The organism is Kribbella sp. NPDC020701 (genome assembly GCF_055562215.1).
The window spans coordinates 166,491-219,079 of record NZ_JBVHFT010000003.1 but is presented as its reverse complement, the minus strand read 5'-3'; the positions used below and the strand labels follow the sequence as shown (position 1 = coordinate 219,079).

Annotated in this window: 66 protein-coding genes, 1 tRNA gene and 1 pseudogene (1 of these 68 only partly in view); 42 read left to right on the top strand and 26 right to left on the bottom strand. The window is 68.8% G+C overall.

What is annotated here, in order from left to right; translation table 11 throughout:
- Positions 1-89, bottom strand: the 5' portion of a protein-coding gene (locus ACZ3HV_RS08185; protein WP_465682113.1) for a hypothetical protein. 436 nt of this gene lie to the left of the window's left edge; the window shows 89 of its 525 coding nt (coding positions 1-89); it begins with the start codon at positions 87-89; its stop codon lies beyond the left edge, outside the window.
- Positions 90-197: 108 nt separating this feature from the next.
- Here ACZ3HV_RS08185 and ACZ3HV_RS08180 point away from each other — a divergent pair, with 108 nt between their 5' ends.
- From ACZ3HV_RS08180 to ACZ3HV_RS08160, 5 genes are all read left to right on the top strand, one after another.
- Entirely contained in the window at positions 198-854 is a 657-nt protein-coding gene (locus ACZ3HV_RS08180; RefSeq protein ID WP_465682111.1) for a response regulator transcription factor, read from the top strand.
- A complete protein-coding gene (locus tag ACZ3HV_RS08175; protein WP_465682110.1) occupies positions 851-2,146 on the top strand; it encodes a sensor histidine kinase in 1,296 nt (431 codons plus the stop codon). Before ACZ3HV_RS08180 ends, ACZ3HV_RS08175 begins: the two co-directional genes overlap by 4 nt.
- A gap of 422 nt (positions 2,147-2,568) precedes the next feature.
- Positions 2,569-2,841, top strand: a complete 273-nt coding sequence (locus ACZ3HV_RS08170; RefSeq protein ID WP_465682109.1) for a YciI family protein — start codon at positions 2,569-2,571, stop codon at positions 2,839-2,841.
- Positions 2,838-4,040, top strand: a complete 1,203-nt coding sequence (locus tag ACZ3HV_RS08165; protein ID WP_465682107.1) for an RNA polymerase sigma factor — start codon at positions 2,838-2,840, stop codon at positions 4,038-4,040. The genes ACZ3HV_RS08170 and ACZ3HV_RS08165 overlap by 4 nt, the downstream gene beginning before the upstream one ends.
- Positions 4,041-4,070: 30 nt before the next feature.
- The gene (locus tag ACZ3HV_RS08160; protein WP_465682105.1) at positions 4,071-4,739 is read left to right on the top strand and encodes an isochorismatase family protein; all 669 of its coding nucleotides are present in this window, start codon (positions 4,071-4,073) and stop codon (positions 4,737-4,739) included.
- Between the two features lie 134 nt (positions 4,740-4,873).
- Here the strand turns inward: ACZ3HV_RS08160 and ACZ3HV_RS08155 are convergent, their stop codons facing one another.
- The gene (locus ACZ3HV_RS08155; protein WP_465682103.1) at positions 4,874-5,152 is read right to left on the bottom strand and encodes a hypothetical protein; all 279 of its coding nucleotides are present in this window, start codon (positions 5,150-5,152) and stop codon (positions 4,874-4,876) included.
- A 131-nt stretch (positions 5,153-5,283) separates the two neighbouring features.
- Here ACZ3HV_RS08155 and ACZ3HV_RS08150 point away from each other — a divergent pair, with 131 nt between their 5' ends.
- From ACZ3HV_RS08150 to ACZ3HV_RS08120, 7 genes and pseudogenes are all read left to right on the top strand, one after another.
- Entirely contained in the window at positions 5,284-6,081 is a 798-nt protein-coding gene (locus ACZ3HV_RS08150; protein ID WP_465682101.1) for a methylenetetrahydrofolate reductase, read from the top strand.
- A gap of 163 nt (positions 6,082-6,244) precedes the next feature.
- Positions 6,245-6,472, top strand: a pseudogene (locus tag ACZ3HV_RS08145) (4Fe-4S binding protein); the annotation flags it as partial.
- Positions 6,473-6,612: 140 nt separating this feature from the next.
- Positions 6,613-7,107: an NADH-quinone oxidoreductase subunit J family protein gene (locus ACZ3HV_RS08140; RefSeq protein ID WP_465682099.1), complete on the top strand. Its 495-nt coding sequence runs from the start codon at positions 6,613-6,615 to the stop codon at positions 7,105-7,107.
- A gap of 1 nt (position 7,108) precedes the next feature.
- On the top strand, positions 7,109-7,426 hold the full coding sequence (nuoK, locus tag ACZ3HV_RS08135) for an NADH-quinone oxidoreductase subunit NuoK (RefSeq protein ID WP_465682097.1): 318 nt from the start codon (positions 7,109-7,111) through the stop codon (positions 7,424-7,426).
- A complete protein-coding gene (locus ACZ3HV_RS08130; RefSeq protein WP_465682095.1) occupies positions 7,423-9,186 on the top strand; it encodes an NADH-quinone oxidoreductase subunit 5 family protein in 1,764 nt (587 codons plus the stop codon). Before nuoK ends, ACZ3HV_RS08130 begins: the two co-directional genes overlap by 4 nt.
- On the top strand, positions 9,183-10,691 hold the full coding sequence (locus tag ACZ3HV_RS08125) for a complex I subunit 4 family protein (RefSeq protein WP_465682093.1): 1,509 nt from the start codon (positions 9,183-9,185) through the stop codon (positions 10,689-10,691). The genes ACZ3HV_RS08130 and ACZ3HV_RS08125 overlap by 4 nt, the downstream gene beginning before the upstream one ends.
- A gap of 118 nt (positions 10,692-10,809) precedes the next feature.
- Entirely contained in the window at positions 10,810-12,261 is a 1,452-nt protein-coding gene (locus ACZ3HV_RS08120) for an NADH-quinone oxidoreductase subunit N (protein WP_465682091.1), read from the top strand.
- Here ACZ3HV_RS08120 and ACZ3HV_RS08115 read toward each other — a convergent pair.
- A complete protein-coding gene (locus tag ACZ3HV_RS08115; RefSeq protein ID WP_465682089.1) occupies positions 12,250-13,113 on the bottom strand; it encodes an arylamine N-acetyltransferase family protein in 864 nt (287 codons plus the stop codon). The two genes, ACZ3HV_RS08120 and ACZ3HV_RS08115, sit on opposite strands and share 12 nt — an antisense overlap.
- Before the next feature lie 18 nt (positions 13,114-13,131).
- Here ACZ3HV_RS08115 and ACZ3HV_RS08110 point away from each other — a divergent pair, with 18 nt between their 5' ends.
- Positions 13,132-13,668 (top strand): GNAT family N-acetyltransferase, encoded by a 537-nt coding sequence (locus ACZ3HV_RS08110; protein WP_465682087.1) that lies wholly within the window; start codon positions 13,132-13,134, stop codon positions 13,666-13,668.
- Between the two features lie 18 nt (positions 13,669-13,686).
- A complete protein-coding gene (locus ACZ3HV_RS08105) occupies positions 13,687-14,700 on the top strand; it encodes a lactonase family protein (RefSeq protein WP_465682085.1) in 1,014 nt (337 codons plus the stop codon).
- A gap of 4 nt (positions 14,701-14,704) precedes the next feature.
- Here the strand turns inward: ACZ3HV_RS08105 and ACZ3HV_RS08100 are convergent, their stop codons facing one another.
- Positions 14,705-15,877 (bottom strand): MFS transporter, encoded by a 1,173-nt coding sequence (locus ACZ3HV_RS08100; RefSeq protein ID WP_465682083.1) that lies wholly within the window; start codon positions 15,875-15,877, stop codon positions 14,705-14,707.
- 97 nt (positions 15,878-15,974) lie between these two features.
- On the opposite strand from ACZ3HV_RS08100, the gene ACZ3HV_RS08095 reads away from it, so the two are divergent.
- Positions 15,975-17,492 carry an HD domain-containing phosphohydrolase gene (locus ACZ3HV_RS08095; RefSeq protein WP_465682081.1) on the top strand — a complete coding sequence of 506 codons (1,518 nt, stop codon included), beginning with the start codon at positions 15,975-15,977 and terminating at the stop codon, positions 17,490-17,492.
- Here the strand turns inward: ACZ3HV_RS08095 and ACZ3HV_RS08090 are convergent.
- Both ACZ3HV_RS08090 and ACZ3HV_RS08085 read right to left on the bottom strand, forming a co-directional pair.
- Positions 17,482-17,787 carry a hypothetical protein gene (locus ACZ3HV_RS08090; RefSeq protein ID WP_465682079.1) on the bottom strand — a complete coding sequence of 102 codons (306 nt, stop codon included), beginning with the start codon at positions 17,785-17,787 and terminating at the stop codon, positions 17,482-17,484. The genes ACZ3HV_RS08095 and ACZ3HV_RS08090 overlap by 11 nt on opposite strands.
- Positions 17,784-18,647, bottom strand: a complete 864-nt coding sequence (locus tag ACZ3HV_RS08085; RefSeq protein WP_360379367.1) for a phytanoyl-CoA dioxygenase family protein — start codon at positions 18,645-18,647, stop codon at positions 17,784-17,786. The genes ACZ3HV_RS08090 and ACZ3HV_RS08085 overlap by 4 nt, the downstream gene beginning before the upstream one ends.
- 101 nt (positions 18,648-18,748) lie before the next feature.
- On the opposite strand from ACZ3HV_RS08085, the gene ACZ3HV_RS08080 reads away from it, so the two are divergent.
- The 4 genes from ACZ3HV_RS08080 to ACZ3HV_RS08065 all read left to right on the top strand — a co-directional run bounded on the left by ACZ3HV_RS08080 (position 18,749) and on the right by ACZ3HV_RS08065 (position 22,132).
- Complete coding sequence (locus ACZ3HV_RS08080; protein WP_465682077.1) at positions 18,749-19,534, top strand: helix-turn-helix domain-containing protein; 786 nt, start codon at positions 18,749-18,751, stop codon at positions 19,532-19,534.
- 10 nt (positions 19,535-19,544) lie between these two features.
- Complete coding sequence (locus ACZ3HV_RS08075; protein WP_465682076.1) at positions 19,545-20,279, top strand: hypothetical protein; 735 nt, start codon at positions 19,545-19,547, stop codon at positions 20,277-20,279.
- 85 nt (positions 20,280-20,364) lie between these two features.
- Entirely contained in the window at positions 20,365-20,823 is a 459-nt protein-coding gene (locus tag ACZ3HV_RS08070) for a hypothetical protein (protein WP_465682074.1), read from the top strand.
- A gap of 64 nt (positions 20,824-20,887) precedes the next feature.
- Positions 20,888-22,132 carry a vanadium-dependent haloperoxidase gene (locus ACZ3HV_RS08065; RefSeq protein ID WP_465682072.1) on the top strand — a complete coding sequence of 415 codons (1,245 nt, stop codon included), beginning with the start codon at positions 20,888-20,890 and terminating at the stop codon, positions 22,130-22,132.
- Here the strand turns inward: ACZ3HV_RS08065 and ACZ3HV_RS08060 are convergent.
- The gene (locus tag ACZ3HV_RS08060) at positions 22,091-23,056 is read right to left on the bottom strand and encodes a phosphotransferase enzyme family protein (RefSeq protein WP_465682070.1); all 966 of its coding nucleotides are present in this window, start codon (positions 23,054-23,056) and stop codon (positions 22,091-22,093) included. The genes ACZ3HV_RS08065 and ACZ3HV_RS08060 overlap by 42 nt on opposite strands.
- A 67-nt stretch (positions 23,057-23,123) precedes the next feature.
- Positions 23,124-23,615 carry a YajQ family cyclic di-GMP-binding protein gene (locus ACZ3HV_RS08055; RefSeq protein WP_360379384.1) on the bottom strand — a complete coding sequence of 164 codons (492 nt, stop codon included), beginning with the start codon at positions 23,613-23,615 and terminating at the stop codon, positions 23,124-23,126.
- A gap of 82 nt (positions 23,616-23,697) precedes the next feature.
- On the opposite strand from ACZ3HV_RS08055, the gene ACZ3HV_RS08050 reads away from it, so the two are divergent.
- Positions 23,698-23,783 (top strand) — tRNA-Tyr (locus ACZ3HV_RS08050).
- 157 nt (positions 23,784-23,940) lie between these two features.
- Here the strand turns inward: ACZ3HV_RS08050 and ACZ3HV_RS08045 are convergent.
- From ACZ3HV_RS08045 to ACZ3HV_RS08035, 3 genes are all read right to left on the bottom strand, one after another.
- Positions 23,941-24,270, bottom strand: a complete 330-nt coding sequence (locus tag ACZ3HV_RS08045) for a hypothetical protein (protein ID WP_465682068.1) — start codon at positions 24,268-24,270, stop codon at positions 23,941-23,943.
- Between the two features lie 85 nt (positions 24,271-24,355).
- Positions 24,356-25,582 carry a tyrosine-type recombinase/integrase gene (locus ACZ3HV_RS08040; protein WP_465682066.1) on the bottom strand — a complete coding sequence of 409 codons (1,227 nt, stop codon included), beginning with the start codon at positions 25,580-25,582 and terminating at the stop codon, positions 24,356-24,358.
- Positions 25,582-25,755 (bottom strand): hypothetical protein, encoded by a 174-nt coding sequence (locus ACZ3HV_RS08035; RefSeq protein ID WP_465682064.1) that lies wholly within the window; start codon positions 25,753-25,755, stop codon positions 25,582-25,584. The genes ACZ3HV_RS08040 and ACZ3HV_RS08035 overlap by 1 nt, the downstream gene beginning before the upstream one ends.
- A 220-nt stretch (positions 25,756-25,975) precedes the next feature.
- Between ACZ3HV_RS08035 and ACZ3HV_RS08030 the strand changes: the two genes are divergently transcribed.
- The 16 genes from ACZ3HV_RS08030 to ACZ3HV_RS07955 all read left to right on the top strand — a co-directional run bounded on the left by ACZ3HV_RS08030 (position 25,976) and on the right by ACZ3HV_RS07955 (position 34,678).
- Positions 25,976-26,254, top strand: coding sequence for a hypothetical protein (locus ACZ3HV_RS08030; RefSeq protein ID WP_465682062.1), 279 nt, complete (start codon positions 25,976-25,978; stop codon positions 26,252-26,254).
- Positions 26,255-26,483: 229 nt separating this feature from the next.
- Complete coding sequence (locus ACZ3HV_RS08025; RefSeq protein WP_465682061.1) at positions 26,484-26,870, top strand: hypothetical protein; 387 nt, start codon at positions 26,484-26,486, stop codon at positions 26,868-26,870.
- A 178-nt stretch (positions 26,871-27,048) separates the two neighbouring features.
- Positions 27,049-27,285, top strand: a complete 237-nt coding sequence (locus tag ACZ3HV_RS08020) for a hypothetical protein (protein ID WP_465682059.1) — start codon at positions 27,049-27,051, stop codon at positions 27,283-27,285.
- Between the two features lie 157 nt (positions 27,286-27,442).
- Entirely contained in the window at positions 27,443-27,679 is a 237-nt protein-coding gene (locus ACZ3HV_RS08015; RefSeq protein ID WP_465682057.1) for a hypothetical protein, read from the top strand.
- A 153-nt stretch (positions 27,680-27,832) separates the two neighbouring features.
- Positions 27,833-28,273: a hypothetical protein gene (locus tag ACZ3HV_RS08010; protein WP_465682055.1), complete on the top strand. Its 441-nt coding sequence runs from the start codon at positions 27,833-27,835 to the stop codon at positions 28,271-28,273.
- A complete protein-coding gene (locus tag ACZ3HV_RS08005; protein WP_465682053.1) occupies positions 28,270-28,533 on the top strand; it encodes a hypothetical protein in 264 nt (87 codons plus the stop codon). Before ACZ3HV_RS08010 ends, ACZ3HV_RS08005 begins: the two co-directional genes overlap by 4 nt.
- Positions 28,534-28,644: 111 nt before the next feature.
- Positions 28,645-28,854 carry a hypothetical protein gene (locus ACZ3HV_RS08000; protein ID WP_465682051.1) on the top strand — a complete coding sequence of 70 codons (210 nt, stop codon included), beginning with the start codon at positions 28,645-28,647 and terminating at the stop codon, positions 28,852-28,854.
- Positions 28,851-29,318: a hypothetical protein gene (locus ACZ3HV_RS07995; RefSeq protein WP_465682049.1), complete on the top strand. Its 468-nt coding sequence runs from the start codon at positions 28,851-28,853 to the stop codon at positions 29,316-29,318. The genes ACZ3HV_RS08000 and ACZ3HV_RS07995 overlap by 4 nt, the downstream gene beginning before the upstream one ends.
- The gene (locus ACZ3HV_RS07990) at positions 29,315-29,611 is read left to right on the top strand and encodes a hypothetical protein (protein ID WP_465682047.1); all 297 of its coding nucleotides are present in this window, start codon (positions 29,315-29,317) and stop codon (positions 29,609-29,611) included. The genes ACZ3HV_RS07995 and ACZ3HV_RS07990 overlap by 4 nt, the downstream gene beginning before the upstream one ends.
- Positions 29,604-29,774, top strand: coding sequence for a hypothetical protein (locus tag ACZ3HV_RS07985; protein ID WP_465682045.1), 171 nt, complete (start codon positions 29,604-29,606; stop codon positions 29,772-29,774). The genes ACZ3HV_RS07990 and ACZ3HV_RS07985 overlap by 8 nt, the downstream gene beginning before the upstream one ends.
- Entirely contained in the window at positions 29,764-29,955 is a 192-nt protein-coding gene (locus tag ACZ3HV_RS07980) for a hypothetical protein (RefSeq protein WP_465682044.1), read from the top strand. The genes ACZ3HV_RS07985 and ACZ3HV_RS07980 overlap by 11 nt, the downstream gene beginning before the upstream one ends.
- A complete protein-coding gene (locus tag ACZ3HV_RS07975; protein WP_465682042.1) occupies positions 29,952-30,683 on the top strand; it encodes a hypothetical protein in 732 nt (243 codons plus the stop codon). Before ACZ3HV_RS07980 ends, ACZ3HV_RS07975 begins: the two co-directional genes overlap by 4 nt.
- A gap of 404 nt (positions 30,684-31,087) precedes the next feature.
- Complete coding sequence (locus ACZ3HV_RS07970) at positions 31,088-31,642, top strand: YcxB family protein (protein ID WP_465682040.1); 555 nt, start codon at positions 31,088-31,090, stop codon at positions 31,640-31,642.
- Positions 31,643-31,937: 295 nt separating this feature from the next.
- On the top strand, positions 31,938-32,600 hold the full coding sequence (locus ACZ3HV_RS07965) for a hypothetical protein (RefSeq protein WP_465682038.1): 663 nt from the start codon (positions 31,938-31,940) through the stop codon (positions 32,598-32,600).
- Between the two features lie 57 nt (positions 32,601-32,657).
- Positions 32,658-33,329: a response regulator transcription factor gene (locus ACZ3HV_RS07960; protein ID WP_465682036.1), complete on the top strand. Its 672-nt coding sequence runs from the start codon at positions 32,658-32,660 to the stop codon at positions 33,327-33,329.
- Complete coding sequence (locus ACZ3HV_RS07955) at positions 33,326-34,678, top strand: HAMP domain-containing sensor histidine kinase (protein ID WP_465682034.1); 1,353 nt, start codon at positions 33,326-33,328, stop codon at positions 34,676-34,678. Before ACZ3HV_RS07960 ends, ACZ3HV_RS07955 begins: the two co-directional genes overlap by 4 nt.
- Positions 34,679-34,920: 242 nt before the next feature.
- Here ACZ3HV_RS07955 and ACZ3HV_RS07950 read toward each other — a convergent pair whose 3' ends face one another.
- From ACZ3HV_RS07950 to ACZ3HV_RS07940, 3 genes are all read right to left on the bottom strand, one after another.
- The gene (locus tag ACZ3HV_RS07950; RefSeq protein ID WP_465682032.1) at positions 34,921-35,871 is read right to left on the bottom strand and encodes a CHRD domain-containing protein; all 951 of its coding nucleotides are present in this window, start codon (positions 35,869-35,871) and stop codon (positions 34,921-34,923) included.
- A 206-nt stretch (positions 35,872-36,077) separates the two neighbouring features.
- Positions 36,078-37,088, bottom strand: a complete 1,011-nt coding sequence (locus ACZ3HV_RS07945) for a helix-turn-helix domain-containing protein (protein ID WP_465682031.1) — start codon at positions 37,086-37,088, stop codon at positions 36,078-36,080.
- A gap of 125 nt (positions 37,089-37,213) precedes the next feature.
- Complete coding sequence (locus ACZ3HV_RS07940) at positions 37,214-37,366, bottom strand: hypothetical protein (RefSeq protein ID WP_465682021.1); 153 nt, start codon at positions 37,364-37,366, stop codon at positions 37,214-37,216.
- Between the two features lie 69 nt (positions 37,367-37,435).
- On the opposite strand from ACZ3HV_RS07940, the gene ACZ3HV_RS07935 reads away from it, so the two are divergent.
- The gene (locus ACZ3HV_RS07935; RefSeq protein WP_465682019.1) at positions 37,436-38,272 is read left to right on the top strand and encodes an alpha/beta fold hydrolase; all 837 of its coding nucleotides are present in this window, start codon (positions 37,436-37,438) and stop codon (positions 38,270-38,272) included.
- A gap of 48 nt (positions 38,273-38,320) precedes the next feature.
- Here the strand turns inward: ACZ3HV_RS07935 and ACZ3HV_RS07930 are convergent, their stop codons facing one another.
- From ACZ3HV_RS07930 to ACZ3HV_RS07900, 7 genes are all read right to left on the bottom strand, one after another.
- A complete protein-coding gene (locus tag ACZ3HV_RS07930; protein WP_465682017.1) occupies positions 38,321-38,698 on the bottom strand; it encodes a nuclear transport factor 2 family protein in 378 nt (125 codons plus the stop codon).
- 12 nt (positions 38,699-38,710) lie between these two features.
- Positions 38,711-38,983, bottom strand: a complete 273-nt coding sequence (locus ACZ3HV_RS07925; RefSeq protein ID WP_465682015.1) for a hypothetical protein — start codon at positions 38,981-38,983, stop codon at positions 38,711-38,713.
- A 182-nt stretch (positions 38,984-39,165) separates the two neighbouring features.
- Positions 39,166-39,519 carry a hypothetical protein gene (locus ACZ3HV_RS07920; protein WP_465682013.1) on the bottom strand — a complete coding sequence of 118 codons (354 nt, stop codon included), beginning with the start codon at positions 39,517-39,519 and terminating at the stop codon, positions 39,166-39,168.
- A gap of 48 nt (positions 39,520-39,567) precedes the next feature.
- Positions 39,568-39,993, bottom strand: coding sequence for an ester cyclase (locus tag ACZ3HV_RS07915; protein ID WP_465682011.1), 426 nt, complete (start codon positions 39,991-39,993; stop codon positions 39,568-39,570).
- Positions 39,994-40,072: 79 nt separating this feature from the next.
- Positions 40,073-42,898, bottom strand: coding sequence for an AAA family ATPase (locus tag ACZ3HV_RS07910; protein ID WP_465682009.1), 2,826 nt, complete (start codon positions 42,896-42,898; stop codon positions 40,073-40,075).
- A gap of 344 nt (positions 42,899-43,242) precedes the next feature.
- Positions 43,243-43,638 carry an SHOCT domain-containing protein gene (locus tag ACZ3HV_RS07905; RefSeq protein WP_465682007.1) on the bottom strand — a complete coding sequence of 132 codons (396 nt, stop codon included), beginning with the start codon at positions 43,636-43,638 and terminating at the stop codon, positions 43,243-43,245.
- Positions 43,639-43,764: 126 nt separating this feature from the next.
- Positions 43,765-44,508, bottom strand: coding sequence for a class I SAM-dependent methyltransferase (locus ACZ3HV_RS07900; protein WP_465682005.1), 744 nt, complete (start codon positions 44,506-44,508; stop codon positions 43,765-43,767).
- 97 nt (positions 44,509-44,605) lie between these two features.
- Between ACZ3HV_RS07900 and ACZ3HV_RS07895 the strand changes: the two genes are divergently transcribed.
- The 3 genes from ACZ3HV_RS07895 to ACZ3HV_RS07885 are packed head-to-tail and all read left to right on the top strand — an operon-like array spanning position 44,606 to position 46,676.
- Complete coding sequence (locus ACZ3HV_RS07895; RefSeq protein WP_465682003.1) at positions 44,606-45,706, top strand: hypothetical protein; 1,101 nt, start codon at positions 44,606-44,608, stop codon at positions 45,704-45,706.
- Positions 45,706-46,230 carry a YciI family protein gene (locus tag ACZ3HV_RS07890; RefSeq protein WP_465682001.1) on the top strand — a complete coding sequence of 175 codons (525 nt, stop codon included), beginning with the start codon at positions 45,706-45,708 and terminating at the stop codon, positions 46,228-46,230. Before ACZ3HV_RS07895 ends, ACZ3HV_RS07890 begins: the two co-directional genes overlap by 1 nt.
- Before the next feature lie 50 nt (positions 46,231-46,280).
- A complete protein-coding gene (locus tag ACZ3HV_RS07885) occupies positions 46,281-46,676 on the top strand; it encodes a fibronectin type III domain-containing protein (protein WP_465681999.1) in 396 nt (131 codons plus the stop codon).
- A gap of 189 nt (positions 46,677-46,865) precedes the next feature.
- On the opposite strand, the gene ACZ3HV_RS07880 is transcribed toward ACZ3HV_RS07885, so the two are convergent.
- A complete protein-coding gene (locus ACZ3HV_RS07880) occupies positions 46,866-47,309 on the bottom strand; it encodes a MarR family winged helix-turn-helix transcriptional regulator (protein ID WP_465681997.1) in 444 nt (147 codons plus the stop codon).
- A gap of 93 nt (positions 47,310-47,402) precedes the next feature.
- Between ACZ3HV_RS07880 and ACZ3HV_RS07875 the strand changes: the two genes are divergently transcribed.
- Positions 47,403-48,308, top strand: coding sequence for an LLM class flavin-dependent oxidoreductase (locus ACZ3HV_RS07875; protein WP_465681995.1), 906 nt, complete (start codon positions 47,403-47,405; stop codon positions 48,306-48,308).
- On the opposite strand, the gene ACZ3HV_RS07870 is transcribed toward ACZ3HV_RS07875, so the two are convergent.
- From ACZ3HV_RS07870 to ACZ3HV_RS07860, 3 genes are read right to left on the bottom strand one after another with little or no spacing between them, the layout of a single operon-like run.
- Positions 48,280-49,164 (bottom strand): aldo/keto reductase, encoded by an 885-nt coding sequence (locus ACZ3HV_RS07870; protein WP_465681993.1) that lies wholly within the window; start codon positions 49,162-49,164, stop codon positions 48,280-48,282. The genes ACZ3HV_RS07875 and ACZ3HV_RS07870 overlap by 29 nt on opposite strands.
- Positions 49,161-49,838: an RraA family protein gene (locus tag ACZ3HV_RS07865; protein WP_465681991.1), complete on the bottom strand. Its 678-nt coding sequence runs from the start codon at positions 49,836-49,838 to the stop codon at positions 49,161-49,163. The genes ACZ3HV_RS07870 and ACZ3HV_RS07865 overlap by 4 nt, the downstream gene beginning before the upstream one ends.
- Positions 49,839-49,870: 32 nt before the next feature.
- Entirely contained in the window at positions 49,871-50,404 is a 534-nt protein-coding gene (locus ACZ3HV_RS07860; protein WP_465681989.1) for a P-loop nucleotide/nucleoside kinase family protein, read from the bottom strand.
- Between the two features lie 136 nt (positions 50,405-50,540).
- Here ACZ3HV_RS07860 and ACZ3HV_RS07855 point away from each other — a divergent pair, with 136 nt between their 5' ends.
- Entirely contained in the window at positions 50,541-51,806 is a 1,266-nt protein-coding gene (locus tag ACZ3HV_RS07855) for a bifunctional transcriptional activator/DNA repair enzyme AdaA (protein ID WP_465681987.1), read from the top strand.
- Here ACZ3HV_RS07855 and ACZ3HV_RS07850 read toward each other — a convergent pair.
- Positions 51,785-52,561: an isocitrate lyase/PEP mutase family protein gene (locus ACZ3HV_RS07850; protein WP_465682806.1), complete on the bottom strand. Its 777-nt coding sequence runs from the start codon at positions 52,559-52,561 to the stop codon at positions 51,785-51,787. The genes ACZ3HV_RS07855 and ACZ3HV_RS07850 overlap by 22 nt on opposite strands.
- Positions 52,562-52,589: the final 28 nt, after the last annotated feature.

Here is a 52,589-nt window from a genome sequence, read left to right as displayed (position 1 = left end):
TCGGGGTCCTTCGCGCCGCATCCGGTCAGCCCTGTGGCCGTCAGTAGGGCGGCCGCCAGGACGACGGCCAGGGTGGTCTTGCGCATCATCTCTCCTTGGATCGGTTCAGGCTGACAGCCTTCGCCGGATGCCGTTTCCAGACGGTTTCCGCAGTCGCTAACGCTGGGGAAACACGGGCATCGGGGATCATGGGAGGCGTGCGTGTGCTGGTGGTCGAGGACGAACCGTTGCTGGCGGCAGCGATCGCGGAGTGGCTGCGCGACGACTCGCATGCCGTCGATGTGGCAGGTGACGGCGGCGCCGCGCTCGAACGGCTGGCTGTGAACGCGTACGACGTACTGGTCCTGGACCGTGACATTCCCGTCGTACATGGCGACGACGTGTGCCGGCAGTTGGTGGACTCCGGCTCGGCCACGCGAGTACTGATGCTGACGGCCGCGGCTGCGGTGACGGACCGAGTGGAAGGGCTTGGGCTCGGTGCGGACGACTATCTGACCAAACCGTTCGCCTTCGCCGAGTTGGCGGCCCGGGTGCTGGCGCTCGGGCGGCGGAGTCGTCCGGCTGACCCGCCAGTACTGCGTCGTGCGGGGGTCACGCTGGATCCGGCCCGGCACGAGGTGTTCCGGGACGGTCGGTACGTGCCGCTGTCGAAGAAGGAGTTCGCCGTACTCGCGGAACTCCTCCGGGCCGACGGCGCCACGGTGTCGGCCGAACAACTCCTGGAGAAGGCATGGGACGAGCACGTGGATCCATTCACCGGAGCGGTCCGGCTGACCATCCTCAAGCTGCGCCGAAAGCTGGGGGAGCCGGGACTGGTCGAGACCGTCACTGGCGTCGGGTACCGCATCCCGTGAGACGGCTGACGCTGCGGGGGCGGCTCACGTTGATCTATGGCGGTCTGTTCATGGTGGCCGGCGTACTGCTGCTCGGTGTCACCTATGCGCTGTTCACCAACAACTTGGGCCAGCAGTACCGGGTGATCGTGCAGGGCACGTACCTCAACCCGCCGCCGTCCGCGGGTGCGTCGCCGAAGCCGGACCAGGTTTATGTGATGAACAAGGACGGTGATGTACTCACCGGCTCGGACGCCGAGCGGGTGCTGGACCAGCAGCGCCAACAGGTGCGCCAGGCCGCGATCAAGTCGTTCCTGACCCAGGGCAGCATCGCACTGGTCGTAGTGGGTGGGCTGGCAGCCGGCTTCGGCTGGCTGGTCGCGGGCCGAGTCCTGGCACCCCTGCACCGAGTCACCGACACCGCGCGCCGCATCGCTGCGGCACCCGCGGCTCTCCATGAGCGGATCGCACTGGACGGCCCTCAGGACGAGGTGAAGAACCTGGCCGACGCCTTCGACACCATGGTCGAGCGCCTGGACCACTCCTTCGACGGCCAACGCCGCTTCGTCGCCAACGCCTCCCACGAGCTCCGCACCCCACTGACGCTCGGCCGCGCGCTGGTCGAGGTCGCGATGCACCGCCGTACGGCATCCAGTGATGTCAAGGAGCTCGGCGAGAGCCTCCTCACCATCAACGCCCGCCACGAACAACTCATCGACGGCCTCCTGATCCTCGCCGACTCCGAGAAGGCCCTGACCACCGTCTACCCCGTCAACCTGGCCGACATCGTCAACCACGTAGCCACCCAGCTGACCCCCGAAGCCACCGCCGCCCACGTCGACCTCATCCGCGCCCCCGCGGACGTCCCCGTCTCCGGCGACGCCCTGCTCCTGGAACGCCTGGTCCACAACCTCGTCGAAAACGGCATCCGCCACAACATCGCCAGCGCGGACCGCCAGGCCATCACAACTGCCCACCGACCGACCGGCGCAGCGGGATCTCCCGCGGCTTTCGCGAATGTGATGGGGCTGGAGTCCGCGGCGTGGGTCCGGGTAGTCAGCCGGACAACCCACGACCACGTGGAACTGGTCGTCACCAACACCGGACCCGAGATCCCGCGGTACGAAGTCGAATCCCTCTTCAAACCCTTCTACCGCCCGGGCGCCGAACGCCTGGTCACCGGAAAGGGCGCCGGCCTGGGCCTGTCCATCGTCCGCTCAGTAGCCGAAGCCCACCACGGCACCGTCACAGCGATCCCCCGAGAATCCGGCGGCCTACAAGTAACCGTCACCCTCCCCCTCGACCCCACCTAAAGCCCGCTGCCCCCGCAAAGGGACGCCGCTCCACGGCGCCACCTACTTCGAGAAGCTGCCTGAGTCTCCGGACCTGGGCCACTCACCAAACCCCCGTGCCGGCGACGTTCAGCCGGGTTCCAAGCGTGAGCCGCACGCGTCCTACTCGGTTGGTGAGTGGCGGAGGTCCGCCGTCACGCAGGAGCCCGAGCCGGAGCCTGCTCGGAGCGGCCGGAGCGCTGGCCTGGCCCGCCGCGCCGTACCACTCCATCGACACGGTCCTAGCCAGGGCTGAAATTAGGGTGGCGGTGGTGTCGATGTGGGGTGGCGGTGTTCGTGTAGGTGGTGTCAGCGCGCAGCGGGAGGTTGGGATGAATCAGTACTTGCTGAGTATTTATCAGCCGGATGGGCCGCCGCCTGGGCCGGAGGTGTTGGGGCCGATCTTGCGGGAGTTGGAGGCCTTGAACGGGGAGATGCAGGCGGCTGGAGTTTGGGTGTTTGCGGCCGGGTTGCATCCGCCGGAGACTGCGACTGTGTTGAAGGCGTCCGATGACGAGGTGCTGGTGACGGATGGGCCGTTTACCGAGGGGAAGGAGCACCTTGGGGGGTTTACCGTGATCGAGGTCGAGGATCTGGATGCGGCGCTGGGGTGGGCTCGGCGGTTGGCGAAGGTGTTGCGGCCGTTGTCGGTTGAGGTCAGGCCGTTCCAGTCGTGAATTCTGAGATCGCCGGGGTGTTCCGGGCTGAGCATGGGCGGGCGGTTGCCGTGCTGGCCAGGGTGTTCGGCGATCTGGAGATTGCCGAGGACGCGGTGCAGGACGCGTTTGCCACGGCGGTCGAGAAGTGGCCGGAGACCGGCGTACCGCCGAGTCCGGCCGGGTGGATCATCACGACCGCGCGGAACCGGGCGATCGACAAGTTGCGGCGCGAATCGGCGCGGGCGGACAAGCAGGCCCAGGCCGCGCTGCTGCACGCGCAGGACGAACCAGTGGAGGAGGGCGCCGTGCACGACGACCGCCTCCGGCTGATCTTCACCTGCAGCCACCCGGCGCTGGCGCTGAACGTTCGCGTCGCGCTCACGCTGCGGATGCTCGGCGGCCTGACCACGGCTGAGATCGCGCACGCGTTCCTCGTTCCGGAGCCGACGATGGCGCAGCGCCTGGTTCGCGCCAAGGCGAAGATCCGCGCGGCCGGCATCCCCTACCGCGTGCCGTACGAAGCCGATCTACCCGAGCGCGTCCGCGGCGTACTGGCCGTCGTCTACCTGATCTTCAACGAGGGCTACGCCGCCTCGTCCGGCGAAAGCCTCGTCCGCGACGAACTGAGCGCCGAGGCGATCCGGCTCGGTCGACTCCTGGTAGAGCTCATGCCGGATGAGCCCGAGGCAGCCGGTCTGCTCGCCCTCATGCTCCTCCAGCAGTCCCGCCGACCGGCCCGAGTCGCCGCCGACGGCTCGTTGATCCGCCTCTCCGACCAGGACCGCGCCGAATGGGACCGCGCGCTGATCGACGAAGGCCAAGACCTGGTACGCCGTTGCCTCCGCCGCAACCAACCCGGTCCGTACCAACTCCAGGCAGCCATCAACGCCGTCCACTCCGACGCCGCCACCGCCGCGGACACCGACTGGCGCCAGATCCTCCAGCTCTACGACCACCTCCTCACCATCGAACCCACTCCAGTCGTCGCCCTCAACCGCGCCGTCGCCGTCGCCGAGGTGCACGGCCCAGCCGCAGCCCTAGCCCTCGCCGACGACCTCGACCTCGGCTCCTACTACCTCTTCCACGCCATCCGCGCCGACCTCCTCACCCAACTGAACCGGCCGGCCGAGGCCCGCGCCTCCTATGCCGCCGCCCTGGAACTAACCGCCAACGAGGCCGAACAAGACTTCCTCCAGTCGTGCCTCGACCGGCTTTGACTGTCGGTGGTGCCTGACAGGCTTCCGCGCATGACGGAGCCGCCTGCACTGCACAACTGGCACATCGAGCCGCGGGAGTACGCGCGGCAGGAGAGCCGGCGCGGCCGCCGACATGCGTACGAGCATCTCGATCCATCGCGGACTGCTCTGGTCGTCGTGGACATGGTGCCGTTCTTCGTCGGGCTCGGCGGGTACCAGCAGGGCATCGTGCCGAACATCAGCCGGCTCGCGGCCGGACTGCACTCGGCCGGCGGGACCGTCGCCTGGGTGGTGCCCGGATACACCGAGCCGACCGCGGTGGATGTCGAGTTCCTCGGTGCGGAGGTGGCCAAGCTGTTCGCTGAGTCCGGTGGCAGCGGGCCGGTGCGCGAGCGGATCTGGTCGGAGTTCGAGATCGACGCCGCGGATCTGCTGGTGGAGAAGACTGCGGCCAGCGCCTTCTTCCCTGGGTATTGCGACCTCCATGAACAACTGTCCGAGCGCGACATCGACATCGTGCTGATCACCGGCACCGTGGCCAACGTCTGCTGCGAGTCATCCACCCGGGATGCGAGCACGCTCGGCTACCGCGTGCTGATGGTCGCCGACGCCAACGCCGCCCGCCGCGACGAGGACCTCAACGCCACGCTCTACACCGTGTACCGGACATTTGGTGACGTCAGGACCACGTCCGAGGTACTCGCGCTCCTCGGCGACTAACCCGCCGAGGCCAGGTCTGGCGGTGGGGACGGCGGGCGGGTGCGGGGGGGGTGGGACGGGGAACCGGTGGGCTTGAACAGGTTATTGCTTGTCCAAGCCCACCACGAGGTGTCCGAACCCCCGGCTGGATGCCGCTAGTGGTGCTTGCGCTTGTCGCGGCGTGAGCGGTCGGAGCGGTCGTGGCGGGTGGTGTACGGGGAGCGGCGGGCCGAGGGGCGGGTTATGCGGAGGAGGAGGCCGGCTACGGCGCCGGCGGCGGCGCCGAAGAGGGCGGCGAAGGGGGAGAGGGCGATGGCTGAGTGGGTCCAGTCGGTGTGGTCGGGGCCGCTGGTGAACCAGGCGAAGGCGACGCTGACGACGACCATCACGAACGCGCCGAAGACGGCGCCCGACACCGCCTCACGGCTGCCCATGTCACCACGGTAAGCGCGCCGCGGCGATGTGGACCGCCGAGTGGGCGTGCCGTCTGCAGGAGGTCGGTGAGTTGTCGCCGGGATGTGGAATGTGGGGTGAGCGCGCCGCCGGATTCAGTAGGGTCCGGGGTGTGCGGGGATTCGAAGTGGTGTGCGAGGTGGAGCCGCCGACGCGGCCCGATCTGAAGAAGGTGCGGCACCAGATCGGCGTGATGAGCCCGATCGCGGACGCGTTCCTGATCCCGGACAACCACATCGGCCGGGCCACTGTGTCGAGTGTCGCGGTGGCGAACGAGGTCCAGGCGATGGGTTCGCGTGGCATCGCCTGCCTGAACTCGCGGGACCGCAACCTCCTCGGGTTCAAGCGGGACCTGCTGACGGCAGCGGCGTACGGCGTCGAGCAGTTCCTGTTCGTCCACGGTGACGACCCGGCCGAGGGTGCGCGGACCAGCCAGCTCACGGTCCGCACGATGATCGAGCAGGCGAGGGAGACGTCGTTCCCGGGCTGCAACCCGTTCCAGGTCGGCGCGGCCACCCGCCTCCGGCCGGTCCCGCGGTGGAAGGCGGAGGCGGACTTCCTGTACGTGCAGGTCAGCTATGACCTCGACGAGCTGCTGCGCTGGCGGGACAGCGTCGACCTCGATATCCCCGTGTACGCCGGAGTGATGGTGCTCGCGTCGGCCAAGATGGCCCACAACCTGGCCTCCCTGCCGCAGCTGAATATCCCGGAGACCCTGATCGAGGCGGTCGAGCGGGATCGCGACGCCGGCGTGGATCATGCTTGTGAGCAGATTCTGAAGGTCCGTGACTCCGGCGCCTTCGACGGCGTTCATCTGATACCGGTCAGCCGCTACCGCCAGGTTGCTGCCCGGCTCGAGCGTGAACTCCGACCGCCCCGGGGCGCACCGGATCGGGCCGGAACCGACTAGTCTCCTGCAAGCAGGGGTTCTACTGACGGGAGGTGGGAACGTGGGTGTGCCTGGCAAGGGGTTGATCGAGGGGCTGAAGGTCACCGCGAAGACGCTGGCCCGCCGGTCCGTCACCGAGCAGTACCCGGATGTCCAGCCGGAGTTGCCGCCGCGCACCCGCGGGGTGATCGCGCTGCTTGAGGAGAACTGCACGTCCTGCATGCTGTGCGCCCGGGAGTGCCCGAGCTGGTGCATCTACATCGACTCGCACACCGAGACCGCGCCGTCGGTCGGTGAGCAGGCCCGGGAGCGCAGCCGGAACGTGCTGGACCGGTTCGCGATCGACTTCAGCCTGTGCATGTACTGCGGGATCTGCATCGAGGCCTGCCCGTTCGACGCGCTGTTCTGGTCGCCGGAGTTCGAGTACGCCGAGACCGACATCCGCAACCTCACCCATGAGAAGGAGCGCCTGCGGGACTGGATGTGGACCGTCCCCGCACCGCAGCCGATCGACCCCGGCCCGACCGTCACCCCGGCCCCGGAGGGCGAGGCGTGACGACAGTCCTCTTCAGCGTTGCCGGAGCACTCGCCCTCGTTGCCGCCGTCCTGGTCGTCACCTCCCGCCGGATCGTGCACGCCGCGCTCTGGCTGGTCGTCGCCCTCGGAGCGATCGCCGGATGTTTCGGCGCCTTGCGGGCCGAGTTCGTCGCGCTGGTCCAGATCCTGGTGTACGTCGGCGCGATCGTCGTCCTCGTCCTGTTCGCCCTGATGCTGACCAAGGCCCCGACGAACCCGCTGCCCAATCTCACCACCGGCCGCAGCCCGTTCGCCGCGGTCGTCGCCGCCGCGCTCGCACTGCTTCTCGGCACCGGCGTAGTGCTTGCCTTTGGCAACGAGAAGGTCAAGCCGGTCGCCGACGGATCCGCGAAGGCCGTCGGTACGGCGGTGTTCAAGACCTGGGTGCTGCCCTTCGAAGTCCTGTCGGTCCTCCTGCTGGCCGCGCTGATCGGAGCGATCGCCCTGTCCCAGCGGAAGAAGGAGGACTGACATGCCGTTGATCCTCCCGCTGCTGCTGGCCGTCGCCTTGTTCTGCATCGGCGTGTACGGCGTCCTCGCCCGGCGCAACGCGATCACGATGCTGATGTCGTTCGAGCTGATGCTCAACGCGGTCAACCTCAACCTGGTCGCCTTCGACGCCTGGCGGCTGGACGAAGCCACCGGCCAGACGCTCGCGGTCTTCGTGATCACGCTGGCGGCGGCCGAGATCGGCCTCGGGCTGGCGATCGTCCTGCTGCTGTTCCGCGGGCACGGCAGCGTCGACGCCGACGCGGCCCGGGACCTGGTCGAACAGGAGAGGGCCCAGTGATCGCGACCGTCTGGCGGGTGGCCGGCGTCGGCTTCTCCCTGCTCGTCGTCCTGATGGCCATCCTTTTGTATGGCGCCGACCCCGGCCAGACCTCGTTCCTGAACTCGTCGGTCGGCGACCTCACCATCGGCTTCGCCGTCCGCACCGACGACCTGACGGTTGTCATGCTCGCGGTCGTCGGCGTGATCGCGACCTGCGTCCAGGTCTACTCGCTCGGGTACCTGCACCAGCGCCCGGCGTCGTACCACGCGCTCGTCACGTTGTTCACCGCCGCGATGGTGACCGTGGTGGTCTCGGACAGCCTGTTCTTCCTGCTGATCGGGTGGGAGGTGATGGGCGCCTGCTCGTACCTGCTGATCGGTCACTACTGGGAGCGGCGCGACGCGCGGTCCGGTGCGGTGAAGGCGTTCCTGATGACCCGGCTCGGCGATGTCGGGTTCCTGTTCGGCATCTTCGTTATCGGTGTCGGCGCCGGCACGTTCCGGATCTCCGAGCTCGACCCGGCCGCCATCTCGCCCGGCGTACTCACCACCGGCACTCTGCTGCTCCTGGTCGGCGTGGTCGGCAAGTCGGCTCAGGTTCCTTTGCAGACCTGGCTTCCGGACGCGATGCCTGGCCCGAGCCCGGTCAGCGCACTGATCCACGCGGCGACGATGGTTGCCGCCGGCGTCTTCCTGATCGCGCGGCTCTACACCATCTTCTCCGCCTCCGAGACCACGATGACGGTGCTGGCCGTGGTCGCCTGCGTGACCATGCTCTTCTCCGCGCTCTGTGCGATGGCCGCGGTCGAGGTGAAGCGAGTCCTCGCCTGGTCGACCGTGAGCCAGTTGGCAATCATGTTCTCCGCGCTCTCCCTGGGTACGGCGGACGGCCGGCACGCAGCCCTCTTCCACCTCGTCACGCATGCCGCGTTCAAGGGCCTGCTGTTCCTCTGCGCCGGTGTGCTGCTGCACCAGGTCGGTAGCGCGGCCTTCGTCGTACTGCGTCGGTACACCCGCCGCGGGCGGCTGCGAAAGGCGTTGCCGGTCACGTTCATGACCATGACGATCGGGCTCGCCGCGCTGGCCGGCGTCCCGGGAACCGCCGGGTTCTTCTCCAAGGACGCGATCATCGAGGCGGCCTGGGAGCAGGCGCGGGACGGGTCGGTCGTCGGTTGGATCGTGCTCGTCTCGGTCTGCGTGACGGTGGCCTTGACCGCCTTCTACTGCGTGCGGATGTGGTTGTGGGTGTTCTTCCGGACGCCCGCGCTCGCCGGTGCGCCCGGTGCCTTCGAGGACGACGAGGCGAGCGCCGACCTCGACGATCCCGACACCTCCAAGTTGCGGGACGCGCCGTGGGTGATGCTCGCGCCGATGGTCCTGCTGGCGGTGGCCTCGATCGTGCTCGGGTACGTCGACGGCCTCCACCTGAACTGGGTGATCGGGTTGGTATCGACCGCACTCGTGTTGCTCGGCGGACTCCCGGCGTACTCGCTGTGGTCACGAGGTGCGGATCCGCGGCCGGTGGTGCTGGAGCGTGAATTTGGCGTGGACACGGCGTACCACGGTCTGTTCGTCGTACCGGTGCGGTGGCTCGCGAAGCTGACGGTGGCGGGAGATCGGGACGTGATCGGCGGTTATGTACGCGCGGCTGGACGGACCGGGACGTTGGTGTCCCAGGGGCTGCGGCGGTTGCAGACCGGGAACGTGCAGACCTACCTGACCGCGGCCGTGGTCGGCGTCGTCGCGCTGGCAGTGCTTGCCGGGGTGATCGGCTCGTGAACGCGATCCTGCTGGGGATTCTGCTGCTGCCCATTCTTGCCGCGCTTGCCCTGTGGGCGATCCCGGCAGGCATCGGTGATCGCCTGGCGGCGGCGTACGGGTCGGTGATCTCGGGGCTCGTGCTGGTCGGGGCGGTGGTGCTCTGGCCGCGGACCGAGGGCTGGTGGGGCTACACCCCGCAGGACGGGCGCCCGCTGAACGCGACGACCGACGTGCCGTGGATTCCGTCGCTCGGGGTGCGGTTCCACGTCGCGGTGGACTCGATCTCGATGCCGCTGATCGTGCTGACCGCGCTGCTGACCTTCCTCTGCTGCCTGTACTCGCTGAAGATCACGCCACGGATCGGCCGGACCAGGTCGCTGATCGCGTTGCTGCTGGTGATCGAGGCCGGCGTGATCGGCACGTTCTCCGCGATGGACCTGGTGCTGTTCTTCGTCTGCTTCGAGATCGTGCTGATCCCGATGTGGCTGGTGATCGACATCTGGGGTGACGACCACGACCCGGTCGGGCGGAAGCAGGCGGCGACGACGTTCGTACTGATGACCGTGCTCGGGTCGGCGCTGATGCTGCTGGGGTTCCTGCTGGTGTATCGCCAGGCGGGGACGTTCGACATCGTCCAGTTGAGCAACAACCCGGTGCTCGGCGGTCACGGCGTACCGCTCGCGGCGGCCTTGCTGATTGCGATCGGTCTCGCGGTGAAGGTGCCGCTGTGGCCGCTGCACATCTGGCTTCCGGACGCGCACGCGAAGGCGCCGACGGTCGGGTCGGTGCTGCTGGCCGGCGTGCTGCTCAAGATGGGTACGTACGGTCTGATCCGGATCCTGGTCCCGGTGCTGCCGGACGCCACGGTGACGATCGCGCCGTACCTGGCAGGCTTCTCTGTGGTGGCGATCATCGCCGGGTCGCTGGCGTGCCTGGCGCAGACCGACGTGAAGCGCCTGATCGCGTACTCGAGCGTCGGGCACATGGGGTTCATCGTGCTCGGGATCGCGACGCTGTCGCCGGCCGGGCTGCGCGGCGCACTGTTCGCGAACATCGCGCACGGGATCATCACCGGCCTGCTGTTCTTCCTGGCCGGCGCGATCAAGGACCGCCACGACACCAGCGACCTGCGGGCGATCGGCCGGGCCCTGTACGCACGGTTGCCGCGGATCGGAGCGTTGTTGACGTTCGCCTGCCTGGCGTCGCTCGGGCTGCCGGGCCTGGCCGGGTTCTGGGGCGAGATGCTGGTCCTGCTCGGCGCCTACGACCCGGCGGAGCCGTTGCCTCGGACAACGTATCTGGTGTTCATGGTGATCGCCGGACTCGGCACCGTGCTGACCGCGGCGTACTTCCTCCGCCTGGTCCGCAAGCTGTGCCAGGGTGACCCGGCCGAGCACCCGGCGACCGCGTTCGCCGTCGACCTCAGCCGAATCGAGCTCATCACCTGGGCCCCCCTGATCGCCCTCACCGTGCTCCTCGGCGTCTGGCCCGGCTTCCTTCTGCAGCAGTGGGTGAGTCTGTGACTGTGCTTTTGGCCGGGCCTTCGGCGCCGGCGGGGTCATGGGGCTTTGACTCCCGCCCTTCCCTCGTCGCTCCAGTCGCTTCGCTCCCTCCGCTCCTCAGTCCAGGGCGGGAGGCCCCATGACCCTGACCTGGACTGATTGGCAGGCGATCGCCGTACCGTTGGTGCTGGCGATCGGTGCGGTTGCCGTGTTGCTGGTCGACAGTTTTTGGAAGAGCGCACCGCTGCGGTTGCGGCACACGGTTGTGACGCTGCTGACCACGGCCGTGATCCTGTTCGGGCTGGTGTTCGCCTGGGCGCAGCGGGACGGCTTCAAGCCCGCGTTCTGCCGGCCGGCGGTCGAAGGGCCGGCTGAGTGCAGCCTGGTGTTCGAGCCGTTGACCGCCGGGCTGTGGGCGGTGCTGCTGATCGGCGGACTCGGGGTCGTCGGGTTGTCGGCGTACAAGCTGCTGGCTTCGGATGTCCCGATCGGTGAGTACCACTTCCTGCTGCTGAGCGTGCTGGTCGGCGCGACCGTGCTGGCCGGGGCGCGGGATCTGGCCACGATGGTGATCGCGCTCGAGGTGGTGTCGCTGCCGAGTTTCGCGATGGTCGCGCTGCGCCGGGACCGGCGCGGATCCGAGGGTGCGCTGAAGGCGTTCCTGGTGTCGGTGCTGTCGACTGCGGTGATGCTGTTCGGGATCTCGTACCTGTACGGCGTGACCGGCTCGCTGTACCTGACCACGATCGCCAACCGGCTGACCGGGCTCGATCCGGACTTGAGCCGGGTCGCGTTCGCGGCCGGGCTGTTCGTGATCGTCGGGTTCGCGTTCAAGATCGCGGCGGTGCCGTTCCACGCCTGGCTGCCGGACACGTACGTCGGTGCGCCGGTCGAGGTCACCGCGTTCCTCGCGGTGGTGTCGAAGTCGGCCGGGGTCGCGGGGCTGCTTGTGCTCGTGACGGCCGGGGTCGCGCCGGACGGGTCTCAGTTGCGGACGGTCGTCGCCATTCTCGCGGCCGTGACAATGACGGTCGGGAACCTGGCCGCCCTGCGTCAGGTCGAGGCGGTCCGGCTGCTGGCGTGGTCGTCGATCGGTCAGGTCGGTTTCCTGCTCGCGCCACTGGCCGTCGGCGATGCCCAGGCTGTCGTCGGGTATCTGGCGGCGTACGTCGTGGTCACGCTCGGAGCCTTCGGGTCGGTCGCGGTCGTCCAGCGGCACCGGCCGGCCGGGCTGCTGTCCGACTACCGCGGGATGGTTCGCTCCGAGCCGGGGCTGGCCGCTGCGCTGATCTTCTTCCTCGTCGTGCTGGCGGGTCTGCCGCCAGGTCTGGCCGGTCTGTTCACGAAGTTCGCCGCCTTCCAGGCGGTCATCGACGCACACCTCGGCTGGCTCGCGATCGTGATGGCGATCAACGTGATGATCGGCCTGGCCGTCTACCTCCGCTGGGTCGCCGAACTCTTCCGCCTCCCCGCCGACGACCCCTTCTCCGTCGACATCGAAACCCCAGCCGTCACCATGATCTCCATCTGCGCCGCCGTCGCCGCAGTCCTCTCCATCCTCCCCAGCACCCTCTTCTCCCTAGCTACCTGATTCGGCCTGCTCCTGCTTCGCCAGGAAGTCCTCGTATTGGGTCCAGACTCGGCGCCAGAGAGCGTCGCGGTCGGCTGGGGTGTAGTGAGGGAGGGGGAGGTGGAAGACGTCGGCGAGGAGGGTGAAGTAGTCCTCGGGGGTCTCGATGATGGTGGTGTCGATGCGATCGGTGAAGATTTCGGACAGGCCGACGGAGCGTAGGGCGACCGCGGAGGTCGGCTTGCGGCGGAAGACGGAGGCGACTCGGCGGAACGCGGAGTCCGGGTTGGTGGAGAGGTTCGCGTGCTGGGCTGCGAAGGCGTCCAGGCCGACCGTGGCCGACTCGAAGTCCATGCCGATCAGGTTGGCCCGCGGGTCGTGGTCCATCCGCCAGCCGTCGGTCTTCTCGGACGGGCGCAACCGCAGGGTGAACGGCTCCTGATACGTACTGCCCACCTCCAGCGGCAGCGGGTGCACCAAGGCTTCGCCGAGTCCGGCATCGACCAGCCAGACGCGGTCCGGGTCCTCGACGAGCCCGCTGACCGTGAGCACCATGTGACTGGCGTCGACGTCGCCGGGGCGGTTCGGGGTCTGTGCGCCGCCGCGGTGCATCTTGACGCGGTAGCCGAGCTCGGTGAGCAGCAGGGCGAGGCACCCGTTCAGCTGGAAGCAGTACCCGCCGGTCTCCCGCGCGATGATCCGCTTCGCGACCTCCTCCGGCTCCAGCGGACCGCCCGGCGTCAGCTGGTACTGCACGGATTCGTACGGCACCTGGTCCACGAACGCCTCATGCAGCCGCGACAACGCCTCCCATCGCGGCGGACCGTCGTACTCGCCAAGTCCGATTCGCCGCAGGAGCGCCCCACTATCCACCGGTCTAGGCTAGATGAGGTGATCGACGTACTCGCCCCGGCCGAAGCGATCCAAGCCGCCCCCGAGCTGGCGTCCGTCTACCTGTCCGCCTTCGGCGCTCCTGGGTACGACGAGGAGCCCGAGAGGGCCGAGCAGTTCGCGAGCGAGCAGATCCCGACCCACGCCGCGCGGGAAGACTTCAAACTCGTGGTCTCCCGAGCGGACGGCAGCATGACCGGGTTCGCGTACGGGTTCACCGGACACCGTGGCCAGTGGTGGTCGGACAGGATCGCGGCAGCCGTGACTCCGCAGCTCGCGGACGAGTGGATCGGCGGTCACTTCGAGGTCGTGGAGCTGGCGGTGAGGGTCGAGGCTCAGCGCCGAGGGCTCGGGGCGGAGTTGATGAACGCGTTGATCAAAGACCTTCCGAACCGCCGGGCCCTGCTCACGACGTACTCCGACGATCGCCCGGCGCCGAGGCTCTACCGGCGGCTGGGCTGGAAGCTGCTCGTACCGGACCTGGGCTGGGGCTCCGCGCTCTATGGTTTGGACAGAGGAGTGCCCGTCGGCCAGTGACCTGGCAGGGTATGCCTCATGACTTCTGAGCGGATCTATGTCGGGAGCTATACCAGTCAGCCGGAGAGCGGGGACGGGATCGCGTTCGGTCCGCTGGACGGCCTCGCGCCGGTGGTGACGACCGCCGATCCGTCGTTCCTGGTCAGGTCCGCGGACGGCCGGTTCCTCTACGCCACCGACGAGGGGAGCGACGGGAAGGTCGCCGCGTTCGCGATCCAGCCGGACGGCGGGCTGGAGTGCCTCAACGACCAGCCGACCAACGGCAAGGACCCGTGCCACCTGGACATCGATCCGTCCGGGCGCTACCTGCTGTCGGCCAACTACACCTCGGGTTCGGTCGCGATCCACCCGATCGGCGCCGACGGTTCGCTCGGGGAGGCGACCCAGTTCCTCCAGCGCGAGGGCACCGGGCCGAACCAGGAGCGCCAGGAAGGGCCGCACGCCCACCAGATCGCGTTCGACCCGGCCGGTACGTACGTCTTCGACATCGACCTCGGCTCCGACACCGTCTACTCGTCCACGCTGACCGAGGACGGGCAGTTGAAGGAGGTCGACCGGCTGCACATCCACCCGGGCGCCGGTCCGCGGCACATGGTGTTCCATCCGCGCGCGGGAGCGGCGTACGTGATCAACGAGCTCGACTCCACGCTGACCGTCTGCGGCTACTCCGACGGCAAGCTGCAGATCGTGCAGACCGCGTCGACCCGGCCGGCCGACTCACCCGGTGAGAACTACCCGGCCGAGCTGCTGATCTCCGCCGACGGCCGTTACCTCTACGGCTCGAACCGTGGCGACAACACCGTCGCCGTCTTCGCGATCGCCGCCGACGGCCTGTCCGTCGAGCTGGTCCAGACCATCGGCTCGGGCGGCGACTGGCCCCGGCACCTTGCCTTCAGCAACGACGGCACCCGCCTGTACGCCGCCAACGAGCGCTCCAACCAGATCGCCACCTTCACCATCGCCGACGGCCGCCTCACCCAGGAGGGCGACCCCGTCAGCTGGCCGAAGCCGGTCTGCATCCTGCCGGTCTGACGACTCACGCGGAAGCAGTACGCCGACCGCCGGCCAGCGCGAGCGCCAGGCCGGCGGCGGCAACCAGAGCGGCGGCGAGGAAACCAGAGCCGCGACCCAAGCCGGCAGCGACCAGGCCGAAGGTCGCCGGGCCGAGGCCGGTGGCCAGGTCGATGCTCATGCTGACGGTGCCCATCACGGCGCCGCGCTCGCCGGCGCCGGCGCGATCCAGAGCCAGCATCATGATCGCCGGTGTGCCGAGCGCGACGCCGATACCCAGGACCGCCGCACCGAGAACGAGACCCGGTACGGTCGGCCAGCCGCCGATGAGCGCCAGACCGATCGTGCTGCAGAGCAAGGAGACCCGGACGCACCGGACAGCGCCCAAGCGGTCGGGGATCCGAGCGCCCACACTTCGGATGACCACGACGATCGCGGCGAATCCGAACAGCACGAAGCCTGCGCCCGGCAACCCCAGATCGAGCGCGTACAGCGGCACGAACGCCAGGAACCCCGCCATTCCCCAGACCAGCGCGACCAGGAGCAGACCAGGTACGACGGCCGCCCGCGGAATCAGCCGCACCGGGTGGTCGCCAGGGGCGTCCGTCGTCGGTTCGCGGGTGTCACCGACGCGCAGCGCGAGTAGTACGGCGACCAGCGCCGAGCCGGCCGCGACCAGCCAGACCGTGCCGAAGCCGGCCACGCCGACGAGCCCCTCGCCGATCGGCGGCCCGATCGCGAGACCCGCGTACAGGGAGAGGGAGAACAGGCTGATCGCCTCACCGCGGCGTTCGGCCGGGGCCAGGTCACTCATCGCGGTGACGGCGCCTACGAAGAAGAAGGCGTCGCCGACGCCGGTCAGCAGGCGGAGCACGGAGAGTGCGCCGACGGAGTCGACCAGGCCGTAGCCGGCAACCGAGGCAGCGAAGGTGATGCCGCCGCCGATCATCGCGATCGACCGGCCGTGCCGGTCCACCAGGCGTCCGGCCCAGGGGCGCAGGAGCAGCGCGGACAGGCTGAACGCGGCGACCACCAGGCCCACCGCGAGGTTGCCGCCGGCCAGTTGCCCGGCGACGTATCGCGGCACGGCCGGTACCAGCATCCCGTCGGCGAGGAAGTAGGCCAGCCCGGCCGAACCGAGCAGGACGAACTGCGGTGTGACCAGTCGGGGGACGGTGGAAGTCGCTGCTGTACTCATGGCATCTCCTCCGGTGAGGCCCACAATGGCCGTACGGGCTCCACCGGAGCATCGGTAGATCTGCCCATCTCCGAGCGGAACCGGGGAGGTGCGCGCGATGGCGAAGGAGGAGCTACGGCTCGCCGAGCTCCTCTGCGCGCTGTCCGTGAGCCTGGACCTGGCCATGGCACAGACGCCGGAGAAGTCGATCCGCAGCTGCCTGGTCGCGACCCGCCTGGCGGACCGGCTCGGGGTCACGGACCGGCACACGGTGTACTACGCGACTCTGCTGCGGCACCTGGGCTGCACGGCCACCACCCACGAAGAGGCCTACCTGATGGGGCCGCGCGCCGCGGAGCTGCGTCCGCTCGCCGAGCGCACCGACGCCGCCAACCGCCGTGAGTCGCTGGCCCTGCTGCGGCAGGTCGGCCGCGGAACCGGTATCCGCCGGCTACGGTACGTCGCTCGCACGGTGATCGCCGGCGATGCCGACGTGTACCGGGCGATCTGCGAGGTCGGCAGCATGCTTGCCGAAGGCCTCGGTCTCGGCTCCGGCGTTGCCGAAGCGCTCTACCAGAACCTGGAGCGCTGGGACGGAACAGGTGCGCCGAAAGGCCTCGCCGGCACCGAGATCCACATCGCCACCCGCATCGGCGAGGTGGCAACCCAGGCCGTCATCTTCCACAGCCTCGGTGAGCCGGTCGAGCAGACACTGCGGCACCGCCGAGGTACCTGGCTCGACCCGGACGTCGTCGCCGCGTACGACGACGACCTCGTCGCCGACCTGGCCGGGATCGACGTGTGGGAAGCGATCATCGACGCCGAGCCGCGCCCCTGGCGCCGTACGCCGGACTCCGGTTTGGACGAGGTGGCCCGGACGTTCGCGTACTTCGTGGACCTCAAGTCGCCTTACCTGTTCGGGCACTCCACCGGCGTAGCGACGCTGGCCGACGAGGCTGCGCGGCTGTTGCAGCTCGACGACACCGAGCGGGCGACGCTGCGTCGGGCCGCCCTCCTGCACGACCTCGGGCGCGTGGCGGTGCCCACCGCGGTGTGGGAGCGGCCCGGTCCGTTGCGGCGGGCCGATTGGGAGCAGGTGCGGCTGCATCCGTACCAGAGTGAGCGGATCCTCGCGCGGTCCGCAGTACTCGAGCCGATCGCCGTACTGGTTGCTCTGCACCACGAGCGGCTCGACGGCACTGGCTATCCGCGGCAGGCCACGGGCAATGAACTGCCCACCGCGGCGCGGATCCTGGCGGCGGCGGATTGCTATCAGGCTTTGACACAGGACCGGCCGCACCGGTCGGCACACTCACCGGAAGGTGCCGCGGAAGTCATCCTGGCGCAGGTGTCTGTCGGCCGGCTCGATGCCGATTGTGTGAAGGCAGTGCTCGCGGCGGCCGGGCACCAGGTGCCCGGCCGCCGGATGTCCCGTCCCGCCGGCCTGACCGAACGGGAGGTCGAAGTACTGCGTCTGCTCGCACGCGGCTCGTCCAACGTCGAGATAGCGCGCGAACTGGTCGTGTCACGCCGTACCGCGGAGCACCACGTCCAGCACATCTACACCAAGATCGGTGTGTCCACGCGGGCCGCTGCAGCGCTGTTCGCGATGCAGCACGGCCTGCTCACACCGTGACGAGCTTCTCGAAGAAGAACTCGTGCTTGAGGAACGACACGTCGTACTCGTGGCCCGGCTGCGGCGGCAGCAACTGCGCGGCCTGGAACAAGCGCCAGCCGTCCTTCAGTGCGTCGAGTCCGGTCGCGTACGGCGGGACGTCGCTGTCACCCGTGGTCGGGTTGGTCGCACCGGTTCCGTCGTACGTCGACCAGCCGACGGTGCGGGCGTCGAGCGCGGACGAGGCCAGGTAGAGGACCAGGACCTGCTGACGCACAGACGTCTGCTGGGAGACCTCGGAGGCGGGGGCGGTCATGCCATCTCCTTCTTCGCGGCGTGCGGGTTGAGGCTGCGCTGGGCGACGACGCGCTGCGGGCGGTTCGAAACCCGGGTGACCCAGAACTCCGGGTCGAAGGTGTCGTCACCGGTGAGGGCCTGCCACAGCTTGATCCGGTTGTACTTCTCCAGCCGGCCGGTGGCGTTCTCGTACCAGGGGAACGACTGGTCGAGCTCGCGCGCGACCTGCTCGTCGTACAGGTCCTCCAGGTCCCACAGCCGGACCTGACGCACGGTCGGGTTGAACCGGATCTTGAACATGTAGCGGTCGATGCTGCTGTCGTTCTTGCGGCCGCCGTGCCAGATGCCGTGGTGCAGGAACTGGACGGTGCCGGCCGGGCAGACCAGCCGGGTCTGGCCGAGCAGGTTCTGGTACCGGCCGGTGTCGGACTCGTTGGTCCGGCGCAGGTGGCTGCCGGGCACGCTCAGGGTGCCGCCCATCTCGAGCGTCACGTCCTGCGGGTAGTACATGAGCTGTACGTCGAAGGCGTCCTCGCGGACGTCGATGATCGCGTCACCGTGCAGGTTCTGCGCCTCGCCGGAGTTCGCCTTGCGGATGTGCACTGCGTGGTGGTCGACGGTCGGCTCGGGACCGACCAGGCTGTGAATGGCGCCGGCGACCTCGGGCAGCTGCACCAGCCGCTGGACGAACTCGCTGTCCACGAACGCCTCCGACAGCGGGGTCCCGTAGGGGACACCCGGGATGCCGGCCTTCAGGACCTCGATCGCCTGCTGGTTCATCTCGTCCGGGACGACGGCGTCCATCCGGAACGACCCGGTGGCCACGAAATGCGCCATCTGAACCGAGGTGAGTAGGTTCTTGCGATGCGGATGGGGCATGAGTCTCCCTCTCGGGGGTAGTGGTTACTACTCCTCCAGGTTAAGTTCGGAGATCGCTTGCTCGCGTGGGCTGTGATCACCACTGGTGGTAATTTTTCACCATGCTCGAATTGCACTTGGCCGCACCGCCGGAGGTGGTGAACGTCGGCGCCGGGATCCACGGCGTCCGCGGTCTGCGGGACGTGTTCCGGCTGCCCGACCTGTGGCAGTTGCACCTGTACACGTACTCGGCCGACCTCAAGGTCGCGGGTACGACGTACTCCGTGGCGCCGGGCTACGTGTCGCTGACACCGGCCGGGACCCAGGTCCAGTTCGACTACCGCGGTCGCTCGGAACACCTGTACGCGCACTTCCGTCCCCGAGTCACGGGCGAGCCGTCGTACGTCCCCGTCGTACAGGACGCGGGAGACGCCGCGCCCCTGCTGACCGGCCTGCTGCGATCGGCGGTGGAGGCGTCACCGTCAGGGTCCGCACGGATGACGGCCGAGGTGTGGACCGCGTTGTGGCGCATCGTCGACCTGACCGCCGCGACCACCGAGGGCGACGCCCGCCACCCCGCGGTCTCGAGAGCCGTCGCGTACGTCGAAGCGAACCTCACCCAGCCGCTCACGGTTCCCGGCCTCGCGCGGATCGCCGGGATCTCCCACAACCACCTGACCCGCCTCTTCCACGCCGAGACCGGCATGACCGTGATCGCGTACATCCGCCGCCGTCGCATGACTCGCGCGCGCCACCTGCTGGTCTCCTCGACCCTCTCGATCCCCGCGGTCGCCGCCTCGGTCGGCATCTCGGATCTGCAGGCCTTCAACAAGCTCTGCCATCGTGAGCTCGGCGGATCCCCGCGCTCGATCCGTAATGCAGTGGCCGGGCCGGTCGCCGCGGGCTAGCGTGCCGGGCGTGTATGAACTTGTTCCGGTCGCGCAGGCGCCGCAGTACGACGAAGAAGCCGAGCAGCGGTTCGTGGAGGAGTGGCCGGAGTTCATCTTTCACGACGCCGAGGTGAAGAAGTACCGCGAGCGGCGTGCGGAGTTCTTCCGGGACTGGGAGTTCTACCTGGTCTCCGCCGACGAGCGGTTGATCGGCGGCTGCTGGGGTGTCCCGATTGCCTGGGACGGGACCGTCGACGACCTTCCCGCGGGATTCACCGACACGCTCGCGCGGTCGGTGACGTCGTACGAGCAAGGTGTTGTGCCGAACACCTTTGTCTTGATGGCGGCCGCCGTACGGAACGACGAACAGGGCCGCGGTCACGCTGGTCGAGTGATCACCGCGGTTCGTGATCGGGCTGTCGCCGGTGGGCTTCCGCAGGTGATCGCGCCGGTCCGGCCGACGTTGAAGTCGCGCTATCCGTTGACGCCGATCGAGACCTTCATGACGTGGACCCGTGAGGATGGCCTGCCGCTGGATCCGTGGCTGCGAACCCACGTCCGGCTGGGCGCGACGCTGCTCGCGCCCGCGCCGGTGTCCCAGACCATGACGGGCACGGTCGCCGAGTGGGAGAAGTGGACCGGGATGCTCTTTCCGTCGTCAGGGACTTACGTGATCCCCGACGGTCTGACCACCCTGGCTGTCGACCGCGCGGGAGACACCGGCATTTACCGAGAGCCCAATATCTGGATGCGGCACGCCTAGTTGTCAAGGTGTCCGTGAGAAGGCGGTGGTGACCGCGGCGGTCCGGCTGGTGACGCCGAGGCGTTCGTAGATGTTCTCGAGGTGTTTGCGAGACGATCGAGTCCGCCAACTGTCGGTCGGTGAGGTAGTCCGACACCTTCCAGACGGTCTCGTAGTCACCGGTGAGTTGCGGCCGGCAACACGTCTCGCCCTCCCAGTACGAACGCCAGAACAGATCCTCCCAGCCGGCCTCGAGCTCGTCGTCGTCGACGTCGCCGACCTCATCGAGGCCGATGAACTCGCGATCCAGCGGCCGGCTGACCTGGTACGTGATGTCCTCGGCCGGGACGAGCTCGCCCAGCGCCCGGAGGAGGTCACGCGGGAACATCTCCTCAGGCCCGGCCTGCCGGCCACGGTCGACGACGTCGAGCATCGTGCGCAGGTCGCGTTCGGTGACTGTCAGCTGGTCCACCATCGCCGTACCCCTCCCCGCCGCCAGGCTATGCCCGCGACGACGTCGGGCCCATACGTCGAACTTCGTATGGCTGGATGCGGTCCCGCGTAGCCACGGTGGGGGTTCGGGGGACGGCGTCGAGTCGTTCCGTCATTTCCGTCAGGGGGGACGACTCATGAAAGCGCTGTTCCGATGGTCGGCGGCTGCCTTCGCACTCATGCTCACCGCAGTCGGGTGGTCGCCGGCTGCGACCGGTGTGCCAAGCTCGTCGGCGTCTCGGGCGGTGTCGGCGCAGCCGGTGCTCGATTGGAGCCGGTATGCGACCCAGGCGATCGTCGCCGGGCGGCCGCCGGCCAGTTCCGAGGTGCTGCTGGGGATCGTGCACATCGCGATCGCGGACACCGTGGCCGGTCTGGGATACGGCCGGCCGTTCCGGTTCGCCGTACGACCGGACCGGAAGGCGTCTGCCGCAGCCGCGGTCGCCACCGCGACGTACGACGTACTGCGGGCTCGCGTGGCAGCGCCGGGGCTGGACGGGACGTACGCCGACTATCTGGCCGGCGTACCGGATGGGGTCGGCAAGGCTCGTGGCATCAAGCTGGGGCGGTCCGTGGCCGCCGCCGTACTCGCGTGGCGCGCAGGGGACGGCCTGGGCAACACAGTGTCCTATCACCAGCCGAAACCCGGCCCAGGAGTGTGGGAGCCGACCCTGCCGACGCCACCCGTGGACATCGTGCTTACCCAGGTCAGGCCGCTGGCACTGCGCTACCGTGCGCAGTTCCGTCCCGACGGACCAGATGCGCTGACGAGCAAGCGGTACGCGCGTGATGTCGCCGAGGTCGCATCACTCGGCCGCAAGGACAGTACGACGCGGACTGCCGCGCAGACCGAGACTGCGATGTTCTGGTCCGAGCAGACCGCGCAGCAGTGGAGCCGGGCGCTGCTACAGCTGGCATCCGACCGGCATCTCTCCCTCTCCGGCACGGCGCAGATGCTCGCGCTGGCGCATGTGTCCGCCGGCGACGCGGTCGTCGCCTGCTGGGACGCGAAGTTCCACTACGTCTCGTGGCGTCCGGTCCACGCCATCCAGCGCGCCGGCACCGACGGCAACCCGCGCACGCAGGCCGACCTGACCTGGCAGTCCTTGCTGAACGTGAACCACCCGGAGTACCCCTCCGGCCACGCCTGCTTCACCGCCGGCGTAACCGGCGCCCTCCGCGCCTTCTTCCACACCACCAAGCTGCCCATAGTCATCACCAGCCTGGTCACCAACACCACCCGCTCGTACCCCAACCTCTCCGCCGTACGTGCAGACGTCCGAGAAGCCCGAATCCTCGCCGGCCTCCACTTCCGCCACTCCATGCTCGACGGCGACCACCTAGGCACCCAGGTAGCCACCTGGATCGCTGCCCACAGCTAACGCGGCGAGGCCCTTGGTGAGGATGCCTTTGACTACGGAGAGGGCGTAGGCGTTGTCGGGGCCGGTGATGACCTGGTCGGCCCAGGTGATGACGTCTTCCAGGGCTCGGACGTGCCGGTAGTAGCGGACGGCCTCGTCGTCGATGGGGTGGGGGCCGTAGCCGGCGAGGAAGGCGTCGAGGTGCTCGGCGGTGGTGGGGCCGACGTCGCCCATGCCGCCGAGCATGAACATCAGGTCCTGTTCACGCGGGGCCAGGATGACGTCGTCCCAGTCGATCAGGTGCAGGTGGTCGTCGACGAGGACGTTGCCGAGGTGCGGGTCGCCGTGGCAGATCACCCGGGGACCGCTCGGCTCCGGCGGGCGCGCGGTGCGCAGGTTGGCGATGGTGTCCTCGTACTGCTTCCACACCGCGCCCAGCTCCTCCTCGAGCTCGTCCTCGGGCGCCTGTGTGGTCAGTCGCGTCTCCAGCTTCTCCGCCACCGCCGGGACCCGCGCGTCGATGTGGCTGTGCTTGGGGAGCGCGTCACGCAGCCGGTGTGGCGGCTCTGCATCGTGCACCCGCCGGATGAGTACGCCGTACTCCGTCCACTGCTCGACGGTGAGCCCGCTGTCGGCCGCGCGTACGCCCTCGATCCATGGCGTGATCGTGAGCCGCTTCTTCTTCCCGTGGAATGTCCAGAGTCCACCTTCGGTGGTCCGGATCATCTCCGGGATCCCCCGCAGCCCACTGTCCGCCAGGAACGCGGCTGCCTGGTGGCCGGTGTTGGTGCCCGCGCCACTCCACTTCACGGCGTACGTATTGGTGGCCGTCGTGGCCCGCCAGACCTGCGCGGCCAGATCGGCCCCGTGCGCCACCGGTGAGAGTTCCACCACATCCAGCCCGAAGTCCTCAAGCACCCACCGCCGCAACAACGTGTCACCCACGCCCGCCAGCATGCCCGGCAACCGGCCGCCCATGCGACCCGATTACCGGGACTGTGCCTGGCCTTGGTCAGCGGTAGTTGACGAACTGGACGGCGAAGTCGAGGTCCTGGCCCTTGATCAGGGCCTGGACGGCCTGCAGGTCGTCGCGGCTCTTGCTGGAGACGCGGAGCTCGTCGCCCTGGATCTGGGCCTTGACGCCCTTCGGGCCCTCGTCGCGGATCAGCTTGGACAGCTTCTTCGCGTTCTCCTGGGTGATGCCGGCGTTGATCGAGGCGTTGATCTTGTAGATCTTGCCGGACAGCTTCGGCTCGTCGGCCTCCAGCCCCTTGAGCGAGATCTGCCGCTTGACCAGCTTGTCCTTGAACACGTCGAGGACGGCGTTCACCCGCTCCTCGGTGTTCGCCTGCATGTCGACCGCCTCACCGGACCACTTGATGCCCGCGTCCACGTTCTTGAAGTCGAACCGCTGGCTGATCTCCTTCGCCGCCTGGTTGACGGCGTTGTCCACCTCCTGGTGATCGACCTTGTTCACGATGTCGAAGGAGGACTCCGAAGCCATGGGCAGTTCCTTTCCGATTTGCTGTCAGGGGCACTGTCTGTTGTATCGTCTCCCACGCCGGTTCACGAACCGGCAGCACCCTGGCGGGTTGCCCGAGTGGCCAAAGGGAGCAGACTGTAAATCTGTCGGTGTATGCCTACGCAGGTTCGAACCCTGCACCCGCCACCAGCACCAAAACCAGCCCCTGACCTGCGGAAACGCGGTTGGGGGCTGTGTCGTTGTGTCCTGCCGAATAGAGGGGGAGCGGCCGGATGCCAGGGAAATTGCCAGGGAACGCACCAGTGCCCCGACCTCACCGGGTCGGGGCACTGGTCTCTGAACGGGGTCAGTCGCGGTCGTCGTACGGGCGCTGGTCGCGGTCCCCGGCTGGCCATCCCGGTCCGCTGCCGCTGTCGATCCATCCCGGCGGGACGGCCCGGCCGCCGTACGTGACTGGGATGCGGTCGAGCACCTGGCCGATCGCCAGCAGGACCTCCACGCTGCCGATGCCCCGCAGGTCCGGGTGCATCACGTGCAGCCCGTGGATGTCCAGCACCTGGCAGACATCGAACAGCATGCCGTGGGGGATTTCCTCCGCTGGTCGGCCGGTCGGCCGGATGGTGAGCTGGACCGGCTGAGGCCGGTCTGCTTGGCTGTCGTTCACGGTGACCTCCATGGGGTCTCCGAGGTCCCGGCCGGTGGTTGAGTCACCGCGCCGGGACCGCCTACCCGCTACCGGCTGGCGGCGGGAATCTGTGGGGTCAGCCGCGCCCGAACGCGGCCATTGCGGCGCCGACCGCGTCCCGCACGCCGTCGTCTACGCGGACGTGACCGTAGGTGTCGGCGGTGATGCCGATGCAGCTGTGGCCGATCAGCTTGCTGACGACCACCAGCGGCACACCGGCCTGCAGCAGCATGGTCGCGGTCAGGTGCCGCAGGTCGTGGAACCGGGTGACCGGCAGCGGCGCGAACGGGACCCGGGTGCCGGTCACGAGCCGGTGGTACGCCTTGCTGACCGAGTGCGGTTGCAGCCCGTTGCCGTCCTCCAGCGTGAACACCAGACCGCTGTCGGTGTAGTCCGGGCCGAACGCCAGCCGCTCGCTCACCTGCTGCCGCCGCCAGGCGCGCAGCACGTCTGGAACCCACCCGGTGAGCGGGACCTCCCGGTCCTCGCCGCTGGCCGTTTTCGGCGGGCCGTAGGCCACCACGCGGCCGATCTGGTGTGCCGCCTGGTGGACGACCAGGTAGCCGCCGGTCAGGTCCACGTCCGACCACCGCAGCCCGAGGACCTCACCGAGCCGCAGTCCGGTACCTGCCGTTACCTGGATGATCGGGAGCAGCCGACCGGCGGTGCTGTCGCTCGGCGCCGCCTCCAGCCTGGTGACGAACGCCCAGTACTGGTCAGGGGTCCACGGCTTCACCCGTGGCCGGTCCACCTTCCGCAGCCGGACGAACCGGGTGTGGTCGGTGGGCAATTCCCCGGCCCTCACCGCATCCCGGATGGCGCTGGACAGGGTGGCCAGGATGCGCCGCTCCGTGGACGGGCCGACCGGCCGCGGGTCGTTCGCGGTGTCCTTCCGGATGGCCGTGAACATGCGCTCGATGTGGTCCCGCCGCAGGTCCCGCAGCTTCACCTGCCCGAGGCGTGGGGTCAGGTGCCGGGTGATGTGACCCCGGTAGCTGCGGGCCGTACCCGGCCGCAGTGAGCCGCTGTCAACCTTCACCTCAAGCCACCTGGTCAGGTACTCGGCAACGGTTTCGTTGCGCCGCCGGTCGTCGCTGGGCAGGGTTCCGGTCCGGTGCGCGCGAATGACCTCCGCCCTGGCCTCGGCCGCCGCCTCGGCTGTGGGGAACCCGCCCTGGGTCAGCTGGCGGCGCTTGCCGTCCGGCCCTGCCGGTAGCTCCACCTGAAACTCGAACTTGTGCCGCCTGCACCGTGGCGTGCAGGTCTTGGTGCAGCGCCGCCGGACACCCGTCGTCTTGGCCATTACTCGTCCTTCCCTGGGTCGTGCTGGGTCGCGTACCGGCGGAGAGCGCGCCGGATCACATCGGTCACCGTCTCGCCGCGCGCGGCTGCGGCCCGCTGGGCTGCCTGCCATTCGTCATCCGGAATGCGGATGTTGCGGGTGGGCGTCTTCGGCATCGTGGCCTCCGTCGTCATAGGTCCTCGTGTACCCACAGCGTATCACTGAGTGTGGGTACACGTGTAAGTGCACTTTTCAGGCCAAGCTGGTGCGGTTGCTATAGGCAATCAATCCCATCAGGTGGGGGAAACCCGTTGTATATCAGGGGATTACGGAAACGGTGGCTACCACCCAGCCGCCCCAGCAGCGTACAGTTGGCCTCGGCCGCCACCCGTTGCACATAGTTGGAGATGCGCGATGCGTGACGCGAACGTGGTGGTCCCGAGGCCCGAGGACCTGACGAACGAACCGGCAACCCTGTCCATCCCAGCCGCTGGCCGGTACTGGGGACTCGGTAAGGACGGGTCCTACCGGGCCGCCAGGCACGGCACGTTCCCGGTGCCCGTGGTCAAGGTCGGCGCGCGCCTACGGGTCACCCGTGCAGCCCTGGCGAACGCGCTGGGCGTCACCATCCCTGGCGATCCCCTGGCGAACGGCGCAAACCCGCAGGTCAGCGACACGGCAGGCGATCGGTAATCCGACGCCACATCAGGCAGCGGGTATCGGAGGACGCACGCGCCACGCCTGGCGCCCGAATCGAGCGGGAGATGACCCACCACAACGCAAACACACGACCGTCCGGAGGGGTCGGCCGTGCGTTCGCAGCGAGATACAGCGATGACCAGGGCAGGGCCGACAACGATCGGACTGCTCGGTGTTTGTACTACGCCAGCCAGCGTACTCGCCGGATCGGCCGGGTGATGGCGTGATCCCGTTCGAGGAGTGGGTGGCGTTCAACCAGGACGAGGCCCGGAAGCTGGCAGAGGACCCCGAGATGCCGTTGCACCACCGCGTTCTGTGGACGGCCATCGGCTGGTGCAACCTGATCGGTCATGCCGAGTTCGCCTCCGGTGATCTGGCGCTGCACCTGTACACGGTCAACCGCAGGACCGGTGAGGTACGGATCCCGTCCGAACAGCAGGTGTCGAACGCGATCCGCAAGGCCAAGGCCCGTGGGTTCATCGCACCGGAGTCCACCTGTAGATGCCTGGTGGTGCCGCCCAAACGAGCGGCCAAGAACGGCGGCAGGGGTGGTACCGCGTGCAAGTTCCACGGCATCCGGGCGCACCGGCGGAGGCGGGCGAAACCATGACAGTCCACGCTCAGCAGTTCACAAAAATCGTGAACACACGACGGGGAAAGTTCACAAAAATCGTGAACTGGGTTGCCAAAAATTGTGAACCCCCAGGCGTGAAACGCCCTATCTCTGATCTGTTCTGTCCACCCCAGCCACGGTTTCGGTCCGCACCCCCACGAACGGAGGGTCCCAGATGATGCGCAGGCACCGGCAGCACCACAACCACCAGCACGCCGAGTCGATCGAGGAGTGGCTGGCCGGTGTGGAGGCCAGCGACCTGGACGCGGAGACCAAGGTCGTGATGCGCGTCATGGCCAGACACGCCAGGTTCGATCCCTCGTCCGGTGCGTTCCTGTTCGAGGAGACGCCCGAGTTCACGGCCGAGGCCAGCGCCGCGCTTGACCACTGGCGCACCTGGGGCCGGTCATGACCAGCTGCGCGGATTGCCTGCGCCTACAGCGAATCCGGCCGGACATGCGCTGCTGGCGGCACCAGGACAGGCGCGAGGCGTGCCCCGACCGCAGCCACTCGCCACGCCTGCACGGCGGGCACTGGTCCTGCCCCGACTGCGAACGGAGGGCGGCCGGATGACCTGGAGCCGGGAGGCGATCGATGAACGGGCAGCAACCCTCGTGATGCCGCGCAGCATCCGGAAGAAGCTCCGGCGGATGGTATCGGACGAGGCCCGGCTGTTGTACGTGATCGGTCTGCTGATCGCTGATGGCACCGGCTACGTGCACAAGGACCTGCTGGCGTCGGCCTGCCACAACCCCTACATCGTGGCCGTTGCGCACCGGCTGGCGAACGACTGGCGGCTGACATGACCGGCCGCCACCGCAGAACACCACCGCCCTGGCCCAGAATCCGGCCCGTAGGCGGCTACCGGCTGCGGATGTGCCGGGAGTGCGTCACCCGGCCCGCGACGGCCCAGAACGGCCTGTGTGACCGCTGCGCCGACGACGAACGGAGGGGGAACGATGGCTGAGCGCAGGTACGCGAACCTGCCGCATCCGATGACGGGCAGGCCGATGACCGTGGCCGAGGCACGCGCCGAGATGGTCACGCTGGCCGGGCAACTCGCCAGGTCCTACATCCGGCAGGCCCGCGCGGCCCGGGACCCCAGGCGGGCAGCCGAACTGCGGCAGCTGGCGATCGAGCAGGAGAACATCCGCCGGGAGTGGAGCGGCCAGCCGCCGATCGGTCCCGGCCAGCAGGCCAGGGCGGCGGCCGAGATGCAGGCCCGCGGACGGTACTTCGGGACGGTAGTGACCACGGATGTGTCATCGGTCGTGACAGCCGCAGCGGAATCCCTGCCCACACAGGGATCTGGGGCCGCAGATGGTGGGCTGGACCTGGACGCCGTCCGCGCGGCGTACCGGGCGTACTGGGACACCAACGAAACGAGGAGGAACCGATGAGCAGCACCAGCACCGCACGTGACCCGTACGCCGCCGCGCAGGTAGCGATCGAGCGGCACCGCGGCGATGTGCGCGCCGCCGCACGCGAACCGGCCGTGCGCTGGGTGGTGGCGGACGGGCAGACCGCCGCCTTCCTGGCTGCCGCACGGATCGCGATGGACCAGGGCAACCTGCGGGCCGCCGACCGGCTGATCGACTACGCGGAGGGGTTCGCAGGTGTGCGCGACCGCATCACGCTCCCGCGGGGCCGCCGGACCTGACCGGGCATCGGATTGGGCATCGCCTGCCGACCCGCTGACCTGCGGTTTCCCCTGCTATGCCAGGGAATCGCCAGGGCGGCGGACACCAAACACCAGAGAAGGGAACGAATCATGAGCAACCTGGACGACGCCAAGACGCGGGCCGCCAGCAAGGGCACCACGAGTGTGGCGCCGGGCAACGTGAACACTGCGGGCCTACCCCCGGCCCGGCAGGATGCCGGGAACCGCGTCACCGAGACGGTGTTCCGGCGCCGCCGCGACGGCAGGGACGAGACCGCGTCCAGCCGGGACGCCCTGCGCAGCAAGGGTGGTGCGCGATGAGCACCGGGGACCAGATGACCGAGGCGCTGACCGATGAGGAACGCGAGCGGTTCGCGCTGGACGGCCACCCAGTGCCAGAAGGCTGGACGCGCGAGCAGGTCATGGACCGCCTGCGCCAGAAGGTCGCCGCTGGCAATCGGCCACCGTCGGCCGACCTGGACGAACTGGAGTGGGAGGTCCAGAAGCTGCGGCGGTGGGAGAGGGAGGAGCAGCTGCGGGACAGGTGGATCGGCGGGTTCGACCTGATGGGCAACGGAATGGGCAGCCGGGACGCCGATGGCTGGATGCACACGATGCACGTGGTCGAGATGCTGGCCGACTACTGGCACGGCGACCGGTGGCGGGTTGAGTGCGAACGCTGTGGGCGGACCGCCGTTGTGGACGGTGACGACTGGCGCGACCGCAAGATCCGGTCCTGCCAGGACCTGCCGGTGACGCCCGCGTCAGACGGTGGCCCGGCATGACGCCCGAGGAACAGCAGCTGGCGCAGCAGCTGGCCGCGGAGGCGATCACCGACCTGGAGGCAGCCGGGTTCATCAGGCCGTGCGCCACGATCACCGACCTGACGCTGCGGCAGGCCCGTGCGCTGGCCGGTGTACTGGTCGCCCTGTCCTCGTGGTGGCCCGGCCCGATGCTGGAGCACAGCACCCTGGGCGATGTGCTGAAGGTCGTACCGCCCGAGACGGCCGAACACGTGCGGTTCCTGCTGCACTGGGGTGGGTTCCTGGACAGCGACCTGGTGGTGCCCGATGACTGACCAGCCGAGGTGCGCGTGCACGCCGCCGTACAAGGTCTGCTGTGCCTGCTACGACCGGCTGACCCCGGCGGAGCAGATCCGCTGGCAGTTCCGGCTGGGCATCACCCGGGCCGGTCACGCCCACGATCACCAGCCAGGGAGGGGGCTCCGCCGTGCCAGCTAACGTGTTCAGGCAGGTCGAGCGGCACGTGCGGGCGCTGCTGCTGATCATCGAGGACGAGTCGGCCGACGCCGATTCCCGGGCCGATGCCGCGCTGGAGGTGCTGCGGCTGGAACGCCTGGTGGCCCGGTACGTGGCGCTGCTGAACCGGCGGGACGAGATTGCGACTGGAGGCCACAAATGACCGCAGACGGGCCAACAGGGGCCAAAGGGGGCCAGAACCTGGCCCTTGCCCGGTACCTGGCCGCCGGATTGAGCCGCCGCGAGGCCGGGGCCAAGGCCGGGGTCGGTGAGCGCACGGTGAAACGCCGGATGGCGGACCCGGCGTTCAGGGCATTGGTCGAGGCTGAGCGCCAGGTCCACGTGAAGTCGGTGGTGGAGGAGCTTGCAGACTCGGCACCGATCGCGGTGCTGGTGCTGAAGGCCATGCTGCGGGACCGGGCGACGACGCAGGGGAATCGGATTCGGGCCGCGGGGCTGATCCTGGCTGAGTGGGGCCGCCATACCGTCCCGACGAAGGTCGAGTTGTCCGGCAGCCTGGCGCTGGAGCGGATCGAGGCCATGTCCCCGGAGGAGGTGGACGCCGAGCTTGCTGGGCTGGCCGAGGAGATTGCCAAGCTGAGGGACGATCCGGACGAGTACAGCGAGCGGCCCGGGCCGCCTGTACGCCCGTCTGCGCCGCCGGAACGTCCGGACGTACCCGAGGCTGTCCCGGCCGCGGAAACGGCTACAGCGCCGCCGCAGGACGCCAACGACACTGGAGATTCCGGCGATCAGCCGCCCGCGCCCGACGCCGCCGACGATGCAGCGCCGGGCAACGTGGTGCCGATGCCGCCGCGACCATGGCAGCCGGACCAGCAGCTGAACCCCTGGCGGGATGACGACCCGCTGGGCCGCCCGATCTGGCCGTGATGTGGCGTGCCGGTGAGATGGTGGTGTCGTGGTGGACCCCCTGGAAAAGGGTTCGCCGCCAGGCCCCGGGCGGTTGCCTGAAGGTGACGACCTGCGCCGGGGCCGCCCCGATCTGGACCCTGGATTTCGCCAGGGCCGCGCCAGGCAACGATCCGAAACTATGCCGTACGTTGCCGGACACACGGTTTCGGCTGAGGTACCGCTTCCCCTGTAAAACAACGGCTTTCGCAACCATGCGCAACGTTGCCGGACACCGGGCGGCTGACTGTAAATCTGTCGGCGTATGCCTACGCAGGTTCGAACCCTGCACCCGCCACCAGTACCAAAATCAGCCCCTGACCTGCGGAAACGCAAGTCAGGGGCTGCTTCGTTGTGTCCGGCCGGCGGAAGTACACTGCCCTCTCATGTCATCCGAGCAGGTCACCGTCGGCCCGGTCGAGCTCAGCTACACCCTCACCCGGGACGACTGGCTCGACGGCTTCATTGCCCACCGGCGCCACCTTCGGCGTCCGTGGCTGATCCCGCTGGTGATTGTCGCCGCGGTCGTCGGCCTCGTCCTTTCTGCCGACTTCAGGAACTTGTCGGCCGGTGACGTCGCGGCCCTCGGCATTTCGGCGCTCGTCGCCATCGGGATCGGCCTGCTGCTGTTCCGGCTCCTCATCGCCGCCCGCTGGATGTATCGCTGGCCGGTACGCCTGATCATGCGCGGGAATCCCTGGCTGACCGAGCCCATCCGAGCCACCGTGGATGACTCCGGGTTACGTCTCACCAGCGCAAGCCGGAGCGAAACAGCCGCCTGGTCAAACTACCTGCGGTACGTCGAGACCGACCGGTCCTTCGTTCTGCGCGCGTCTGAGCGACTTGGTGCCGCGATACTCGTGCTGCCGAAGCGCGGCCTGGCTACCGGCGATCCCGCGCCATTGCGGGCGCTGCTCGAAACCCACTGCCGCACCGCTTAAACGATCAGACGGCGTTCGCGGCGTACTCGTCGAGCGCGTCCAGCGTGCCTTCCAGATGCAGATGCAACTCGGCCTTGGGCATTCCTTCGACAAAGGACACCAGCCCGCTCATCCTCGACCTCCCCTGCGACCACTCTGCACTTCGAACGTCCGCAAGTCGACGTGCTGTCGCGGCGCGAACCCCTTCTAAGGAAGCTCTAAAGGTGGCTGAAAGCTCACCTGAGGCCGCGTTGTTTGTGTTGTCGCCACGGCGCCGGATCTCCTCCGGCGCGTTCAGTGGACGAAAGGAATCACGATGATGAAACGCAATCGGCTGGTCGCGGCCGCGGTAACGCTCGCCGCGCTGGCCACCACCGGTACGGCGTCAGCGGCGACGTCCGGTTCGGATCCGAAGCCCGGCGCCGCGAAATCCGGTGCGGCGGTGAAGGCGGACGGGAAGTCCAAGCCGGCCAAGGATGTCGACCTCGCCAAGATCGCGGCGAAGCTCGGCGTGACGACCGCCCGGCTCAACGCAGCGCTGGTCGCGGCCAAGCGGTCGCTGGCCGGCTCGACCAACGTCACGCCGGAGGCATTCGTCAAGGCGGTCGCAGCGAACCTGGGGCTGCCGGTCTCGCGGGTCAAGGCCGCTGTGGAACCGTTGTTCCTCGCGCCGGGGCGCGCTCGTGCCGGCGACGGCAAGCAGGGCCACAAGTCCAAGCAAGAGGACAAGGACAAGAAGGGGGCGGACGACCCGCGGACGTCGCCGTTCGCGAGCAACGCCGCAGCGGCACGGTTGGCCGCGGCGCTCGGCGTCAGCCAAGCCAAGGCCAAGGCCGCCCTGGTCACTCTGGTATCGGCTCCCGGCGGAATCGTTCCGACGTCCAAGGCCTTCCGCGACATCGCCCACTCGCTCGGGGTCAGCGCCGATCGGTTGAAGACCGCGTTGGGGGATCTGAAGCAGTCACTGGCCAACCGCTGACAGCTGCCGAACGTCACCTCATCAGAACTTCATGATCGACGGCGAGGATGGACGACCATGCGGATACTTGTCGTGGACGACGACCCGGCCGTGCGGCGGTCCTTGGAGCATGCGTTGGGCCGCGACGGGTACGACGTGGCATCCGCGGCTGATGGGGCGTCCGCCCTCGCGGAGCATGGCGTGTTCCGCCCGGACGCAGTGGTGCTCGACGTCCTCATGCCCGAACCGAATGGGCTCGAGGTCTGCCGGACGCTGCGTTCGGGCGGGTACGACACGCCGATCCTGATGCTCACGGCCCGGGACCTGGTCACCGACCGGGTCGCCGGGCTCGACGCGGGGGCCGACGACTACCTGGCCAAGCCCTTCGCCCTGGAGGAGTTGCGGGCCCGGCTGCGAGCCCTGCTGCGGCGCAGCGGCGCAAGAGCCGAGGTGCTGCACTTCAACGACGTCGACCTGGACTTGAGCGGCCGGCGGGCCGAACGCGCCGGCCGGCGCCTGGAGCTGACCAAGACAGAGCTGTCTCTGCTGGAGCTGTTCCTGCGCAACCCCCGCCGGGTTCTGAGCCGGACCCAGATCTTCGAGTCCGTCTGGGGCTACGACTTCGGCCCGGAGTCGAACGCGCTCTGGGTCTACATCAGCTACCTGCGAAGCAAGCTCGAAGCCGACGGCGGCAGCAGACTGATCCAGACGGTGCGCGGCCTGGGCTATGTCCTGCGCGAGGAGCCATGAACCTGCGTACCCGGCTCGCCATCGCCGGAGGGTCCATAGCCGCGGGCGCGCTGGTTCTCGTGTCGGTGGTCCTGTATCCGGCCGTGGAATCCAGCCTCCGCGGCCAGATCGACAGCTCTCTGGTGACGGCGGCCGGCCAGGCACCGGACGTGGCGAAGGCCATCAAGGAGAAGTTCAGGGGGACGTCCAACGAGGGGGTCTTCCCAGCTGTTCCGCTGGGGATCGGGAGCACCCAGCTGCAAATCGTCCCGGACCCGGTCCGTGCCGGGCCGTCGGCGCAGTTCGTCGACCTCACCGATCGCGATGTCGCCGTCGCGAACGGAACCGCCGCTGCCTATTTCCGTAACGCCGTGTACGACGGCGTCGCCTACCGCATCTACACCGCCCCGTTCCCAGGAGCTCCCGGTACGCTCGTGCGCACCGCGATTCCGCAATCCGATCCCGCACCCACCCTGCGCCAACTCGCCTGGCTGCTCGCCGCATCGACGGTGGCCGCCGGACTCCTGGCGGCACTTGCCTCACGCCTGGCCGCACGCCGCGTCCTGCGACCCGTACGTCGGCTCACCGAGACCGTCGAACTGATCCGCACGACCGGCGACCTGGCCATCCCGATCCCCGCCGACAGCCAGGACGAGATCGGCCGGCTCGGCTCCGCGTTCGCCGGGATGACCGCCGCCCTGGACGAGTCCGTCGGCGCTCAGCGCCGCTTGGTGGCCGACGCGTCGCACGAACTGCGCACCCCACTGACGAGCCTGACCGTGAACCTCGAACTTCTGGCGGAAGACCTGACCGACACCCAGGCCCCGCACCTCGCCGCAGAAGCGCTCGACCAGGCCGGCGAACTCAAGACACTGATCAACGACCTGGTCGATCTGGCCCGCTACGGCCAACCCGCTTTCCACACTGAAGACGTCCGCCTCGACCTCGTCGCCGAGCGCGTCGCAGCCCGCGCGACACGTCGGGCAGCACAGATCGGCTTCGACTTGACCTGCGCGCCCACCCTGGTCCACGGAGACCCCGACGCCCTGGAACGCGCCGTTGCGAACCTGGTCGACAACGCAGTGAAATGGAGCCCGTCCGGGGGCCGGGTCCTGATCCGCGTCCAGGAGGGCACTCTCGACGTCGCGGATGCCGGCCCAGGGATCCCCGACAGCGACCTCGAATTCGTCTTCGACCGCTTCTACCGCTCACCTGCTGCCCGCGCGCATCCCGGATCAGGACTGGGCCTGGCCATCGTCCGACAGGTCGCCGAGGCTCATGGCGGCACGGCCGAAGTCGTGCCGTGTCCTAGCGGCGCGCTGCTGCGCCTGAAACTGCCGGTGTGCAGCGAAGTCGCCGGGCCAATGTGACTTCGTGCTCTCAGGAGAGCGTGGCGATGCAGTTGCGCAGGCTCAACTCCGAAGAGCCAGTAATAGTGCTCAATTCGGCGAAGCTGCCGGAGGTCGCGTGTCCGGGGCGCAGTGGTGTGGTTTCGCCGCCCGGCATGGGCGGGCCTCGATCCCTTCTGCCGAAGGGGTCGAGGCCATCTTGTCGATCAGCAAGTGCCAGGGGTCAGATGCCGCCCCGTGACGACTTCTTCAGATCGAAGTGGCTAGCCGTTGATGAACACGTAGTCGGCCTGGTATGGGACGTTGACGATCGGCGTGGCCTGCGGGTCGCAGGGGCCGGTCGGGGCGACGCCGCCGACTGTGTTGAGGCGCAGCACCTCGACGGCGTTCGACAGCAGCCCGGAGGAGTCGCCGATCTGGGTGGCGTCGAGGTCCAGTTCGGCGATGTTGCCCGCGCCGTTGGCGTTCTTGGTGACGACCTTGCCGGTGACAGCGCTACCGTCGGCAGCCTGCCACTGCGGCGGGCCGGCGGCCGGCTGAACGAAGGTGTGGTGGATGCCGCCGGTGAGGCGCGCCTCGACGTTGTTCTGGGTGAAGGCGAACGAGCCGTCGAACTGCACGGTGCAGGCGTAGATCTGGCTGCCGAAGACCACCGACTCCTGCACTGCGGCAACTCCGGTCGTGCTGACCGCGTGACTGAGCAGGTGCAGCTGGGCACGTACGGCGCCGTTCGGGAAGTCATTGTTGCGCAGGTCGGTGTAGAAGCCGCTCGGGTCTGAGCGCAACGCGTCGAGCACGGTCGGGTCGGTGACGGTGACGCTGCCGGAGGCGGAGCTACCCGTTCCGCTCCGCGTGGTGAACAGCGGTACGACGACGGGCCCGTCCGCTCCTCGACCGGCGGCGTGGATGGCTGCCTCGGTCGGGGCGCTGATGCCGCGCCAAGACACCGAATAACTGAGCGTGTTGCCATGGATGCCGATGAGTTCCAGCGCCTGCCCGTCCGGATCGCCGCCCGCGACCTCGTTGCGGCCCTCCAGGCTCGCCACGAGGACGGCGGGTGCTGCGGTCGGGTCACCCGGCACGGTGATTCCCGCCGGCGGTGTCACCTGGGTGCTCGCTCCCGCCGAGCCGACGGCAAGGGTGGCGGAAGCGGCGGACGCGACGAGGGCGGCGCCGATGCCGCGGGCCAGGCGGCGTCTGGTGCGGTGAGACATGGTGATTGTCCTTCCGGATCTGCGGCCGACGCTTGTGCCCGGCCCGCATCAGGTAGTACGTCGACCAGCGGGCCGGCGCCCAACCGGAAGGTGCGACAAAGCTCACCGGCGGCCGGCTGAACCGAATCAATGCCGCATACGTGTCGCGCGCGACCTATCGTGGCGGCTCGTCGCCGCGAGCGGCCGTTGCCGGCCGGACGCTGCGTTCAGCCAGAGGGGCACGTACTGGCAGGTGACGTGTCGTTGCGCGCCATGGACGTCGAGCGCGCCCTCGCCGCCGTCTCGCGCCACTCCCTTGGTGAGAGCCCATATTCGGCGCGGAACAGACGCCCGAAGCTGGATGCATCGCGAAATCCCCAGCGTCGGGCCACGGAGGCGATGGTGACGTGCTGAGACAGGCCACGACCGAGCTCGTCTCGGCACGCCTCCAGGCGGCGGCTGCGGATCCACTCGCCGAGGGAGATGCCGCCGGCGGCGAGGACGTTGTACAGGTGACGGACGGAGATGTGGTGTTCGGCCGCGATGTGAGCGGCGCTGAGGGTCGGATCGCCCAGGTGCGCACGCACGTACTCCAAGATCCGCATCTGCAACGTGGCCCGCAATGATTCCCTGGCCGTCGTTGAGGTGACGTCAAGGTGCGTGCTGATCACTGCCCGGATGAGTTCCAAAGAGGGCTGGCTTACCGCGTCGCCCCCGGCGTCGGCGAACGCGCTCGGCCGGCCCGCGAGGTGCCGGAAGTAGACCGCGGCCAAGTCTGCGACCGGATGTCCAGGACTCAATCGCGTTGCCGTCACCTGCCGCACGACATCCCACGGCAGGGCCAGCTTCTCCAACGGCATGCGGAACTGGTGCTGTCGGTAACCCTCGGAGTCGACCAGTGTGTACTGGGACGTCGAGCTGTACACCACCAGGTCACCTGGGCGCACAACAGCTTCGCGGCCGTCTTGAACGACGAGGCTGGCTCCACTGACCTGCAGACCCAGCATCAGGCTGGGTGCCAGATCATCGCGGGCATGGCGCGGGGTCCGCTCGACTCTTGTGGCGTTGGAATGGATGGAGGAGATCCGCAGCGCACCAAGGTCGGCGAGCATGCCTCGCACGACAGGGCCCGCCTCGGGGAAGTCGAGCTCGACCGGAATGATCCTGGCGGCCACCGCTCGCATGGACTCGGCCCGCGTGCCGGCCGGAATCGTGCTCGAGTCGACAATCTGGATCACGGCTTGGTCCTCGGTAGTCGCCCTGCCCGCTGGACGCAGGCTCAGCGTGCCGCGGGCGTGACAGGCGCTGTCGGCGCCGGCTCGCACAGATGATGCTACCGGCCCTGCGCGCTCTCGGATGTCAGTCAGTGGGGGAGTGCATGCCGTGCCGAGTAAGCGTCGGCCGTGGACCATTCGTGCATGGCCATCTGCACGTTGTGCAGGATGACGCGCGCATCGGCGCCAGGGGCCGCGTACGGCCCTAGCGTCTGATCCGGCACCACGAAGGGTGTCCTCATCCCCGCTCGCCGCGTCCTTCAGGAACGGGGAGACCGCCGAGCGGATAACGAAACCGCAAAGGACAAGCCATGCGTACACCGAAGAAATCACTCCTCGCGGCCGCCGCGGCTCTCACCGCCGGCGTGCTCGGCATCAGCACCGCCACCGGCAGCAGCGCGCAAACCCTGCACCAGGACCAGTCAGTCAAACCGACCATCGTGCTCGTGCACGGCGCGTGGGCCGACGGCTCGAGCTGGTCTGCCGTCACATCAAAGCTGCAAAGCGCCGGATACACCGTCGATGTCGAGGCAAACCCGCTGCGCGGCCTCGCAACCGACGCCCAGTACCTGCGTGATCTGCTGGCCACCATCCCTGGCCCAGTCGTGCTCGTCGGGCACTCCTACGGCGGCATGGTGACCACCAGCGCTGCCACCGGCAACCCCAACGTCAAGGCCCTCGTCTACGTCGACGCCTTCATCCCCGACCAAGGCGACAGCGTCGGCGCGCTCGCCGCCGCACAGCCCGGCTCCGACCTGGACCCGAACAGCTCGATCACCGCGGTGCCGATCCACGACGCCGGCGGAAACGTCATCAACGCCGACGTCTACATCAAGCCAGATCAGTTCGCGGGCCTGTTCGCGGGTGGCATCCCGGCCAAGCAGGCCGCCGTCCTAGCCGCCACCCAGCGGCCACTGACCGCCAGCACGCTCGAAGAGACCCTCGCCGGTGTTCCGGCGTGGAAGACCATCCCGTCCTGGGACCTCATCGGTACGGCGGACAACGTGCTGCCACCGGCGGAGCAGCAAATCATGGCGCACCGCGCCGGCGCGCACATCACCAAGGTCGACGCGCCGCACCTGTCGATGATCTCCGACCCGGACGCGGTCACCGGCGTGATCGTCGACGCCGCCCGCGCCACCAGCTGACCGGGGACGGAGGGCGCCCTCGGACCCGAGTCCATCCCCAGGACGCAGCTAGCCGATGAGCTCGTCGAAAGAGTATGGATCGGTAGGGGCGCCCCAGAACTCGACGACCTTGCCGTCTCGCAGGCGGAATATCTGCGCGCCGTAGCTGCTCACGGTCCGGTCGCCGTGGCCGGCGGTGGAAACCACCAACGCGACGCCTTGCTCGTCGTCGGCAAAGACCGCCTGAAGGTCCATCTCGAACGTTCCCTGCAGCACCTCCGCGAGCTTGCCGAAATGCGCGTACACCGCGTCTCGCCCGCGGTGGTCGCCGGAAAGCTGATTGTGCCCGGGCTCGTGCCAGAGCAGATCCTCGGCGAACAGACCATTGAGAGTTTCGAAGTCACCCTTGGCGAAGGCGGCGTGCCCGCCTTTTGATGCGAGCAACATTGGGATGGTCAGTCATGCCTTGTCCTCGACGTAGACGGTGAGGGATGCCATGACTACCCCATGCGACTCGGCCAGACCGGCGGTTTCGGGAGGCGGTGAGGCCACGAACGCCTTGAAAGCGTCCAGGTCGTCGACTTCGGTGAGCACGGCAGTGCGAGTGCTGCCATCCATGGCCACCAGGTCGGTGACGCTCCCGCCGCCCGGAAAGGCCGCGGCCCGCTCCGCCTTTCCCTGCAGCCAGCGCTCAACGTCCTTGACGTCGTGCGTGATGAGAATCCTTGACATCTCTCTACTCCTAGCAGTGGTGGTTGTTCCTGGTCTTCGGCGCGGTCAATCCTTGGTGCGTCGGCCGGTGCTGTTGCCACGCCCGAGTGGCTCCCGCTACTTGCGCGGTCATGATTACTGTCATCGCTTCTTGCTCCTGTCTCTTTCGACGGCGGGCCTCGACGCGCACATCGCACGCCAGGTCAGAATCTGTTGGTGTCGAAGTCGAGCACCAGCTCCGGGGCGGCGAATTCCTTGTCCAGAGGGATGCCGTGGACCTGGCGGAGGTGGTCGCGGAACCAGCGATCGAACGGCTCCGGAGAGGTCTCCAGCATCCTGAACGCGATGCCGAGATCGTCGGCCTCCAGATAGACCACGGCCAGAGCCCCACCACCTGGTGCGGCCTGCAGCCAGACCGCTTCCCGGATGATGCCCGCCCGGCGCCGGGAGTCCTGGTACCCCTCCTTATGGGCACCGAGCTGACACGAGGCGAGTGCGGCCCGGCTTGCTTCGGCCTGGCCGGGCAGCAGGGGAGCGGCGTACGCGACTGACTGCATGCGATCGATCGTGCTGCGGGCAGGCGGCAGAGACATCACTCAATCGAGTCAGGCATCGGCCGCAGGACCGACCGGCACGGCTCCGAGCTGCTGCGTGAGCGACAGCATGTCCGCCACGCCCCAGTGCTCACAGACGAGACCGGCATCGTTGAACCTCATGATGTCGATGAGTGGCACGGATACCCGGGCGCCGCTCGGCGGCGCGCCCATGAACTCGCCCTTCTGCGTGCCCGTGACGGTCACCCGTGCCACGGCTTTGTCCTCGCTCGCGATCACGTCCTCGACCGTCATTCGCCAGTCCGGGAACGCGGACACCAGACTTCGGAAGAACTCCAGTGTCCCCTCCTTCGTCGCGGGGAGATCCGAGATTCGTTCGTACTCGACGAAGTCGTCGGCCAGCAGGTCGCCGAAGCCGGCGAGGTTTCCGGCGTTGATGCGCTCATAGATCTCCCGCATCGTCGCAGCGTTGTCCACGATCGCCCTCCCTTTCAGCGAGGTTGCAGCACGGGTTGCTGCCTGCGATCGAATCTGCTGCCGGCCACGGGCGGAGACATCACTCGATCGAGTGATGGACCACGGCGGCGAGCGCGACACGGTTCGGAACGCCGAGCTTGGCGAACACGTGCCGGAGGTGGGTGTTCACGGTGTGCGGCGACAGGTACAGGCGCCTCGCGACGGCTCCGTTCGTGAGTCCCTCGGCCACCAGCAGCGACACCTTCCGCTCGGTCGCGGTGAGGCTCTCCCAGCCTTCCGTCGGCCGGTGTCTTGACCCGCGCGAGCCGGGATGGACGCCGAGGGACCGCAGTTGCGCTCGGACTCTGCTCGCCCACGCGTCGGCTCCCGCTTGCTCGTAGCGTTCCAGCGCCTCGGCGAGCAGTGCCGCGGCTTCTTGCCGCCGCCCGCCCTGGGCCAGCAGGCTCGCTGCGTCCTCGCACGCGCCGGTGTGCTCGACCAGGAGCGGCGCACGGCGGGCGAGCGCAACCGCTTCGATCATCGAGTCGATCTCGCCGTCCACCAGTCCCTGGCAGCGCAGCGCCAGGCTACGCACGGTCGGGACCTCCGGTGCCAGCGCCGCTGCTGCCGCGACGGCGCTGGACACTTCGGCAGCCACTTCACGGTGCCCCAGTGCCAGGGCCGAGTGGACGAGACCGGGGGCGAGACAGCGGTAGTAGAAGCGGCACTCCCGTGCGGCGTCGAAGCGCCAGCACCGCAGCAACACGTCATAGGCGCCCTGCCAGTCGCCTTGAGCCCGTTTCAGTCCCGCCACCGCGGAAGCCAGGACTCCCGCGTTGTAGCTCAGTTGGTCGCCCTCCAGCGACGCGGCAATCCCGGCGGTCAGCTCGCTTGCCGCCCGGTAGTCACCGGTGGCCGTCGCGATGATCGCCTGGTAGGCGAGGGATTGAGACACCAGAAGCTGGTTGTTCTTCTCCTGCGCGGCCTGGCCGCCGGCAACCAGGCCTGGAACCGCGTCCTCCCATTCCCCGAGGACGAAGGACACCTCGGCGTCCGCCATCAAGGTGTCGGACAGCCACCATCCAGCGCCGAACTCGTCATCGAGAGCCTGTCGGTACGCGACTCGCGCCTCGTCGATGAGGTCGCAGTCGAACAAGGCGAGGCCCAGGAAGAACTTCGGCTGCAGCGGCATCGCTCTTGTGTCGTGCCAGCCCGCGGCCAGGGCCGCCGCCCGCCGGGCGTGGGTGAGCGCCTCGCCGTAGCGGCCTTGCCGCCCCACCGCCACCAACAACGCCGTCAGCGCCCAGACCGTCATCGCGGCATCGCCGGCCTGCTCGGAGATGACCAATGCCCGGCCGGCGGCCGACTCACCCGCTCGGGGGTCGCCCGTGTACGTCAACGCCCAGCTCTGCTGCGCCAGCATCGGCACCTGTTCGGAAGGCCGAAGCCGCTCCGGGCCGGCGAGGCCGGCCTGCGCCACAGCGATGAGCTCGGCCGCACGGTTCTGCAGAGCGAGCGCGCCTAGAAGCGCAAGGTGCAACGGGGTGTCCACCTCGGCAACGTGCTGCCGGGCGAGCACCGCTTCCGCACGCGCCGACGCCTCTGCCACCCTCCCGGCGCGCAGCAGCGCTTGGACAACCTCCGACGACACCAGATCCGCGTCGCGATGACCACCGGGCAGCAGTGCCTCGGCCCGGCGCAGGAGCTCGACGGCGACCAGGGGCGCCTGTGTCGAGGCGTCACGGGCGGCGTCCCGAAGCCAGGCGACCGCCTGCTCGTCACCCCGCTCCGCCCCGAGCATCAGATGATGCGCCACGTCGAGTGGCTCCGCTCCCGCGGCCATCAGGGCGACCGCGGCCTCACGGTGCAGCAGGCGCCGGGCCGACTGCGGAATGTGCTGATAGATCGCGTCATGCACGAGTTGGTGCCGGAACACCACCCGTCCTCCGGCCTCGTCCAGGAGCTGAGCGTCGAATGCGTGGCGCAGCTGCCCGACCACGTCGGCCGGCGGCCGGTGGGCGACAGCCACCACATCGCGAAGAGACACGGTATCGCCGAGTACCGCCGTAACTTCCAGCAGCTCGAGCGTCGCCGTCGGCAGCTCTCGCAGGCGGCGAACCACCAGGTCACTCAGCGGCACCGGCAGCTCCGACGTCGTCACCTCGACGTTGCCCTCGGCGCGGCGCAGCAATCCTTGATCGCTGAGCGAGCGCAACATGGCTACGGCCCACAACGGGTTTCCGCCGGTCTTGGCCAGCATGGCAGTCAGGGCCGGTCCAGGAGGTGCACCGACCACGTGACAGGCAAGCACGGCCACGTCCTCGGCCTTCAGCGCGTGGAGTTGCACGGTGAGTGCGCCGACAGCCGCCAGATCATCGAGCAGACGGACCACCTCGGGTGACAGGGGCGACGGCCGGGCTGTGAGCACGACAAGCAACGCCGCAAGCGGTAGCTGTCGTGCCACCGACAAGATCGTCAACAGGCTCGCGCTGTCTGCCCAGTGGACGTCTTCGACCACCAGCAACATCGGGCGTTCGGCACACAATGAGTCCACCAGGTCCACGATCTCCTCGACGACTTGGTACTGGATGTCGGCGGCCGAGGCCGGTGCTCCATCGCTCTCGCCACCCAGGAGCGCGCCGATTGCAGCCCTGCGCGGGTCCCGTGACCGTCGGCTCAGCCCCAGCGCCGAAGCGACCGCACCAAACGGACGGGTGCGCTCGAAGGGATGAGCCTGACCGTAGAAGACAGCCACGTCACCCGAGCGCGCATCATCGACGATGCTCCGCACCAAGCGCGTCTTGCCGATGCCGGCTTCCCCCGCGACCACCATTACCGACCCCCGGCCCGCGTTGAGCCGGCGGACCGCAGCTGCAGCCACGGCCAGCTCGGCCTCCCTCCCAACGAGTCCCTCGACCGAAGACACCCTCAAAGGCTCCCTCCGGCCAAACCCTGCGTCCAGCCTCCGATGGTCCTGGGGTGTCTGACGACTACGTTTGCCCTGGTGAGGCACGCTGCCGTCTGGGCTGTAAGTCTGTCGGCGGATGCCGACGCAGGTTCGGGGCCCTGCACCCGCCACCAGCACGAAACCAGCCCCTGACCTGCGGAAACGCAGGTCAGGGGCTGTCTCGTTGGGTCGGCTGCCTCCGGCGAGCTACTGGGCATCCGTGTCAAGTGCATGTCGAAGGTGGCTCGCTGCCTCCGGCCTCGTGCTCAGCGCCTAATGCATGCCCGATGCGCTCGCTGAGGGTCTGCGGCGGGTCGGTGGGGTCAGGCTAGGGCCTTGGCCTTGATGGATTCGTACTCCTCCTGGGTGATCGTTCCGGAATCGAGCAACTCTTTGGCGCTGGCGATCTCGTCGGTCGGGCTCTTGGACGTGCTGGCCACGTCCTTGATGTACTTCTCCTGCTGGGCCTGCTGTTGCGCTACGGCCGTCCGCTGCCGCTCGGACATGCTCCGGCCCCGGACAATCAGGTAGATCAGTGCCCCCAGCCACGGCACGAAGATGAGCAGGATCGCCCACAGCGCCTTGGCCCAACCACTGAGCGAGTGGTCGCTGAACAGGTCCCACAGACAACGGAACCAGACCATCAGTGCGGCGATCCAGATGAAGAACCAGAAGCTCCAGAGGAGAACTTCCCCGAAGTCGTTCGTCATTGCGTCCATAGCCAGTCCCTCCCAGAAATGAGCGCACGCAACGCCCGGTGAGCGTCACGTTCCCCCAACAGTTCGTGAAGTCACCATGGCAACGACGCGGGGAAAACGCCAGATCCTGGCCCCGCGTAGTCGCTGTCAACGGGCTTCGGTCGGGGTGAGGCGGCAGGTGACGTTGGCTGCGTCCAGGGTTTCCAGGGAGAGGACTTGGAATCCGGCTGCGGTTAGTTCGGCGTGGAGGGCGTTTGGGGTGAGGTGTCTTCGGTGGGGGAGGTGGGGGCGGCTGTTGATGTCGGTGGTTTGGTCACCGGGGGAGTTGGGTGCGGCCTCGCGGTAGAGGATGCCGGTGGAGGGGTCGTAGTGGTGGCCAGGCTCGGGGTTGCGTTCTGGGACGTGCAGGGCGGTTGAGATCACGTAGTAGCCGGTTGGGTTCAGGCGGGCGCGGACGGCTGCGAAGACGGCGGTGCGGTCTTGGTCGGTGACGATGGACTGTAGGCAGTAGCTGTCGAGGACGAGGTCGTAGCGGCGGGCTGCCGGCTCGGATGCCAGGGTGCAGATGTCTGCCACGTCGAAGGCGACGCGTACGTTCCGCTCTGACGCCATCCGTCGCGCGAGGGTGATTGCCTCGGGGATGAGGTCGATCGCGTCCACGTGGAAGCCGCGAGCGGCGAGGAAGCAGGCCGCGGGGCCGGTGCCACAGCCGTACTCCAGCACTTGAGCGGCAGCTGGTAAATCGAGTGTCGGCAGGATCCGCTCGAGGAACTCACGGTTCTGGAAGTCGTCGTAGGTCCACGCCTGGTCGAACAGGTCGTTCCACTGGGTGTACCCGAGCTCTTCGATCTTCCGGTACGCGGACTCATGCTCTGCTTGGTAGTAGCGCACACCGCCCAGTGTGATGGAGCGGCCGGGTGGGGGAATAGCGTTGGGATGGCGGGGAGTTTGGTATTGGGTCAGACCAGGTTCGGGACCGAGGAGAGCGATGAAGCCGACTGAGTTCGTGAAGGTGAACGGGCAGTTCTGGGGGGAGCACCTGCGGAGTTCCGGCGAGCATCTGCTCGGGAGTCACCGGCGGGAGCTGCCGGGCCCGTTGCTCTTCCCACGGCTGATGCTGCTGACCGAGACCCCGGACTGGAACATCCTCGAGCTCGCCGGTGTGAGCCGCGAGTACCGCTCGCCCGAGGTGCGGCGGCAGAAGGCGGCGAGCGTCGAGGAGTACTTCGGCGTCGGCGACGGCTCGGCCGTGGTCACGCTGCCGGGGGAGAACCTGTTCAAGGACGCGACCATCGCGACCGAGGCGGGGCGGCAGGAGCTGGACGGCTACTTCCCGGCCACGGCGAAGATGCTCGGGGACGAGTTCACCGGGCCGGGCGACCAGTTGCTGCAGTTCGCCCCGGGGAACTATTCGACCTTCGACCGGACGCTGCTCGTGCACACGGCGAACGACTCGATCCGGCTGCACTGGACCTTGTTCGCGATCGCGATCCACCGGTCCGAGCCCGCCGAGAAGTACCTGGACTTCCTCCGGAACTACTCCAACGCCCGGCCGCACCTGGATCCGATCGGCACTCTGAGCGTGCCGGTGGAGGCCGCGGACCTCAACGGCGACGCATTCGCCAGCACCTACCTGGCGCACGGTCTGCAGGACGGGACCGTCGACCAGTTCCTGGACGCGAACGAGGAGATCCTGCTGTCGGCGTTCGACGCGACCCGGCTGATCCGGCAGCCCTTCCTGGACGACCTGCGGCCCGACTTCATCCTCGAGCGCGCGGACGGCAGCCACCTGATCGGCGACCTGAAGCTCCCGGTCCTCGACTCCACCAACGGCAAGAAGCGTCGGCGCGCGTTCCGCAACCCGGTCAGCGAGGGCGCCGCGCAGCTCACTCAGTACGCCGACTACTTCAAGTCCACCGAGAACCGTGCCTTTGCCCAGACCAAGTACGGCGTCGACGTCAGCGACCCGCGCAAGCTGCTGATCATCCCGACCCAGGAGCCCGTCGGCGCGGCCGAGTTCGCACAGGCCGGCGTGGAGATCGTCGACTACGACACGATCCTGCGCCTCCACCTCGCCGCCAAGTCCTGATGGAGTACTTCGTCTACGGCCGGGACCGCCCCGGCAGTGGCGAGCTCAAGGCGAAGCTGACCGAGGAGCACTGGGCCTTCATGGACGGGTACGTCGGCGCCCTGATCGCCCGCGGTCCGACCCTGACCGAGGACCGTGAGGCGTCGACCGGCAGCCTGCACATCGTCGACCTGCCGGATGTCGAGGCCGCCCGCGCGTTCGCGTACGACGAGACGTACTACCGCGCCGGCGTCTTCGGCTCAGTACTGCTCTGCCGCTTCCGCAAGCACGTCGGCAGCACGATGTGGGACTTCGCCAACGCCGTCGAGGGCTACGGCCGCTACCTCGTCCTCACCGAGGACGGGCCGCGACCGATCAGCTCGAAGCACCTGATCATGTACGGCGACCTCCTCGGCCTGGACGACGACACACACCTCGGCCGCGCGGCCCTCGTCGAAGCCCGTGACGCCCAGGGCGCCGCCGTACTGGCGGATGCGGATCCAGCCGACGTCCACCCGTGGGAGTTCGGGGGACGGCGGGACTGAGTTGGCTCAGCTGACGGCCGGGATTCACCTCCGGCCGCCAGCGTGGTCGTGTGATTGACGACGAAGAGCTGTTCGAGTCGCACTTCTCACGACGCGGGTTTCTCGCGTCTGCCGCCGTCGCCGGTGGCGCCCTCCTCACGACCGCCGTGCCCGCCCAGGCCGCTCCCGTACGGCAGTCGGCCACGGCCGCCGATCCGATCACCACACCGCGGGTCGGCGGGCTGCATCTGCAGTTCGGAGCGGACGCGTCCACGGAGGTGACCGTCTCCTGGCACAGCCGCCAGCCGGTACGACGGCCGCGCGTACTGCTCGGTGGTCCGGACGGGAACTTCGAGCGGACGGTGACCGCTGCCACGAGCAACTACACGGACGCGAAGTCCGGGCACATCGTCTACGTCCACCACGCCCGAGCCGGTCGGCTCCGCGCCAACACCGAGTACGTGTAGGCCGCCGTACACGACGGGGCCGAGGCCGAGTTCGGGACGTTCCACACAGCGCCGAAGGGCACGCCGCCCACCCCTACGGCTTCGCGGCCTTCACCGTCGACCCCGGTCACCCCGGCGGCCACACCACCATGCAGGTCACCTACTACGACGTCCTTGGCCCCAACGGAGACCTCTCCCCCTTCGAAACCTTCACCCTCCACCGCCCCCGCCGCGACGGCTGAGGACCGTCTGCAGGGTGCTGACGAGCGTACGTCGGTCGGCCGCCGGGAGGTCGCCCGTGAGCGCCTCGATGCGGTTGACGACGGCGTTGTGGGCCTCGTGGGCCAGCGCTTTGCCGGCGGGGGTGAGCTCGATCTGGCAGGCCCGGCGGTCGGTGGGGTTGGCGATGCGACTGACCAGGTCGCGGCGTTCCAGGCGGTCGACCATGCTGGTCAGGCTCGAGCGTTCGATGCTCAGGATCCGGCTGAGCTCGGTCATCCCGAGCGGTCCGCCGAGCAGGACGCAGAGCAGGTGGGCCTGTTGCGGGGTCAGGCCGAGCGGCCGGCTGGTCTCGGCGTGCAGGTCCTGCAGGAGGTGCATCGTCTGGACCAGGGCGCTGGCCAGTTCCTGATCCCGCGCCGTCGTCGTCGCCATGTCCCCCATGATAGTCCGGTCCACGAATAGTTTGCAGATCGAATAGTTCGGAGTGCTACTATTTCGGTCTACGAACTATCTGAGGAGACTCCGATGACCGTGAAGTTCGGATATGGCTCGCCGGATCATGTCCGCGACGTGGACGCCATCCTGCGACTGGCCGAGCAGGCCGAGCGCGACGGGCTCGATCACGTCAGCCTGTCGGACCACCCGTACGTCGCCGACCTGCTGGACGGGTACGCCGCAGTCGGCTTCCTCCTCGGCCGGACCGAGCGACTGTCCGCGTTCGTCAACGTGACCAACCTGCCGTTGCGCCCGGCCCCGATGCTCGCGCGTACGGCGTCCGCGCTGTCGGCGTTGTCCGGTGGGCGGTTCATCCTCGGGATCGGCGCCGGGGGAGCGATGGACCGGATCACCACGATGGGCGTCCCGGCGCAGCGCCCGGCCGAACAGGTCGAGGCCTTCGAGGAAGCGATGCAGTTGGTCCGCGCGTTGTCCGCCGGCGGCGATCCAGCTCCCACGAAGCACTACCCGATCGGAGCGCTGAAGGCCGCCGCCGTACCCGCGCCGCTGATCTGGACCGGCTCGAACGGCCCGAAGTCGCTCGCCGCCACCGGTCGTCAGGCCGACGGCTGGATCCCCGGTCGCGCCGCCGACTGGCTGAGCGACCGCTACCGCTGGTCGCGCCCGATCATCGACGAGGCCGCCCTCGCGGTCGGCCGCAAACCCTCCCATGTCGCCACCATCTACAACTTCCCCGGCGCGATCACCGCAACGCCCGTACGCCGTACTCGCGACGACGACGGTCGCTGGATCGGCGGCTCCCCGGCCCAATGGATCGAGGAACTCACCGACGCCGTCCTCAACCACGGCGCCGCCGGCTTCACGCTGTTCCCGCGCGGCTCGGACCCGTACGACGTCCAGGTCGCCCGCTGGTCGCAAGAAATCGTCCCGGCGATCCGCGCCGGGATCAATCGAGAGTCGCCAGCTCTTCTTTAGTCAGCCGGAGAGCACCCGCGGCGATGTTCTCTTCCAGGTGGGCCGGGTTGCCGGTGCCCGGGATCGCGAGGACGTTGGGGCTTTGGTGCAGGGTCCAGGCCAGGCGGACCTGAGCCGGCGTCACGCCGTGAGTCGTCGCGATCTCCTGCACGGCGTCGGAGTGGTCGGCGGCCGCGCCGCCTTCGCGGGACTCACCGGCGATTGCGAAGAACGGTACGTACGCGATCCCGCGGTCCGCGCACAGCCGGATCAGCGGGTCCTCGTCGCGGCGCAGATCGACCGCATAGCTGTTCTGCACGCACACGACCGGCGCGATCGCGAGCGCCTCGTCGACATGATCGGCCCGGACGTTCGACACCCCGAGCTGACGGATCAGCCCGGCGTCGCGCAGGTCGGCGAGCGCGCCGAACCGGTCGGCGATCGAGTCGGCGCCCGGCTTCTTGATGATCCGCAGGTTGACCACGTCGAGACAGTCGACGCCGAGCTGCCGCAGGTTCGTCTCCACCTGCGTCCGCAGCTCGGCGGCGGTCGTCGCCTGGTAGAACCCGCGCTCGGGATCCTCGCCCGGCCCGACCTTCGTGGTGATGACCAGACCTTCCGGGTACGGCGCCAGTGCCTCGCGGATCAGCTCGCTGGCGTATCGCTTCGGCCCGTCACCGACCCCCAGCGTCCCGCCCGGTGACGCGTAGAACGCCGCCGTGTCGAGGTGGTTCACGCCGAGTTCCACGGCGCGCCGCAGAACCTGGATCGCCAGGGAGCGATCCGGGTTCGCAGTGATCCGCATCGAGCCGAAGCCCATCCGGTTGACGGTGACGTCGCCCAGCTTCCACGTCCCGGCTGCAGCCGCACTGCTCATTCTTCGATCGCTCCTCGGACTCGGCGCAGGTGCTGGCGGAAGGTCAACGACGGATCCGCCGCCCGCGCGGTCAGAAACTCCGCGAACCGAACCTGCTCCCGCAACGAGCGGCCGGCCCGGATCTCCCCGGCCTGCCGGTGCTCGATGTCGCGGATGGACTCGGCCAGCGCTGTCAGCTCCTCGACCCGGTCGCCCGGGACGAAGATCGCACCGTCCTCGTCTGCGAGCACGACGTCCGCGGCGGTCACCGTCCACTCGCCGATCGTTGCCGTGGACAACGCATCGGCCGGTTGCGGATCGAGCCGGAGTGGTCCGGTCGGCAGGGCGCCGAGACTGAAGACGGGCAGCCCGATCGCGGTGATGTCGACGGTGTCACGGTGCAGGCCCCAGATCACGATGCCCGCCAGGCCGGCCGCCTTCGCCTCGAGTGAGACCAGGTCACCGACGCACGCCTCGTCCCGCCGGCCGTCGTTGTCCACCACCAGTACATCGCCCTGCTCAGCGGACTCGAAGGCCTCGAGGAACACGTCCACACTGCCCACGTGCTGCGCCGGCAGCACCCGCCCGGCGACCCGGCCGCCGACCACAGCCGTCAGCGACACCGTGCGTACCGGCACTCCCGCCCGAACACAGGCGTCCGCCACGTGCGCCGTGGTCAATCCCGCGAACAGCATCCCAGCCCCTCTCGCTCGACTCCCAGCCGACCTTAGGTCAAGAACCGGATGATCGCGTCGAGGGAGGGGGGCGTAGTGGTGTCCACGGTCAGGGCCGGGACCGGGAGGTCGACCGGCTGGAAGGCGTTGTGGGTGCGCATCCGGGCCTCGGCGCTGATCTGGGCGTCCTCGTGGGCGGTCCGGTTGGAGTTCGCCGTACGGGCGTTGATCCGCGCCAGCGCCACCTCGGCCGGGACCGTGCAGTGCAGGACGCGGACGTCGGCCCGACCGAGCAGGGGGGCCAGGCCCGGGCTCCACAGGCGGTCCTGGAACGCCGCCTCGGCGACGACCGTCGTACCGCGGCCGATCAGCAGGCCGATCACATCGAAGAACGTCGACAGCGTCCGCATCGTCAGCGGATCGCCCGGCCCGGGCACGAACCCGGGGGTCGCGTGCGCCATCCCCTCCTTGATCTCGTCCCGGCAGATCGCCGGGCAGCCGATCGCCTCCGCCACCCGGTGCGCCAGCGTCGTCTTCCCGGTCCCCGGCGGGCCGCTCACCACGATCAACATCGGTTTGGACTGCACGCGCGGCACCTTAGCGAGACCGGGCCGGTGATCTCCACTGAACGTCGAAGCCGGGTCAGAAATTGTCGGTGCGGCTGGTTAGCGTGATGTCCGGATGCGGCCGGAGTCCGCGCGCGGCGGGGGTGACAGTGGAGCGATGACGACGTATTCGGCGGTGCGGACGACGGGGATCTACTGCCGTCCGGGGTGTGGGGCGAAACCGCTCGCGGAGAACGTGCGGACGTTCGAGCTGCCGGCCGCGGCGGAGGCGGTCGGGTATCGCGCGTGCCTGCGCTGCCGGCCGTACCGGGTGGCCGGGACGGTCGCGGACGAGGCGCCCGAGCTGGTCTGCCGGGCGGTCCAGCTGATCATCGCCGGCGTGCTGGACGAGTCGGGTGAGGCGGCGCTCGGCGCGCGGCTGGGGGTGTCGGCGCGGCATCTGCGCCGGATGTTCCACGAGCATCTGGGGGTCACGCCCGATCAGTTCGCGCGCTCCCGGCGGGCGCATTTCGCGCGGCGGCTGCTCGACGACTCCGAGCTCGGGATCGCGGACGTCGCGTTCGCGGCCGGCTTCGGCAGCCTCCGGCAGTTCAACCGCGCGATGCGCGAGATCTTCCGCGCCTCCCCCCGCGAGCTCAGGGATCGCCGTCGCCGCAGTGATCGCCTGGTCGCCGATGGAGGTCTCGTACTGCGCCTGCCGTACACACCGCCGTACGACTGGGACGCGATGTGCGCTTTTCTCGCCGAGCGCGCGATCCCCGGCGTGGAGTCGGTGGAGGATGGTGTCTACCGGCGGACGATCTCCCTCGACGGCTACCCGGGACTGCTCGAGATCGGCCCGGGCGGCGACGACTACCTGCTGCTGCGCGCCCACCTGCCGTACTGGGAAGGCGTCATCCACATCGTCGACCGCGCCGCTCGCTTGGTCGGGCTGGAAACCGAGCCCGTCCTCGCGCGAGCCCTGCTGTCCGAGGACCCGGTGATCGGCCCGCTGATCGCGTCCCGCCCCGGCGTCCGAGTGCCCGGCGCCTGGGGTCCGTTCGAGGTCGCCGTCCAGGCTGTCGTCCGTGACCACCTGGACGGCAACGAGGCGTACGACGCTCTGCGCAAACTCGTCGAGGTCCACGGGCTGCCGGTCCCCGGTCTGGATCACGGTCTGACGCACGCGTTCCCGGGTCCACAGGCTCTGACCGGCGCCGAGCTGATCGGCCCCCTTGCCCAAGAAGTTGCGGCAGGCAACATAGTGCTCGACAGCGGTGTGGATGCCCAGAAGCTGGCCGAGGTGGCCGGCGTCAGCACCAAAGCCGCACATCGGGTGGCGATGCGGCTTGGTGCCCGTGACGCCTGGCCGCTGGACGGTGAGTCGGAGCATCTACGACCGTGGCGCTCACTCGCCGCCGTTCATCTGCTCAGAGATTCGTAGGTGCCCCTCGACAGCAGTTCCTTCGCGGCGGCTGTTGCCAGCTCATAAGCAGCCGACGCGATCGCGGGTCCGACGCTGATCCGGGTCACCCCGAGCGCTGTCAGTTCGGCGACCGAAGGAGCTCCTGGGCCGACCATCACGTTCAGCGGTAGCGGTGCGGCGGCAACCAGCTCGCGAATGGTGGCGGCATCCACGACTCCCGGGACGAACAGGACGTCCGCGCCGGCCTCGGCGTACCGCTTGGCGCGTTCGATCGTGCCGGAGCCGTCGCCGAACAGGTACGTGTCGGTGCGGGCGTTGATGACGAGATCGATGCCGGCGGACACGGCAACGGTGCGAGCCGCCGCGATCCGGGCGGCGTGCACCCGAGGTTCGTCGAGCACCCGGCCGGTGCTGTCTTCGAGGTTGATGCCGACGGCACCGGCTTCGAGGGCGTCGGCGACGGTTGCCTCGACCTCCCCGTAGCCGGCCTCGAGGTCGGCGGTGACCGGGATCGACACCGCCGCGCAGATCGCGCGGAGTGCCGCGATCGCCGTCGTCCGGGTGAGTCCGCCTGCGTCGTCCACCCCGGCGGCCCAGGCGATGCCCGCGCTCGTCGTCGCGATCGCGACAGCACCCGCCGCCTCGATCGCGCGAGCGGAGCCGGCGTCCCAGGCGTTCGGCAGGACCAGCGGCGGGGGGGGGGGGGGGGGGGGGGGGGGGCGGGGGGAGGGGGGGGGGGGGAGGGGGGGAGAAGGACGAAACCCCGCCCCCACCCGCCCAGGCGGGGTGGAGGTGTGGTTT

What these genes read in the sequence shown, in the direction of transcription:
- ACZ3HV_RS08160 (WP_465682105.1), top strand. Translation starts at nt 4,071, where the DNA reads ATGACGGAGCCGCCTGCACTGCACAACTGGCACATCGAGCCGCGGGAG.
- ACZ3HV_RS08155 (WP_465682103.1), bottom strand. Translation starts at nt 5,152, where the DNA reads ATGGGCAGCCGTGAGGCGGTGTCGGGCGCCGTCTTCGGCGCGTTCGTG.
- nuoK (WP_465682097.1), top strand. Translation starts at nt 7,109, where the DNA reads ATGCCGTTGATCCTCCCGCTGCTGCTGGCCGTCGCCTTGTTCTGCATC.
- ACZ3HV_RS08120 (WP_465682091.1), top strand. Translation starts at nt 10,810, where the DNA reads ATGACCCTGACCTGGACTGATTGGCAGGCGATCGCCGTACCGTTGGTG.
- ACZ3HV_RS08105 (WP_465682085.1), top strand. Translation starts at nt 13,687, where the DNA reads ATGACTTCTGAGCGGATCTATGTCGGGAGCTATACCAGTCAGCCGGAG.
- ACZ3HV_RS08100 (WP_465682083.1), bottom strand. Translation starts at nt 15,877, where the DNA reads ATGAGTACAGCAGCGACTTCCACCGTCCCCCGACTGGTCACACCGCAG.
- ACZ3HV_RS08095 (WP_465682081.1), top strand. Translation starts at nt 15,975, where the DNA reads ATGGCGAAGGAGGAGCTACGGCTCGCCGAGCTCCTCTGCGCGCTGTCC.
- ACZ3HV_RS08090 (WP_465682079.1), bottom strand. Translation starts at nt 17,787, where the DNA reads ATGACCGCCCCCGCCTCCGAGGTCTCCCAGCAGACGTCTGTGCGTCAG.
- ACZ3HV_RS08085 (WP_360379367.1), bottom strand. Translation starts at nt 18,647, where the DNA reads ATGCCCCATCCGCATCGCAAGAACCTACTCACCTCGGTTCAGATGGCG.
- ACZ3HV_RS08080 (WP_465682077.1), top strand. Translation starts at nt 18,749, where the DNA reads ATGCTCGAATTGCACTTGGCCGCACCGCCGGAGGTGGTGAACGTCGGC.
- ACZ3HV_RS08065 (WP_465682072.1), top strand. Translation starts at nt 20,888, where the DNA reads ATGAAAGCGCTGTTCCGATGGTCGGCGGCTGCCTTCGCACTCATGCTC.
- ACZ3HV_RS08055 (WP_360379384.1), bottom strand. Translation starts at nt 23,615, where the DNA reads ATGGCTTCGGAGTCCTCCTTCGACATCGTGAACAAGGTCGATCACCAG.
- ACZ3HV_RS08045 (WP_465682068.1), bottom strand. Translation starts at nt 24,270, where the DNA reads ATGGAGGTCACCGTGAACGACAGCCAAGCAGACCGGCCTCAGCCGGTC.
- ACZ3HV_RS08040 (WP_465682066.1), bottom strand. Translation starts at nt 25,582, where the DNA reads ATGGCCAAGACGACGGGTGTCCGGCGGCGCTGCACCAAGACCTGCACG.
- ACZ3HV_RS08035 (WP_465682064.1), bottom strand. Translation starts at nt 25,755, where the DNA reads ATGACGACGGAGGCCACGATGCCGAAGACGCCCACCCGCAACATCCGC.
- ACZ3HV_RS08030 (WP_465682062.1), top strand. Translation starts at nt 25,976, where the DNA reads ATGCGTGACGCGAACGTGGTGGTCCCGAGGCCCGAGGACCTGACGAAC.
- ACZ3HV_RS08020 (WP_465682059.1), top strand. Translation starts at nt 27,049, where the DNA reads ATGATGCGCAGGCACCGGCAGCACCACAACCACCAGCACGCCGAGTCG.
- ACZ3HV_RS08015 (WP_465682057.1), top strand. Translation starts at nt 27,443, where the DNA reads ATGACCTGGAGCCGGGAGGCGATCGATGAACGGGCAGCAACCCTCGTG.
- ACZ3HV_RS08010 (WP_465682055.1), top strand. Translation starts at nt 27,833, where the DNA reads ATGGCTGAGCGCAGGTACGCGAACCTGCCGCATCCGATGACGGGCAGG.
- ACZ3HV_RS08005 (WP_465682053.1), top strand. Translation starts at nt 28,270, where the DNA reads ATGAGCAGCACCAGCACCGCACGTGACCCGTACGCCGCCGCGCAGGTA.
- ACZ3HV_RS08000 (WP_465682051.1), top strand. Translation starts at nt 28,645, where the DNA reads ATGAGCAACCTGGACGACGCCAAGACGCGGGCCGCCAGCAAGGGCACC.
- ACZ3HV_RS07995 (WP_465682049.1), top strand. Translation starts at nt 28,851, where the DNA reads ATGAGCACCGGGGACCAGATGACCGAGGCGCTGACCGATGAGGAACGC.
- ACZ3HV_RS07990 (WP_465682047.1), top strand. Translation starts at nt 29,315, where the DNA reads ATGACGCCCGAGGAACAGCAGCTGGCGCAGCAGCTGGCCGCGGAGGCG.
- ACZ3HV_RS07985 (WP_465682045.1), top strand. Translation starts at nt 29,604, where the DNA reads ATGACTGACCAGCCGAGGTGCGCGTGCACGCCGCCGTACAAGGTCTGC.
- ACZ3HV_RS07975 (WP_465682042.1), top strand. Translation starts at nt 29,952, where the DNA reads ATGACCGCAGACGGGCCAACAGGGGCCAAAGGGGGCCAGAACCTGGCC.
- ACZ3HV_RS07970 (WP_465682040.1), top strand. Translation starts at nt 31,088, where the DNA reads ATGTCATCCGAGCAGGTCACCGTCGGCCCGGTCGAGCTCAGCTACACC.
- ACZ3HV_RS07965 (WP_465682038.1), top strand. Translation starts at nt 31,938, where the DNA reads ATGATGAAACGCAATCGGCTGGTCGCGGCCGCGGTAACGCTCGCCGCG.
- ACZ3HV_RS07960 (WP_465682036.1), top strand. Translation starts at nt 32,658, where the DNA reads ATGCGGATACTTGTCGTGGACGACGACCCGGCCGTGCGGCGGTCCTTG.
- ACZ3HV_RS07955 (WP_465682034.1), top strand. Translation starts at nt 33,326, where the DNA reads ATGAACCTGCGTACCCGGCTCGCCATCGCCGGAGGGTCCATAGCCGCG.
- ACZ3HV_RS07950 (WP_465682032.1), bottom strand. Translation starts at nt 35,871, where the DNA reads ATGTCTCACCGCACCAGACGCCGCCTGGCCCGCGGCATCGGCGCCGCC.
- ACZ3HV_RS07940 (WP_465682021.1), bottom strand. Translation starts at nt 37,366, where the DNA reads ATGAGGACACCCTTCGTGGTGCCGGATCAGACGCTAGGGCCGTACGCG.
- ACZ3HV_RS07935 (WP_465682019.1), top strand. Translation starts at nt 37,436, where the DNA reads ATGCGTACACCGAAGAAATCACTCCTCGCGGCCGCCGCGGCTCTCACC.
- ACZ3HV_RS07930 (WP_465682017.1), bottom strand. Translation starts at nt 38,698, where the DNA reads ATGTTGCTCGCATCAAAAGGCGGGCACGCCGCCTTCGCCAAGGGTGAC.
- ACZ3HV_RS07925 (WP_465682015.1), bottom strand. Translation starts at nt 38,983, where the DNA reads ATGTCAAGGATTCTCATCACGCACGACGTCAAGGACGTTGAGCGCTGG.
- ACZ3HV_RS07920 (WP_465682013.1), bottom strand. Translation starts at nt 39,519, where the DNA reads ATGCAGTCAGTCGCGTACGCCGCTCCCCTGCTGCCCGGCCAGGCCGAA.
- ACZ3HV_RS07905 (WP_465682007.1), bottom strand. Translation starts at nt 43,638, where the DNA reads ATGGACGCAATGACGAACGACTTCGGGGAAGTTCTCCTCTGGAGCTTC.
- ACZ3HV_RS07895 (WP_465682003.1), top strand. Translation starts at nt 44,606, where the DNA reads ATGAAGCCGACTGAGTTCGTGAAGGTGAACGGGCAGTTCTGGGGGGAG.
- ACZ3HV_RS07890 (WP_465682001.1), top strand. Translation starts at nt 45,706, where the DNA reads ATGGAGTACTTCGTCTACGGCCGGGACCGCCCCGGCAGTGGCGAGCTC.
- ACZ3HV_RS07880 (WP_465681997.1), bottom strand. Translation starts at nt 47,309, where the DNA reads ATGGCGACGACGACGGCGCGGGATCAGGAACTGGCCAGCGCCCTGGTC.
- ACZ3HV_RS07875 (WP_465681995.1), top strand. Translation starts at nt 47,403, where the DNA reads ATGACCGTGAAGTTCGGATATGGCTCGCCGGATCATGTCCGCGACGTG.
- ACZ3HV_RS07870 (WP_465681993.1), bottom strand. Translation starts at nt 49,164, where the DNA reads ATGAGCAGTGCGGCTGCAGCCGGGACGTGGAAGCTGGGCGACGTCACC.
- ACZ3HV_RS07865 (WP_465681991.1), bottom strand. Translation starts at nt 49,838, where the DNA reads ATGCTGTTCGCGGGATTGACCACGGCGCACGTGGCGGACGCCTGTGTT.
- ACZ3HV_RS07855 (WP_465681987.1), top strand. Translation starts at nt 50,541, where the DNA reads ATGACGACGTATTCGGCGGTGCGGACGACGGGGATCTACTGCCGTCCG.